We start from the raw sequence: 49,552 nt of genomic DNA on the forward strand, positions 1-49,552 counted from the left end.
CACCTCTTCCAGTGCGAACAGGAGGTGGGCATCGGTCCACGCCTGTGAACTGCCGAGATGGGGAGAAGTAAGGGTCACGGGGGCTCCTGGGGACGGGAGGACTGTCTACCTACGGCTTCGTAGGTTACGAGACCGTAGGTTAAAGCGGCGGTAAGGCTCTGGCCAAGCCCGAACGGGCGAGCATCGCTCACTCTGCGTGACCAGAGGCCGAAGGGGGTGCGCACCGGCCCGGCGCACACCCCCTTGTTCCCGTGTCAGAGCTGGGCACGCACCTCCTCGGCCGTGGTGTCCCGCAGTTCGCCGTCGAGCAGCAGCCAGCGGGTGATTCCCAGCGATTCCAGGAACGGCACGTCGTGGCTGGCCACGACGAGTGCCCCCTCGTACGCCTCCAGTGCCTCGGTCAGCCGCCGTACGCTCGCCAGGTCGAGGTTGTTCGTCGGCTCGTCCAGCAGCAGCAGCTGGGGCGCCGGCTCGGCCAGCAGCAGCGCGGCCAGCGCCGCCCGGAACCGCTCCCCGCCCGACAGCGTCCCCGCCGCCCGGTCCGCCCGCGCACCCCGGAAGAGGAAGTGCGCGAGCCTCGCCCTGACGTGGTTGTTGGTGGCGTCCGGGGCGAACCGCGCCACGTTCTCCACCACACTCAGCCCGTCGTCCAGCACGTCGAGCCGCTGGGGCAGGAAGCGCAGCGGGACCTCGGTCACCGCCTCCCCGGACACCGGGGCCAGCTCTCCGGCGAGCGTACGGAGCAGCGTGGTCTTGCCCGCCCCGTTGCGCCCCACCAGCGCGATGCGCTCCGGACCGCGCACCTCGTACTGCCCCCGCACCCGTGCCCCGTACGCGAGTTCCAGATCGCGCAGGACCAGCACGCCCCGGCCCGGATGGACCCGGGTGCGCGGCAGCTCGACCCGGATCTCGTCGTCGTCGCGGACCAGCTCGACGGCGTCGTCCAGGCGCTCCTTCGCCTCGGCCAGCCGCTCCGCGTGCAGGATCCGGTGCTTGCCCGCGGACTCCTGCGCGGCACGCTTGCGCGCCCCCATGACGATCTTGGGCTCGCGCTTCTGCTCGTACATCTTCTGCCCGTACCGCTTGCGCCGGGCCAGTTTCACCTGGGCCTCGGCCAGTTCGCGCTTCTGCCGCTTCATGTCGGCCTCGGCGACGCGCACCATGCGCTCGGCCGCCTCCTGCTCGACGGCCAGCGCCTCCTCGTACGCGGAGAGGTTGCCGCCGTACCAGGTCACGGCCGAGTCGCGCAGGTCGGCGATCTGGTCGACCCGGTCCAGGAGTTCCCGGTCGTGGCTGACGACGACGAGCACCCCGTGCCAGGCGTCGACCGCCGCGTACAGCCGCTGCCTGGCGTACACGTCCAGGTTGTTCGTCGGCTCGTCGAGCAGCAGCACGTCGGGCCGGGCCAGCAGCAGCGCGGCCAGCCGCAGCAGTACGCACTCACCGCCCGACATCTCGCCGATCGTGCGGTCGAGCCCGATGTGGCCGAGACCCAGCCCGTCGAGGGTGGCCCGGGCCCGCTCCTCGACGTCCCAGTCGTCGCCCACGGCGGCGAAGTGCTCCTCGCCGACGTCACCGGACTCGATGGCGTGCAGCGCCGCGCGGACCGTGTCGATCCCGAGCGCGGCGTCGACGCGCAACTCCGTGTCCAGGACCAGGTTCTGCGGCAGGTAGCCCACGTCGCCGGACACGCTGATCCGGCCCTCGGTGGGCGCGAGTTCCCCGGCGAGCAGTCGGAGCAGGGTCGATTTCCCGGCCCCGTTGAGGCCGATGAGCCCCGTGCGGCCGGGGCCCACGGAGAGATGGAGGCCGTCCAGGGCCCGGCCGCCGTCGGGCCAGACCAGGGAGAGGGCGGAACAGGTGATGTGGGCGGTGGGGGTGGACATGAGGGAATCTCCCGGTTGCGAGGAAGGACAGGGCAACGGGACGAGACACCGGCCACTGGCGTTCGGCGCATTCCGGCAGGAAATCCGGTAGTGCGGAGGGAAGGCCCTGGTCGCGGAGGACGGCTCGGAGAGCTGAGGTCGCACTCGGGCGCGCGGACACGGCAAAGGCCGGTCATGGCACGCGACACGGTGTCTCGGGACCTCAGACCTTCAACGGCCTGCTCCATTCGGCGACGACAAGGACACCGAGAACGCTACGCGGGGTCCGGAGAGGGAGCAATCGAATTAACGGCCCCCGCGCAAACGGGTCGCGGACTCAGCAGGGACCGAACAGATCGGTCAGACTCCGGTCCAGGTCCAGGAACCGGTGCTCGTGGCCGCGGGGCACCAACTCCTCGGTCCGCCGCAGGAACCGCCGCAGATCCGCGGTGCGCACGTGCACCATCGCGATCCCCTCGGCGGCGTGGAACTCCAGCACCGTACGGTCGTAGCCGAACGGCCTGATCCGCACGTCCCCGAGACCGGACGGGACCTCCATCCCGGCGGCGAGCAGGTCCCGGGAGAACTGCCAGGACACCTCCGTCCCTTCCAGCGTCGCCGGCGCCGGGAACGCCATGCGTACGGCCAGGGGGTCGGACCGGTCGTAGCTCAGGACGGCGGGCAGCGTCTCCATCTGCGGCGCCGACGCCACCATGCGGGCCTGTACGGACTGTTCGATGACCGTGGACACGAACCTGCTCCCTCTCGCGACCGGACGAACGGTTTCCGGCACCCGTGGAGACGACGGAAGCCGCCGATCCGTGCACCGGGAGGCGGCGTGAGCTGTATCACCGCACACCGCTGCCTGTTCACCTGCCCCGTTCCGGCCGGAGCACCCCGGCCGGCCGCATTTCAGAGCTGCTGGCGGTACGGGGCGAGTGCGTCCGAGGTCTTGGTGGCGATGAACTCGGTGATCCGGTACGCGCAGACACCCTCGACCACGAACGGGTCGGTCGCCGCCAGCCGTTCGATCGCCGCCCGGTCGTCCCCGACCGCGAGTATCACCCCGCCGTCCCGGGGGTTCTTGCGCCCGGACGCGATGAACACCCCGGCCTCGTACTGCCGGTCGAGCCAGACGACGTGCGCGTTCAGCACGGCGTCGACGTGGTCCAGCGGGGCGGTGTAGGAGAGCTCCAGTACGAACATGGGTTCAGGCTATCGGCCGGGGCGGCCCGTAGGGTGAGCGCCATCATGACAGCGCTTCAGATGCCTTCCGACGCCGCCGGGGCCCGTGCCCTCCAGGACGCCCTGCGCGGCCGGGTGATCCTCGACGAGCCCGGTCCGCCGCCGGGGACCGGCCGGGTGACCGGGGTCGACGTCGCCTACGACGACGAGCGCGACATCGTGGCGGCGGCGGCCGTCGTGCTCGACGCCGCGACGCTGGAGGTGGTGGAGGAGGCGACCGCGGTCGGCCGGGTCAGCTTCCCGTACGTGCCGGGGCTGCTGGCCTTCCGCGAGATCCCGACCGTCCTGGCCGCCCTGGAGAACCTGGCCGCCGACCCCGGGCTCGTCGTCTGCGACGGGTACGGCAGGGCCCACCCCCGCCGCTTCGGTCTCGCGAGCCACCTCGGCGTCCTCACCGGGCTCCCGGTCATCGGCGTCGCCAAGAACCCGTTCACCTTCACCTACGAGCCGCCCGGCCCGGAGCGCGGGGACCAGTCGCCGCTGCTGGACGGGGCGGAGGAGGTCGGCCGGGCGCTGCGCACCCGGGCCGGCACCAAGCCGGTCTACGTCTCGGTCGGGCATCGCACGGGTCTGGACAACGCCGTGGCGCACACCCTCACGCTCGCCCGGGACTTCCGGCAGCCGGAGACGACGCGCAGGGCGGACGCCCTGTGCCGCAGGGCCCTGCGCGAGGCGACCGCCTGAGGAGGCGGCCCCTCAGCGCACCGCCGCCACCCGGAACCGCAGCCCGGCCGCGACCAGCCGGTCCAGCAGCGCGTCGCCCATCGCGGCGGCCGTCGTGACCTGCCCCGAGGTGGCCGGCAGCTCGTCCAGCGCCAGGCACAGCGCGGACTCCGCGAGCATCTTCGCCGTCTCGTCGTACCCCGGATCGCCGCCCGACACCTCCGTGAACACCCGCCGCCCGCCGCCCTCACCGACGAACCGCACGGTGAACCAGCTGCGCCGCCTGCGCTCCGCGTCCGGGCCCGCACCGGGCTGGTAGCGCGCCATCAGCCAGTCCCGCGCGGCCGGAACCTGGGCGGCACCGAGGAGCGCGCCGAGCGCCGCCGTACCGCCGAGAGCCACGGGGAGGCGCTTGACCGAGGCGTAGTGGCGGTAGCGGAAGTCGGGGCCGTAGCGGGGCAGCGCCTTCGCCGAGCGGGCGATGATCCCCGCGTCGAGCGTCGGCAGCGGAAGCGCCCAGGTGCCGGTCTCCGGGCTGAAGTGCGGGCGGCCGAGCGGTGCGTGGACGCGGCGGCCGGCCGGCCGGGGTTCGTGCAGCCGGCGCTCCTTCGCGGCGCGCGCCGTCTGCGCGCCCCGGCCCATCGCGGTGAGCGCCGAGGCGAACGTGCCAGCGGAGAAGACGGCGTTGCTGCGGACGAACCCGTCGACGCGCAGCGGTACGTCCTCCGGCAGCTGCCGGACCGTGAAGTAGGCGCCGAGGTCGTGCGGCACGGAGTCGAAGCCGCAGGCGTGCACGATGCGGGCGCCGGTCTCCCGGGCCCGGGTGTCGTGCGCCACGTACATCCGGTCCACGAACTCCGGCTCGCCCGTCAGGTCCGTGTAGTCCGTCCCCGCCTCCGCGCAGGCGGCGACCAGCCGCTCGCCGTACCAGACGTAGGGGCCGACGGTCGTGGCCACCACGTGCGCGGACTCGGCCAGCGCGCGCAGGGAAGCGGCGTCGGAGGCGTCCGCCTGGATCAGCGGCAGGTCCGCGCAGCGCGGATCGAGGGCGGTCAGCCGGGTGCGCAGCTTCTCCAGCTTGGCGCGGTCGCGTCCGGCGAGGGCCCAGCGGCAGCCGTCGGGGGCGTGCCGGGCCAGATACTCGGCGGTGAGCGCGCCCACGAAGCCGGTGGCACCGAAGAGGACTACGTCATAGGGGCGTGCGGGCCCGTTCTGCCTGTTCACGAAAGCCTCCACGGAGGACGGCGCCGGACGGAGCGAGCAGAGGTTAGCGCGGCCGCCGTGGCGGTGTGCGGGCGGGAGGGGGTCATGGGGGAGTATCCATGAATATCCGCGAGAAGAACTAAGCGCTTGCTCGGCCCAAGGGGTTGTGCGGAGCGCGGCGCGTTCTTAGCATCATCGATGTTACATCAGTTGTGTCATACCGCTGGGGGCTCGATGGCGAGTACAGGTAACGGTCCGCGCGGCCCGCTCGGCGGCCTTCGGGTGGTGGAGCTCGCCGGCATCGGCCCCGGTCCGTTCGCCGCGATGCTCCTGGCCGATCTGGGTGCCGACGTGGTGCGCGTCGACCGCCCCGGCGGCGCCGGACTCGGCATCGACCCGGCCCGCGACCTCACCAACCGCAACAAGCGCTCCGTACTCGTGGACCTCAAGGCCCCGGACGGCCCGGACACCGTCCTGGACCTGGCCGCACGCGCCGACGTCCTCATCGAGGGCTACCGGCCGGGCGTCGCGGAACGCCTCGGCGTGGGCCCCGAAGCCTGCCTGGCCCGCAACCCGCAACTGGTCTACGGGCGGATGACGGGCTGGGGCCAGGACGGGCCGCTCGCCGAGCGCGCCGGGCACGACATCGCGTACATCGCGCTCACCGGCACCCTCTCCATGATCGGCCGGCCGGAGGAGCCGCCCACCGTCCCCGCCAACCTGCTCGGCGACTACGCGGGCGGCTCGCTCTACCTCGTCGTCGGCGTTCTCGCCGCCCTCCAGCACGCCCGTACCCCCGGCGGCACCGGACAGGTGGTCGACGCGGCGATCGTGGACGGCGCCGCCCACCTCGCCGCGATGATCCACGGCATGCTCGCGGCCGGCGGCTGGCAGGACCGGCGCGGCGCCAACCTGCTGGACGGCGGCTGCCCGTTCTACGGCTCGTACGAGACCGCCGACGGGCAGTACATGGCGGTGGGCCCGCTGGAGCAGCGGTTCTACGACGAGTTCGTCCGGCTCCTCGGCATCGCGGACACCGCCCCGGACCGCAACGACCTGACCCGCTGGGACGAGCTGCGCGCCGCCGTCGCGGACCGGTTCCGCGCCCGCACCCGCGCCGAGTGGGCCGAGGTCTTCGACGGGTCGGACGCCTGCGTCGCGCCGGTCCTCTCGCTCCGCGAGGCCCCGCACCACCCCCACCTCGCCGCCCGCGCCACCTTCGTGGAGCACGGCGGACTCACCCAGCCCGCGCCCGCGCCCCGCTTCTCGGTCACGCCCACGTCCGTGCGCACCTCTCCCGCCCTGCCGGGCGCGGACACCGAAGCCGTCGCCGCCGACTGGGACGTGCCCGGCCTGCGGACCACCCGGAAGGACACCACCCCCTGATGCAGCGGCAGATCTTCACCGAAGAGCACGACGCGTTCCGGGAGACCGTGCGCACCTTCCTCGCCAAGGAAGTCCTTCCGCACTACGAGCAGTGGGAGAAGGACGGCATCGTCTCCCGCGAGGCATGGCGCGCCGCCGGCCGGCAGGGCCTCCTCGGCCTCGCCGTGCCCGAGGAGTACGGGGGCGGCGGCACCACCGACTTCCGCTACAGCGCGGTCCTGGCCGAGGAGTTCACCCGGGCCGGCACGCCCGGTATCGCGCTCGGGCTGCACAACGACATCATCGGCCCGTACCTCACCGGCCTCGCCACCGACGAGCAGAAGCGGCGCTGGCTGCCCGGCTTCTGCAGCGGCGAGACCATCACCGCCATCGCCATGACCGAACCCGGCGCCGGCTCCGACCTCCAGGGCATCCGCACCACCGCCGAGGACAAGGGCGACCACTGGCTGCTCAACGGTTCCAAGACCTTCATCTCCAACGGCATCCTGGCCGATCTGGTGGTCGTCGTCGCGAAGACCACCCCGGAGGGCGGCGCCAAGGGCCTCTCGCTGATCGTGGTCGAGCGCGGGGCGGAGGGCTTCGAGCGGGGCCGGAACCTCGACAAGATCGGCCAGAAGTCCCAGGACACCGCCGAGCTGTTCTTCAACGACGTGCGCGTCCCCAAGGAGAACCTGCTCGGCGAGCGCGACGGCGCCTTCATCCACCTGATGACCAACCTAGCCCAGGAACGCATGGGCATAGCCGTCGCCGGGATCGCCGCCGCCGAACACCTCCTGGAGATCACCACCGCGTACGTCAAGGAGCGCGAGGCGTTCGGCCGGCCGCTCGCCAAGCTCCAGCACATCCGCTTCGAGATCGCGGAGATGGCCACCGAGTGCGCCGTCACCCGGGCTTTCCTCGACCGGTGCATCGTGGACCACTCCGACGGCACCCTCGACGCCGTGCACGCCTCGATGGCGAAGTGGTGGGCGACCGAGCTGCAGAAGCGCGTTGCCGACCGCTGCCTCCAACTCCACGGCGGCTACGGCTACATGGCGGAATACCCGGTGGCCCGGGCGTTCACCGACGGCCGCATCCAGACCATCTACGGCGGCACGACCGAGATCATGAAGGAGATCATCGGCCGCTCGCTGCTCGCCTGACCCGCCTCCCCGACCACACGCTCGCGCGCCACCACCCTCGAAAGGCAGCTGTCTTGAGTACCGAAGCATTCGTCTACGACGCGATCCGCACCCCGCGTGGCCGCGGCAAGGCCAACGGCGCCCTGCACGGCACCAAGCCCATCGACCTCGTCGTCGGTCTGATCCACGAGATCCGGAACCGCTTCCCGGGCCTGGACCCGGCCGCCGTCGACGACATCGTCCTCGGCGTGGTCAGCCCGCTCGGCGACCAGGGCTCCGACATCGCCCGGATCGCCGCCATCGCGGCCGGCCTGCCCGACACCGTCGCCGGCGTCCAGGAGAACCGCTTCTGCGCCTCGGGCCTCGAAGCCGTCAACCTGGCCGCCGCCAAGGTGCGTTCGGGCTGGGAGGACCTGATCCTCGCGGGCGGCGTCGAGTCGATGTCCCGCGTGCCGATGGGCTCCGACGGCGGCGCCTGGGCGATGGACCCGATGACCAACTTCGAGACCGGCTTCGCCCCGCAGGGCATCGGCGCCGACCTCATCGCCACCATCGAGGGCTTCTCCCGCCGCGATGTGGACGAGTACGCCGCGCTCTCCCAGGAGCGGGCCGCCGAGGCGTGGAAGGAGAACCGCTTCGCCCGGTCCGTCGTCCCCGTCAGGGACCGCAACGGCCTCGTCGTCCTCGACCACGACGAGCACATGCGCCCCGGCACCACCGCCGACTCGCTCGCCGCGCTCAAGCCCTCCTTCGCGACGATCGGCGAGATGGGCGGATTCGACGCGGTGGCGCTCCAGAAGTACCACTGGGTCGAGAAGATCGACCACGTCCACCACGCGGGCAACTCCTCCGGCATCGTGGACGGCGCCTCCCTGGTGGCCATCGGCAACCGCGAGATCGGCGAGCGCTACGGCCTGACCCCGCGCGCCCGTATCGTCTCCGCCGCCGTCTCCGGCTCCGAGCCGACCATCATGCTCACCGGGCCCGCCCCCGCCACCCGCAAGGCGCTCGCCAAGGCCGGGCTGACCATCGACGACATCGACCTCATCGAGATCAACGAAGCCTTCGCCGGGGTCGTCCTGCGGTTCGTCCGGGACATGGGCGTCTCCCTCGACAAGGTCAACGTCAACGGCGGCGCCATCGCGCTCGGCCACCCGCTGGGCGCCACCGGCGCCATGATCCTCGGCACCCTCATCGACGAGCTGGAGCGCCAGGACAAGCGCTACGGCCTGGCCACCCTGTGCGTGGGCGGCGGCATGGGCATCGCCACCGTCATCGAGCGTCTCTGACCGTCCCCCCTTCCTACGGAGAAGACACACCCATGACCGAGAGCACGACCATCCGCTGGGAACAGGACGAGACCGGCGTCGTCACCCTCGTACTGGACGACCCCAACCAGTCCGCCAACACGATGAACCAGGCGTTCAAGGACTCCATCGCGGCCATCGCCGACCGCGCCGAGGCCGAGAAGGACTCCATCCGGGGCATCATCTACACCTCCGCCAAGAAGACCTTCTTCGCCGGCGGCGACCTCAAGGAAATGATCAGGATCGGTCCTTCGAGCGCGCAGCTCGCGTTCGACACCGGCACCGCCATCAAGAACTCGCTGCGCCGCATCGAGACCCTCGGTAAGCCCGTCGTCGCCGCCATCAACGGCGCGGCCCTCGGCGGCGGTTACGAGATCGCGCTCGCCGCCCACCACCGCATCGCCCTCGACGCGCCCGGCTCCCGCATCGGCCTGCCCGAGGTCACCCTCGGCCTGCTCCCCGCGGGTGGCGGCGTCACCCGCACCGTACGCCTCATGGGCATCGCCGACGCCCTCCTCAAGGTCCTCCTCCAGGGCACCCAGTACACCCCCCGCAGAGCGCAGGAGAACGGCCTCGTCCACGAGGTCGCCGCCACGCCCGAGGAGATGCTGGACAAGGCCCGCGCCTTCATCGACGCCCACCCCGAATCCCAGCAGCCCTGGGACGTCAAGGGCTACAAGATCCCCGGCGGCACCCCGTCGCACCCGAAGTTCGCCGCGAACCTGCCGGCGTTCCCGTCGAACCTCAAGAAGCAGATCGCGGGCGCGCCCATGCCGGCGCCGCGCAACATCCTCGCCGCGGCCGTCGAGGGTTCCCAGGTCGACTTCGAGACCGCCCTGACCATCGAGGCCCGGTACTTCACCGAGCTGGTCACCGGCCAGGTCTCCAAGAACATGATCCAGGCCTTCTTCTTCGACCTCCAGGCCGTCAACTCGGGCGCCAGCCGCCCCAAGGGCGTCGAGGAGCGCCAGGTCCGCAAGGTCGCCGTCCTCGGCGCCGGCATGATGGGCGCGGGCATCGCGTACTCCTGCGCCAAGGCCGGCATCGACGTCGTCCTCAAGGACGTCTCCGCCGAGGCCGCCGCCAAGGGCAAGGCGTACAGCGAGAAGCTGCTCGACAAGGCGCTGTCCCGGGGCCGTACCACCGAGGCGAAGCGCGACGAGCTGCTGGCCCGGATCACCCCGACCGCCGAGGCCGCCGACCTCGCGGGCTGCGATGCCGTGATCGAGGCCGTCTTCGAGGACACCGCCCTCAAGCACAAGGTGTTCCAGGAGATCCAGGACGTCGTCGAGCCCGACGCGCTGCTCTGCTCCAACACCTCCACCCTCCCGATCACCGCGCTCGCCGAAGGCGTCTCGCGCCCCGCCGACTTCATCGGGCTGCACTTCTTCTCGCCGGTCGACAAGATGCCGCTGGTCGAGATCATCAAGGGCGAGAAGACCGGCGACGAGGCGCTGGCCCGCGCGTTCGACCTGGTCCGCCGGATCAGGAAGACCCCGATCGTCGTCAACGACTCGCGCGGCTTCTTCACCTCGCGGGTCATCGGCCAGTTCATCAACGAGGGCGTCGCGATGGTCGGCGAGGGCGTCGAGCCCGCCTCCGTCGAGCAGGCCGCCGCGCAGGCCGGCTACCCGGCCAAGGTGCTCTCCCTGATGGACGAGCTGACCCTCACCCTGCCGCGCAAGATCCGCAACGAGACCCGCAAGGCCGTCGAGGAGGCGGGCGGCACCTGGCCCGGCCACCCGGCGGACGAGGTGATCGACCGGATGGTGGACGAGTTCGGCCGCCCCGGCCGCAGCGGCGGCGCGGGCTTCTACGAGTACGACGAGAGCGGCAGGCGCACCCGCCTGTGGCCGGGCCTCCGCGAGCATTTCGGAGGTTCCGGGGGGCGCTCCCCGGGCGGACACAGCACGCGGCCCGGCACGGACATCTCCTTCACCGACATGCAGGAGCGGATGCTCTTCTCCGAGGCGCTGGACAGCGTCCGCTGCCTGGAGGAGAACGTCCTGATCACCGTCGCCGACGCCAACATCGGCTCCATCATGGGCATCGGCTTCCCGCCGTGGACCGGCGGCGTGCTCCAGTACATCAACGGGTACGAGGGCGGCCTGCCCGGCTTCGTGGCCCGCGCCCGGGAACTCGCCGAGCGCTACGGGGACCGCTTCCTGCCGCCCGCCCTGCTGGTGGAGAAGGCGGAGAAGGGCGAGACCTTCCACGACTGACGCGCCGCGCCGAGTGCCGTACCGCCGTTCCCGGGCGGTACGGCACCCGGCGCGTTCACTCGGCGGTGAACGCCGCCCGCAGCTCCTCCTTCAGCGACCGCTGGAACGCGGTCACCAGGGCCTGGAGCACCATCGGCTGCATGTGCGCGGAGAGCGACTTCATCGCCTTGACGTGCTCGGGGTCCGCCTCCCGCTCCCGGTACGGATTCCACACCTCCTCCCGGAAGAGCCGGGTCAGCTCCTGCGCGGCGGACCGGGTGTGCTCCATCAGGACCGTACGCGCGGCGAGGATCGTCTCGTGCGCGATCGGTACGTCGAGCAGTTCCACACCGAGCCGCAGCAGCCCCGGGTCCACCCGGAAGACCCCGTCCTCCGGCGCCGGCCGCTCCAGCACCCCCATCGCGGCCAGCCGGTCGAGGTCCTGGTCCCCGAGCGGCCGCCCGGCCCGCCGCTCCAGCTCCGCCCGCGAGGCGTCCTCCGCCGAGTCCGGCGCCCAGGACGCGACGAGCGCCCGGTGGATGGCCAGATCGTGGGCGCTCAGATCGGGCGGCAACTGCTCCAGGTAGCGTTCGATCGCGGCGAGCGTCATGCCCTGGTGCTGAAGCTCCTCGATGAGCGCCAGCCGCGACAGGTGGTCGTGCCCGTAGTGCCCGACCCGGCGCGGTCCGATCACCGGCGGCGGCAGGAGGCCCCGGGTGCTGTAGAACCGCACCGTCCGCACGGTCACCCCGGCGCGAGCCGCCAGCTCGTCGACGGTGAGCTTCGGCTCCTCGGCCTCGGTCGCCATGTCCGCTCCTCGTATCCGGTGCTGTGTCCCACCCGGTGCAACAGTATTGCTGTCTCACCACCGTTGTGAAAGTGGCGCCGGGCCACTGTCGGTGCCGCCCCCTAGCCTGAGGACATGTCCGAGATCATGTACGTACGGGGGGACGCGACCTCGCCGCAGGGCAAGGGCGTCAAGATCATCGTCCATGTCTGCAACGACCTCGGCGGCTGGGGCAAGGGCTTCGTCCTCTCCCTCTCGCGACGCTGGCCCGAACCGGAGGCCGCGTACCGCACCTGGCACCGCGAGCGCGCGATGAACGACTTCGGCCTCGGCGCGGTGCAGTTCGTCCAGGTCTCCCCGTTCGTCCGGGTGGCCAACCTGGTGGGCCAGCACGGGACGCGCCGGGGGAGCAAGGGTGTTCCGGTGCGCTACGAGGCCATCGACACGGGCCTGGCCGCCGTGGCCGACCACGCCCTGGAGCTGGGCGCCTCCGTGCACATGCCCCGGATCGGCTGCGGCCTCGCGGGCGGCACCTGGTCCCGGATCGAGCCGCTCATAGCCGGCCGGTTGACGGCCCGGGGCGTGTCCGTGACCGTGTACGACTTCGATTGATACGCGGGCCGGCCGCCGGCTCCGTACCCGCCCGATAATCTGACCGCCGTCTAGGGAAGGGGCGGGGCAGTGACGGGTGGCGGGGCGGGAGCGGCCGGGGCGCCGGAGGGCGCGGGGCGGCAGGTGGACGCGTCCCTGCTGACCCTGCTCGGGCTCGGGCCCGAGGAGGACGCGGTCTACCGGCTGCTCGTGGACCGCCCCGACAGCGAGCGCGGCGTCTTCGAGTCCCTGCTGAACGGCACCGCCGCCGCGCCCGTCCTCGACGCGCTCGTGGAGCGCGGTCTCGCCAGCGCCGACCGGCCGGACGCCGAGGGCGTCGTCCGCTACCGGGCCGCCTCGCCCGTCCTCGCGCTCGGCCCGCTCCTGGAGTCGCGGCGTTCCGCACTGCACCGGGTGGAATCGCTCGTGGGCGACCTCGCCGAACGGCACCGCTCCGCCCAGCTGTACGGTGCCGGCGCGCCGGTGGAGGTGCTGTCGGGGCCCGCGGCGATCAGGCGGCGGCTGCTGACCATGCAGCGGCAGGCCAGGACCGAGGTCTGCACGCTCGTCCCCGCCCGGCACGTGCCCCCGGTGCTCAGCTTCGCGGACAACCACGACGAGGTGGACGCCGAGCTGACCGACCGCGGCGTGAACGTCCGTACCGTCGTGGAACGGGAATGGCTGGAGGACCCGCAGGCCGCCCATCTGCTGGCCTCCTGCGTCGCCCAGGGCCAGCACATCTCCGTCACCGAGAAGCTCCCGATCAAGCTCGCCATCGTGGACCGCCGCATCGCCCTGCTGCCCCTGGACCCGGAGCGCGAGACGGAACCGGTGGCGCTCGTCGTCCATCGCACCGGCCTGCTCACCGCTCTCGTCTCGCTCTTCGAGCAGCACTTCGAGCGGGGCCGACGACTGAACCTGACCGGTGCCGAGGAGAGCACCGAGCACGAACTCGAGGCGATCGACCGGCAGATCGTGGCCCTGCTCCACATCGGCCTGACCGACGCCGCGATCGCCCGCCAGCTCGGCATGGGACACCGCACCGTGCAGCGCAGGCTGCACACGCTGATGGACGAGGTGGGCGCGGCGACCCGGTTCCAGCTCGGCTGGCACGCGGCGCGCGCCGGATGGCTGCCCGGCGGACCGGACAACTCGGAGGAACCGTAACGCTTCCGAGGCGCAATTGCGCCACGGCGCCTTCGCGCCGGCGAGATCCCTTGTCCGCCCCTCTCCCCATGACGAACGATCAGCACGTCAACGCCCGAGCCGCCCCGACGGTCCGGGCGACGGTGTGCGATGGGGAGGTCCCGTGAGACGAACGAGTGGGCTGCGAATACTGGCGGCCGGGGTGGTCGCCGCCGCCACCGGTGCGGCCCTGCTGGCCGCGCCGGCCTGGGCGGACGACGCCATCCCGGCGCCCGAGGCGGCCACCGCGCCCGTGGGCGTCGCCCCGGCGATGACCCAGGGCCTGGACAAGTCGGCCCGCCGGGGCACCTCGGCCGAGGCCGCCCGCGCCCATCTGGAGGCGCACCAGGACACGTACAAGGTCCCGGTCTCCGACCTGAAGACAGTCAGGACCACCGAGGAGGGCACGCAGTCCTCGGTGCGCTTCCAGCAGAAGCACGACGGCGTCCCCGTCTTCGGCGCCGAGTACGCGGTGCAGACCCAGGCGGCCGACGGCGGTCAGCAGGTCACCTCCGCGACCGGCACCCTCTACACGGACCTCACTGTCCCGACCACCGCCGAGGTGAGCGAAGCCGCGGCGAAGCAGCGGATGTTCACCCTGGACGGCACGCTCTCCAAGGTGCGCGGCGCGAAGACCGAGGCGCACGGCCTCACGGTGTTGCCCGACGCCCGGGGCGGCCGGCTGGCCTGGCACTTCACCGTCACCGGCGGCCTGTCGAACGGCAGCCCGGTGCGGCAGGAGGTGTTCGTCGACGCCCGGGTGGGCGGCATCGCCCTCTCGTACAACAACATCGACGCGGCCGACGCCTCACCCGCACGCGGAACCGGTGTCCGCGTCGACGGCACCGAGACGCCGCTCGACATCAACGAGGAGACGGACGGCTCGTACACGCTGGTCGACTCCACGAGGGCCATGTACCCGAGCACCGGCGGCCAGATCCGGACGTACGACGCGCGGCGCAAGGACTACACCCTCGTCGCAGGCGGCCCGGTCACCGACGACGTTCCGCTCGCCACCTCCGCGAGCACCCGCTTCGACGGCGCGAACACCACCTCCGGGGCTGTGGACGCGCACCTCAACGCCGTGAAGGTCTACGAGTACTACAAGAAGCAGATCGGCCGGGACGGCGTCGACGGCAAGGGCGGCACCATCTCCTCCGTCGTCAACGTGGCCGCGAACGGCAAGGACTACGCCAACGCGTTCTGGGACGGCTCCAAGATGGTCTACGGCCACATGGACGGCGTACCGCTCTCCGTCGGCCTGGACGTCGTCGGCCACGAGATGACGCACGGCGTCACCGAGCACTCCGCGGGACTGGTCTACCTCAACCAGTCCGGCGCGCTCAACGAGGCGATATCCGACTACTTCGGCAACGCCATGGAGACCGCCGACAAGGGCATCGCCATGAGCGACCCCACGTCCGGGCTCATCGGCGAGTACCTCTGCAACGGCACCAAGCCGCTGGACGAATGCGCGCTGCGCGATCTGAACGACGGGCGCGACGCGCAGAAGGACTACCAGCCCATCCCGCTCGACATCGACAACGGCGGGGTGCACTACAACTCCACCATCGTCGGCGGCGCGTTGTGGGACATGCGCAAGCACCTCGACCCGGCCCTCGCCGACCGGATCGTCTACCGCTCCGCGCAGAACTACCTCACCCCGCTGTCCGGCTTCACCGACATGCGCAACGCTGTCACCCTGGCCGCCAGGTCCCTGGACGTCTCCCGGCACGACCTCGCCGTCATCGCCGACGCCTTCGACGCCCACGGCATCGAGAAGGACTGGGAGCACAAGGGCGGCACCCACGACGGGACCACCATCGGCGCCGACGTCCTGCCCGCCTACGAGGTGTACAGCGGCGTCGACGAGCAGGCAGCCCGGATCAACGGCGACGTCTACGCGATCAGCCACGGCGACGCCGTCGCCTGGGACCAGGGCGGTGCCGCGTTCGGGATCACCGTCGGCCGCTTCGGCAAGAAGCCGGTCCGTGAACTGGCCCAGCGGGACGCCTATCTGCTCGACCCCTCGCTGGACGACGACCGCATCGTCTTCACCCGGGTCACCGCCGACGGCATCGGCATCTACCGCGCCGGCGACAAGGGCCAGGGCGCGATCAGGAAGCTGGTCGACCTCCCCGGTGCGGACGAGACCGAGCCGGTGACCGACCGCGGGGCACTCGCCTACATCAGCACCACCCCCGACGGAGAGCAGGACGTCATGCTCCGCACCGCCGGGGGCACGACGGTCAATGTCACCCCGGAGGCGGGCACCAAGGCGGCTCGGCTCGCGATGAAGAACGGCCGGATCGCCTGGGCCGGCGGCGACGGCACCTATGTGTACGTCTACGACATCGCCAAGGGCACCACGCAGACCAAGCGGATCACCGGCTTCCTCTTCGGCTCGGTCACCGACATCCAGCTCACCTCGGACCGGGTGTTCTGGCGGGAGACCGGCGGCTTCCTGATCCCGAGCACCGGCTTCGCCTCGGCCCCTCTGGACGACCTCTCCAAGGCGGCGAAGCTGCGCTACCCGTCGAACGTCTACCTCGCCCAGTTCTCCGTCAACGAGAAGTACTTCGCCTACTCGACCTTCGACATCTGGGGCGCGCTCGGCTCCTGGTCCGGCCCCGGCAAGGTGAAGGTCGCCACGGTCGAGGACGTCGTCGCCGGCGTCGACGGCTTCACCCGGGTCTCCTGCTCCTCCGGCGCCCAGCTGGCCCCGTCGCTCGGTGACGGCACCCGCATCGCCTGGCTCGACACGAGCGCAGCGGCCACCGACGTGGTGACCCGGAGCACGTTCGCCGGTACCTGCGACTGACCTGCTCCCGGGGCGGGGCGGCCACCACGAACGGTGGCCGCCCCGCCCCGGCCTGGTACGGAAGTACACCTCGTGTCACTCTGTTACGGCGTGTGCGGGCGGACCGGGGAGGGCTCATGGCGGTACGCGGCAAGGAAGAGGCGGGGCCCGGCGCGCCCGTGGACGCGCTGGGGGAGCAGATCCTCGACGCGGCGCGCGAGCAGTTCATGACCTTCGGGCTGCGCCGCTCCACCGTGGACGACGTCGCCAAGCGCGCCGGTGTCTCACGGGTGACCGTGTACCGGCGGATCGGCAACAAGGACAGCCTGGTGTCCGCGTGCCTGCTGCGCGAGTACCGCAGGTTCGTGGAGGAGGTGGACGAGGCCGTCGCCGCGCTGCCCACCCCCGAGGACCGGCTGGTCGAGGGCTTCGTCGCGGTGTTGCGGCACATCCGCGAGCACCCGCTCATCGGCGGGCTGCTGCGGCTCGAACCGGAGACCATGCTGCCGTTCCTGACCGTGGAGAGCGGACCCGCCTTCCTCGCGATCCGGGGCTATCTGGCAGGCAGGCTGCGTGAGGTCCGGCGGCTGGAGGGCGGTCCGGAGACCGACCCGACCCCCGTGGCCGAGCTCATGGTGCGGATCACCGTCTCCTTCCTCCTCAACCCGGTCAGCTGCTTCGAACTGGACGACGACACCCAGGTCCGCGACTTCGCCCGCCGCTGCCTGGTCCCCCTGCTCACCGCCTGACCCGGCGCCTCAGCCGTCCTCGGGCCCCGGCCGGACGGCGGTCTCGTCCGGCAGCGGTTCGAGCGGCCGGCTGCGCGCCCAGTGCGGCCCGAGGTCGTCCAGCCGCCAGCCGAAGGGGTACGAGCGCGGCTGCGGCCGGGAAGGGAGGAGGCGGGGCCTGGCCGGCATCCGGCGCACGCACCGAGCCCGCAGCCGCAGCGCCGCCGACGCCGAGGTCCGCACCCAGCGGGGCTGCGGCGGGAAGCCCAGCGCCCTGAGCAGCGGCTCGTCGAGCACCGCCAGGGCGAACCGGGCGACGAGCGGCCGCAGCGGGCGCGGGTACCAGCTCGCCATCATCCGGAACGTGGCGCCGGCCACCCTCCGGTTCGCCGGGTCGTACGCGAACATCCGCTCCTCGTACGCGTCGAGCAGCCGCTCGAACCCCTCGTACGTGTCGGGCACGTCCTCGATGCCCATCATCGCCCCGGTCTTCCGTCCCGCCTCCGCCAGCGCCCGCACCTCCTGCGCGCACAGCGGGCGCCAGCCGTACCGGTCGATCCAGCGCTTCGGCCCCACGACCGTCGTCGCCAGGACGTACCGGAAGTCGTCGTTCTCGATGCGGTACCTGCCGTGGATGCGGTTCAGATGCCGCGCCGCCGCCCGCCCGCGCTCGGAGTCGAAGCCGTCGACGGCCATCTCGTACCCGAGCAGCACCGTGTCGTCGTACCGCTTCTGCCCGTTGCGCTCGAATTCCTGGGTGCGATCGAGGAGCACGGAGATCCGGGGGACGCCGTAGTCGCGCAGGAACGCCACGCTGACGCCCTGCCGGTAGTCCCACGGGAACTCGTACTGGGAGATCAGCCGAAGGATCTCGGCGCAGTCCCGCGCCGGATCCATCCGGCGGATCTCCTGCAGGCGGCTGTACCGGCCCATGGTGCGCCCTCCTGTCCGTGCCCCGGCGTCAACGCGTTTGTTCGGGAGTGAGGTGACGGCACGTCTGTTCCGGAGAGTCAAAGTTACAAATACTATTGACTTGTTTCATCGATGCCGTCAACACCACCGCCGGGAGCACCGCATGAGCAGCAGCAACGACCCCGCGCCGCCCCCGCCCGGTGGCGTGCTGTGGAGCCTGTCCGGCGATGTGCGGGCCCTGCTGATGCTGCCCGCCGCCCTCACCCTCCAGGTCGCCCACCCCGCCGTCGGCGCGGGCGTGGACGAGCACTCCGTGTTCCGCACGGACCCCTGGGGACGCGGCGAGCGCTCCCTCGGCTCGCTCCAGCTCTGGGTGTACGGAGGTGAGGAAGCCGCCGAGGAGGGGCGCAGGCTCCGCCGGCTGCACCGCACCATCCAGGGCACCGACACCCGGGGCCGCCCTTACCACGCCCTGACTCCGGCGAACTACGCCTGGGTGCACGCCACCGGCTACCCCGTCTACCGGCACGGCGCCCGCTACCTGCTGCGCCCGCTCAGCCGCGAGCAGGAGCGCGCGCTGTACGCGGAATGGCTCCAGGTGGGCCGGGTGCTCGGCATCCACGACCGGGACATGCCGCAGACCATCGAGGAGTTCTGGCCGTACTACCGCGCCATGCTGGCCCACGAGATCGAGAAGACCCCCGTCGTCGCGGAACTCGTCGCCACCGACACCGCCGTCCCGCCGCCGGACCGGGGCCTCTGGGCGCTGCGGCTGCTGCTCAGGGCGGTGTGGCCGGTGCTGCTCCCGCCGCTCGCCCGGTTCCGCTCCTTCCTGACCGTCGGGCTGATGCCGCCCGACGCCCGCGAGGCCATCGGCCTGGAGTGGACCGACGCGCAGGAACGCGCCCTGCGGAGGTTCTGCGCGGTGGTCCGGCTCGTGGTCCCCGTCCTGCCGGAGCGCCTGCGCTACCTGCCCCGGGCCCGCCGCGCCCGGGCGGCCCACCGGGCCCGCACGGACGGGCTCAGGCCGAGGCGCGGCGGACCAGCCGCGTCGGAGTGATCACCGACTCCGGCACCGCGCCCCCGGCCTCCAGCCGCTCCATCAGCAGCCGCACCATCAACCGGCCCATGCCCACCACGTCCTGACGTATCGTCGTCAGTGGCGGGTCCGTCGCCCCGGCGACCGACTCCATGTCGTCGAAGCCCACCAGCGCCACGTCCTGCGGCACCCGCCGCCCCCGCTCCCGCAGCACCCGCAGCGCACCCGACGCCATCAGGTCGTTCGCCGCGAACACCGCGTCCAGGTCCGGCCGCCGCGCCAGCAGCTCGGCCATGGCCCGCGCACCGCCCTCCACCGTGAAGTCGCCGTCCGCGAGCAGCGCGGGGTCGGCGTCCGGCAGGATGTCCGCGTAGCCGTCGATCCGGTCGAGGGCCGAGGTCTGGTCGCGCGGTCCGGCGATGTGCGCGATGTGCCGGCGGCCGAGCCCGGCCAGATGCCGTACTGCCTCCCGGGCGCCGCCCCGGTTGTCGCAGTCCACGAAGGGCACCGCGTCGGTCGGCGCACCCGGCCGCCCGGGCCGGCCCCCGTAGACGGCCGGGACGCGGAAACGGCGGATGGCGGCGGGGAGTTCGTCGTCGGTGTGCAGGGAGAAGGCCAGCACCCCGTCGACATGGCCGCCGCCCAGATAGCGGCTGACCCGCTCGAAGTCTCCCCGGCCCTCCACCAGCAGCAGCACCAACTGCGCGTCGTGCGCGTTCAGTTCCCGGCTGATGCCCCGGATGTGCTGGGAGAAGAACGGGTCGGAGAAGATCCGCACCTCGGGCTCGTCGATGATCACGGCCACCGCCCCGTTCCGCCGGGTCACCAGGGTCCGTGCCGCATGGTTCGGGATGTAGCCCAGCTCCTCGACCGCCTTGCGCACCTGGTCCACGAGCGGCTGCCGCACCCCCGCACCGCCGTTCACCACCCGCGAGGCCGTCGCCCGGGAGACTCCGGCGCGGGCCGCCACCGCTTCCAGCGTGGGACGCGCGTGGAGCGGGGTATCGGGGGACGGACCGGGCAAGGGACGCTCCTCTGCGGCACAGCGGGGCCGGGCGGTCGGCCGGCCCCGCCAGCCTAGGGGGTACCCGCCCGGCGGGGGACGGATCGGGTCCCAACGGGCCGGAGATCATCCCGTTTCGTAAACAGCCCGTGCACGGGTCTGTCGCGGGCCACCGCGACCGCAGTACCTTCCGCCCATGCCGATCGCGCCGACGGCCGGGGGACGGCGGCTGCCCCGGCGCGGCCGTGCCCGCGATCTCGCGCTGGCGGTCGCCACCGCCGCCCTGACCGTACCTCTCCTCACCGTTCCCTCGGACGCGGCCCGCACCACCGCGCCCCGCACCGGCTTCGAGCTCTCCGGCGGAGCGCGCTGGACCCGGCAGTCCGAGGAGGCGTCCCTGCTCGCGGGCCTCGCCCGGCGCGTCGACCGGGTCTCCGTGCGGCGGATCGGCACCACGGCCCGGGGCCGCCCCCTGCGCCTCGTCCGCATCGGCAGCACCGACCCCCGCGCGCTCACCGTGCTCCTGGTCTGCGGCCAGCACGGCGACGAACCGGCGGCACGGGAAGCGTGCCTGAGCACGGTCCGGGACCTCGCGTACGCCACCGACGCCCGCACCCGCGCCCTCCTCGCCCGGACCGGGATCCTGGTCGTGCCCACCGCCAACCCCGACGGCCTCGCGGCGGGGACCCGGGCCAACGGCGACGGCGTGGACATCAACCGGGACCACCTCGCCCTGCGCAGCCCCGAGGCCCGAGCCGTCGCCGCCGTACTGCGCGACCACGAACCCGATGTGATCGCGGACTTGCACGAGTACGCCGCGACCGCGCCGTACTACGACAAGGACCTGCTCGTCCTGTGGCCCCGCAACCCCAACACCGGCGAACGGCTGCGCGACGAGGCGCGCACCCTGGCCCTGGACCGGGTGCGGCCCGCCGCGGAGAAGGCCGGCTTCGGCACCGGCCTGTACGGCGTCTGGACCGACCCGGGCACCGGCCGTCCGGTCGAACGGACCGCCGGCGACGGCCAGGAGCGCATCCTGCGCAACGTCGCCGGCCTCACCCACGCGGTCGGACTGCTGACCGAATCCCGTACGGACGCGCTCTCCGCCGAGGAGCGCGGCGACTCCGCCCTCAACGCCCGCCGCCGCGTGACCTCCCAACTCGTGGCCCTCAAGGCACTCTTCCGGTACGCGGAGGAGCAGCGCGCGAGCATCGCCGCCGCCACCGCCGCCTCCCGGTCGGCGGGGACCGACGACCGGGGGCCCGTGTTTCTCGGGGGCTCGGACGACGAGGCCCCGGCGCCGGACGACACCCTCACCGACCCGCCGTGCGGCTACCGCCTCACGAAGGAGCAGTTCTCGCGCGTCCGGGACGAACTCTCGCTGCATGCCGTCACCTCCCGCCCCGACGGTGACGGGGTCTACGTGCCCCTGCGGCAACCCGCCCGGAAGCTGATCCCGCTCCTGCTGGACGGGCGGGCCGCATATCACCTCACAAACGGTCAACCCGATACCGCTTGTTGATCCCGAAAGATGCATGTTGAGTGTGGTACTGCCTACGGAGAGCGATTTGTCAGTTTCCGTGAAAGGTGCCATTCGTGTCGCAGGACGAACAGAGAACGGGCGGCAGAGGGGATGTGCCGGTAACGGCCGACCTCCCCGGCGAACCGGGCCACGGCCGGAGCCCCGTCACCGACCGGGTGGTGTTCGGCGTCACGGCCGGCCTCACCCTGGCCTTCGTCATCTGGGGGGCCACCGCCACCGACTCGCTGGAGGACGTCTCCGGCAAGGCGCTCAACGGCCTCATCCACAACGGCGGTTGGGCGTTCATGCTGGCCGCGTCCGGATTCGTGGTCTTCGCCCTGTGGCTCGCGATCAGCCGGTACGGAAACATCACCCTCGGCCAGGAGGACGAGGAGCCGGAGTTCCGCACGGTCTCCTGGGTCGCGATGATGTTCAGCGCGGGCATGGGCATCGGTCTGATGTTCTACGGGGTCAGCGAGCCGCTCGCGCACTTCACCGACCCGCCGCCAGGCACCCGCCCCGCCGACGCGGCCGAGGCGATGCAGACCGCGATGGCCACCACCCTCTTCCACTGGACACTGCACCCGTGGGCGATCTACGCGGTGGTCGGCCTGGGCATCGCGTACAGCACCTTCCGGCGCCGCAGGCGGCAGACGATCAGCGCCGTCTTCGAGCCGCTGATCGGCCCCCGCCACGCCCACGGCGGACTCGGCCGGTTCATCGACATCCTGGCCATCTTCGCGACCCTCTTCGGCTCGGCCGCCTCGCTGGGCCTCGGCGCCCTTCAGATCGGCAGCGGCTTCCACGAGCTGAACTGGAAGGAGAAGACCGGCACCGGACTGCTCGTCCTGATCATCGCCGTGCTGACCGTCGCGTTCATCGCCTCGGCGGTCTCCGGGGTGGAGAAGGGCATCCAGTGGCTGTCCAACATCAACATGGTGCTCGCGCTGATCCTGGCCGTGTTCGTGTTCATCGCGGGCCCCACGATCATCGTGCTCGACCTCATTCCGACCTCGATCGCCTCCTACTTCGGCGACCTCCCGCAACTCGCCGGCCGTACGGAGGCCACCGGCGAGGGCGAGGTGGCCGAATGGCTCGGCAGCTGGACCGTCTTCTACTGGGCCTGGTGGATCTCCTGGACGCCCTTCGTGGGCATGTTCATCGCCCGGATCAGCAAGGGCCGGACCATCCGCCAGTTCATCGGCGGCGTCATCCTGGTGCCCAGCACCGTGAGCCTGATCTGGTTCGCCATCTTCGGCGGCACCGCCATCAAACTCCAGGAGGCCGGGAAGCTGGGCGGCGCCGACACCCAGGAGGCGCAGCTCTTCGGCGTGCTCCAGCAGTTCCCCGTCGCCACGCTGATGAGCATCCTGGTGATGGTGCTCGTCGGCATCTTCTTCGTTTCGGGCGCGGACGCCGCGTCCATCGTGATGGGCACCCTGTCCCAGAAAGGCATCCTCGAACCCGCCAAGTGGGTCGTCATCTTCTGGGGCGTCGTCACCGGCGCGGTCGCCGCCGTCATGCTGCTCATCGGCAACGGCAAGGGCGATGCCCTGGCGGGCCTCCAGAACCTGACCATCCTGGTCGCGGCCCCGTTCACCATCGTCATGATCTGCATGTGCGTGGCCCTGCTGCGCGACCTGCGCCAGGACCCCCTGATCGTGCGCCGCGAGTTCGGCGTGGAGGCCGTGGAGTCGGCGGTCATCGAGGGCCACGCCAAGTACGACGGAGACTTCGAGATCCGCATCGGTCCCGGCGGCAGCCAGATCACCACGGAACGCCACGACCGCGACAGCCCGGGAGGTTCCACCCCGGCCTGAGGAGTCCGCCGGGGCCGGCAGGACCCGCCGGCCCCTCACCCCACCAGCCGGGCCGCCTCCCGCGCGCAGCCCAGCGCCACCGTCACGCCCGCGCCCCCGTGCCCGTAGTTGTGCACCAGCCGCCCGCCCCCGGCCAGGGACTCCGCCTCGATGCGGACCCCCGCGTCCCGGGCCGGGCGGAGGCCCACCCGGTGGCCGATGACCTTCGCGTCGGCGATCTCCGGGCGGATCCGGGCGCAGCGGGCCACGATCTCCTCCGCCGTGCGGGGATCGGGCGCCGCGGTCCAGTCGTCGGCCGTCGCCGTGCCGCCGAGCACCAGGCGGCCCGGCTGCGGGAAGAAGTACGTGGTCTCGCTCGACGCCGGGTCCGCCTCCGTGAACCACTCCCGTATCCCCGGGTTCTCCACCAGCACCAACTGCCCGCGCACCGGGCGCACCCCGGCATCCGGGACCAGGTCGCGGGCGCCGAGCCCGGCGCAGTTGACCACCGTCCCCGCCTCCGCGGCGGCCTCGGCGAACGAGGTGACCGTGCGGCGCTCGACCGCACCCCCGGCCGCGCGCACCCGGTCCTCCAGCCACGCCAGGTGCGCCGGCATGTCGATCAGCGGCAGCCGGCACCGCAGGCCCTCGGCCGTCTCCACGGCGCCCTCCAGCTCCCCGGCCCACGGCCCGAGGTGCGCCAGGCGCTCGCCCCGGTGGAGCCCGTCGACCAGGCGTACGCCGGTCTTCTCCGGGCGTACGGCCAGCTCCTCGTACCACCGCAGCGCGGCCAGTGACCAGTCGCCGACGCGGTCCAGCGGCTCGATCCGGTAGGGCCACCACAAGGCGCCCGCCACGGCCGAGGTCGTGTCGCCGGCCGGTTCCCGCGACCACACCCGCACCCGGCGGCCCCGCTCGGCCAGCACCTTCGCCGTGGTCAGTCCGCTGACCCCGCCGCCCACCACGATCACGTCCGCCACCACTGCCGCCTCCCGGTCCGCCTGCTTGCCCCGGACCTTAGACGGTGTCCCGCCGATTAGGATCTGCATCCTGATGACTGCCACTCTCGTCGCCAAGGATCTCGCCGCCGGACACGGCGACCGCACGCTGTTCGCCGGGCTCGACCTCGTGGTCGCCCCCGGGGACGTGATCGGTCTCGTCGGAGTCAACGGCGCCGGAAAATCGTCCCTGCTCCGGCTGCTCGCCGGTCTCGACCAGCCGGAGGAGGGCGAGCTCCGGCTCTCCCCGCCCACCGCGACCGTCGGCCACCTGCCCCAGGAGCCCGAGCGGCGCCCCGGCGAGACCGTACGGGAGTTCCTGGCCCGCCGGACCGGCGTCGCCGACGCCCAGACCGCCATGGACGCCGCCACGGAGGCCCTGGTCGAGGGCGCTCCCGGCGCGGACGACGCGTACTCCGAATCCCTGGAGCGCTGGCTCGCCCTCGGCGGCGCGGACCTGGACGACCGGGCCGAGGAGACCGCCGCCGAACTCGGCCTCACCGTCGGCCTCGACCTGCCGATGACCGCGCTCTCCGGCGGCCAGGCGGCCCGCGCCGGACTCGCCTCGCTCCTGCTGTCGCGCTACGACGTCTTCCTGCTGGACGAGCCCACGAACGACCTGGACCTGGACGGCCTGGAACGCCTGGAGAAGTACGTCTCCGGGCTGCGCTCCGGCACCGTCGTCATCAGCCACGACCGCGAGTTCCTCATGCGGACGGTCACCAAGGTCCTCGAACTCGATCTGGCCCAGCAGCAGATCAACCTGTACGGCGGTGGCTACGCGGCCTACCTGGAGGAGCGCGAGCGGGCCCGGCGGCATGCCCGCGAGGAGTTCGAGGAGTACGCCGACAAGCGCTCGGCGCTGGAGAGCCGCGCCCTGATGCAGCGCTCCTGGATGGACAAGGGTGTCAAGAACGCCCGCCGCAAGGCCACCGACTCCGACAAGATCGGCCGCAAGTTCCGCAGCGAGTCCAGCGAGAAGCAGGCCGCGAAGGCCCGGCAGACACAGCGCATGATCGAACGGCTCGACGTGGTGGACGAGCCGCGCAAGGAGTGGGAACTGCGGATGGAGATCGCCTCCGCGCCCCGCTCCGGCTCGGTCGTCGCCACCCTGCGTGAGGCCCGCGTCGTGCGCGGCGACTTCGTGTTCGGCCCCGCCTCGCTCCAGATCGACTGGGCGGACCGGGTCGCCATCACGGGCGCCAACGGCTCCGGGAAGTCGACCCTGCTGGCCGCGCTCCTGGGCCGCCTCCCGCTGGACTCGGGGCACGCGCACCTGGGCTCCGGCGTGGTCGTCGGCGAGGTGGACCAGGCGCGCAAGCTCTTCCACGGCTCGGAGACGCTCCTGGAGGCGTTCTGCGCGGCGGTCCCGGAGACGGAGCCCGCCGACGTGCGCACCCTGCTCGCCAAGTTCGGTCTGCGCGCCGACCACGTGATGCGCCCGGCGACGACCCTCTCACCGGGGGAGCGCACCCGGGCGGCGCTCGCCCTGCTCCAGGGCCGGGGCGTCAATCTCCTGGTCCTGGACGAGCCCACGAACCACCTGGACCTTCCGGCGATCGAACAGCTGGAGTCGGCGCTCGACTCGTACACCGGAACCCTGCTCCTGGTGACGCACGACCGCCGGATGCTGGAGGCGGTGCACACGACGCGCCGGATCGAGGTGGCGGAGGGGCGCGTCACGGAAGTCGCCTGACTGGATCTGGCATACCAAACGGTGAATCAGGGCGGCTCCCACCCTCGCGTTTCCTCAATCGATCCCGCAGCCGTAGCGTTTGGCATACCAAGTGCTAATGTCCTCTGGTGATGACTCAAGCGGGCGACGACGCCGGAGCCTCGCACGCCGACCGTGTCGAGCGGACGATCCGCGCGGGCATCCTCTCCGGCGCGCACCCGCCGGGTTCACGCCTGCGCGAGCGCGAGCTCTCCGAGAGCCTGGGCGTCTCGCGCATCCCGGTCCGCGAGGCGCTCACCCGGCTGACCGGCGAGGGTCTGGTCGTCATGTCCCCGCGCCGGGGCGCCTCCGTACGCGACCTCTCGCTGCGGGACGTCGCCGAACTCTTCGACCTCCGCCTCAGCCTGGAGGTGTTCGCCGCCCGCCGGGCGGCCGAAGCGTGTGCGGCCGGGGGCGACGGGGAGCGGCTGCGGGCGGCGATGGAGGCGGCGGAGGCCGCCACCGGGCGGGGCGACGCGGCGGAGATCCCCGCGGCCAACACCGCCCTGCACGCGGAGATTGTCGCGATGACCGGCAACCGGCTGCTCCGGGACGCGCTGCAGCCCTCGCTGGGACTGGTGCAGTGGCTGTTCGGCCTCACCGGGGGCCGCGACCCGCACGTCCAGTGCGCCGAGCACCGGGACATCTGCGCCGCGATCCACGCGGGCAAGCCGGACCTGGCCGCGGCTCTCGCGTACGCGCACATCGAACGGGGGAGGGAGCCGTCGCTGACGGCGTTGTCCGGGATTCTCCCGCCCGAGTGACACCACCGCACACAACCCGCACAGGAGAAGCGCTCCATGCTGATCAGCGACGTCCGCCCTTGGGGCGGAGAGCCCAGTGACCTCACCGTCGAGGACGGGGTGATCACCGCGATCACCGCACACGACCCGGCCCGCGCCGCCACGGAGGACACGGTGGCCGGGCGGGGACGGCTCGCCCTGCCGTCCTTCTCGGACGTCCACTGCCACCTGGACTCCACGCGCATGGGCCTGCCGTTCCGTCCGCACACGGGCGCCCCCGGCGTCTGGGGCATGATGATGAACGACCGCGAGCACTGGCGCGAGGACGAGTGGGACGTCGCCCAGCGGGCCACGTACACCCTGGCCCGCATGATCGAGCGCGGCACCACCCGCGTCCGGAGTTACGCGCAGATCGACGCGGACTGCGGCCTGGAGCGGTTCGAGGGCGTGCTCGCGGCCAAGGAGGCGCACGCCGGGCGGTGCGAGGTCGAGATCATGGCGTTCCCGCAGGCCGGCCTGCTCCGCGAGAAGGGCGTGCCGGAACTGATGGACCGGGCCTTGTCCTCGGGCGCCGCGGTCGTCGGCGGCATCGACCCGTGCACCCTGGACCGCGACCCCGTACGCCACCTCGACATCGTCTTCGGCCTCGCCGAGCGCCACCACGCGCCGGTCGACTTCCACCTCCACGAGCCGGGCGCCCTCGGCGTGTTCAGCGTCGACCTGATCCTGGAGCGCGTGCGCGCCCTGGACATGGCCGGCCGGGTGACGATCTCGCACGCCTACGACCTGGGCTCGGTGAACGAGGCGACGACGCGCCGCCTGATCGAGGAGTTCGCCGAACTGGACATCGCGATGGCGACCGTGGCACCCGCCCGGCACCACTCGCTCCCGCTGGCCGACCTGACCGCCGCGGGCGTCCGGGTGGGCCTGGGCGAGGACGGCCAGCGCGACTTCTGGTCCCCGTACGGCAACGGCGACATGCTGGACCGCACCTGGCAGCTGGCCTTCACGAACGGCTACCGCGCGGACGACATGATCGAACACTGCCTGGCGGTGGCCACGACGGGCGGTGCCTCGATCCTGCGGGACGGTCCGGGCCGCCTGACCTCGACCACGGACCGCCCGGGCGTGACGGTGGGGTCGCGGGCGGACCTGCTCCTGCTGGAGGGCGAGACGGTGACATCGGCGGTGATGGACCGCCCCGAGGACCGCACGGTGCTGCACAAGGGCCACGTGGTGTCTCCCAGCCCTTCCGGCGCTTGAGGAGCGGGGTCCGAAACCCGAGTCCCGCCGACGCCTGAGGAGCGGGGTCCGAAACCCGGGTCCCGCCGGCGCTTGAGGAGCGGGGCCCGCGGCAGAGCCCCCGTTCCGGGAAGGGGCGGGGTGGGGAACAGGCCCGCCGCAGGCGCGAGGAACCCGCACCCCGCCCCCACCCCTCCTACTTGCCCTTCAACAACCCCGCCCGCCGCAAGGCGTCGGCCATCGCCCCGCTGGCCGGAGCCGCCGCAGGCGCGGACCGACCGCCGCCACGGGACTGGCGGCCGCCACCCTCCCGGGGCCGAGGCGGCCGTCCGCCCCGCTCACCCCCGGAGGCCGCTCCCCGGCCACCGGCCGGCTGCTCGTCGTCCAACCGCAAGGTCAACGAGATCCGCTTCCGCGGAATATCGACCTCCATCACCTTCACCCGCACCACATCCCCCGGCTTCACCACGTCCCGGGGATCCTTCACGAACGACCGCGACATCGCCGACACGTGCACCAGCCCGTCCTGATGCACCCCGATGTCCACGAACGCCCCGAACGCGGTGACGTTCGTCACGACGCCCTCCAGCACCATCCCGGACTCCAGGTCGCCGATCTTCTCGACGCCCTCCTTGAAGGTGGCGGTCTCGAAGGCGGGGCGCGGGTCGCGGCCCGGCTTCTCCAGCTCCTTCAGGATGTCGCCCACCGTCGGCAGCCCGAACTTCTCGGACACGAAGTCGTCGGCCCGCAACGACCGCAGGACACCCGTGTTGCCGATCAGCGCGGCCACGTCCCCGCCGGTCCTCTTCACCATCGCCCGCACCACCGGGTACGCCTCCGGGTGCACGCTCGACGCGTCGAGCGGGTCGTCGCCGCGAATCCGGAGGAAGCCCGCGCACTGCTCGTACGCCTTCGGACCCAGCCGGGCCACGTCCTTCAGGCTCCTGCGGGACGCGAACGGCCCGTTCGCGTCACGGTGCGCCACGATGTTCTCGGCGAGCCCCGAGCCGATGCCGGAGACCCGGGACAGCAGTGGGGCGGACGCGGTGTTGACGTCGACGCCGACACCGTTCACGCAGTCCTCGACGACCGCGTCCAGCGACCGGGAGAGCTTCACCTCGGACAGGTCGTGCTGGTACTGCCCGACACCGATCGACTTCGGGTCGATCTTCACCAGCTCGGCCAGCGGGTCCTGGAGCCGCCGAGCGATCGAGACGGCACCGCGCAAGGAGACGTCCATGTCGGGGAGTTCCTGCGAGGCGAACGCCGAGGCGGAGTACACGGAGGCACCCGCCTCCGAGACCATCACCTTGGTCAGCTTCAGCTCAGGATGCTTCGCGCACAGCTCACCGGCGAGCCTGTCCGTCTCCCGGGACGCCGTGCCGTTGCCGATGGCGATCAGCTCGACACGGTGCTCCCGGGCCAGCCGTTCCAGCGTGGCGAGCGACTGGTCCCACTTGTTGGCCGGGACGTGCGGGTGGATGACGTCGGTCGCGACGACCTTGCCGGTCGCGTCCACGACGGCGACCTTCACCCCGGTCCGGAAACCGGGGTCGAGCCCCAGCGTCGCCCGCGTCCCGGCCGGCGCGGCGAGCAGCAGATCGCGCAGGTTCGACGCGAAGACGCGTACCGCCTCGTCCTCCGCCGCCGTACGCAGCCGCAGCCGCAGGTCGATGCCGAGGTGCACCAGGATCCGGGTCCGCCAGGCCCACCGCACCGTGTCGGCCAGCCACTTGTCGCCGGGGCGTCCCCGGTCGCCCACGCCGAAGCGCCGGGCGACCATGTTCTCGTACGAGGAAGGGCCGGGCGCCTCGGACGGCTCCTCCGGCTCCAGAACCAGGTCGAGCACGTCCTCCTTCTCGCCCCGGAGCATCGCGAGGACCCGGTGCGAGGGCAGCGCGGTGAACGGCTCGGCGAAGTCGAAGTAGTCAGCGAACTTGGCACCCGCCTCCTCCTTGCCGTCCCGCACCCGGGCCACCAGCCGCCCGCGCGTCCACATGCGCTCGCGCAGCTCGCCGATGAGGTCGGCGTCCTCCGAGAAGCGCTCGGTGAGGATGGCGCGGGCGCCCTCCAGCGCCGCCGCCGGGTCCGCGACGCCCTTGTCCGCGTCGACGAACGCCGCCGCGGCGGCCAGCGGATCGACCGACGGGTCGTCGAGCAGGCCGGAGGCGAGCGGTTCGAGGCCGGCCTCCCGGGCGATCTGCGCCTTCGTCCGCCGCTTCGGCTTGAACGGGAGGTAGATGTCCTCCAGGCGCGCCTTCGTGTCGGCGGCCCGGATCCGCGCCTCCAGCGCCTCGTCCAGCTTGCCCTGCTCCCGTACGGATTCGAGGACCGCCGTCCGGCGCTCCTCCAGCTCCCGCAGATACCGCAGCCGTTCCTCGAGCGTGCGCAGCTGCGCGTCGTCGAGCATCTCGGTTGCTTCCTTGCGGTAGCGCGCGATGAACGGCACGGTGGACCCGCCGTCGAGCAGCTCGACGGCCGCCTTCACCTGCCGCTCGCGTACGCCGAGCTCCTCGGCGATCCTGCCTTCGATGGACGTCGTCACGGTTCTACCGACTCGCCTTCTCCTGCTGGCTGTGCTGGTCGGGCCCCGGGCCGCCGCTGGGACGGTCCAGGAGCCACACGCCCTGCATTGTGCCGGGTGGCCGGGTGCCGTGTCGCCCGGCCACCCCAGGGAGCGGGCCGCGGTTTTCGCGGGTCAGCCCGTCGCGCTCGCCGGGAAGGCGCCCGCCGCCGCGGCCGTGGCGAGGAACCCGCGCCCCAGCTCGGTCAGCCGGGCCACCCCCGGTCCGCCCAGGTGCTCGTACGGGCCCAGGTCCATCCGGTCCGTGGTCTCCTCCAGCTCCTTGCGCAGCGCGGCGCCCTCCTCGGTCAGCCCGCCCTCCGCCGTGAGCAGCCCGCGCCCCCGCAGCCGCTCCGACGCGTCCTCCCAGTCGGTGCGCCGCCAGCCCCGGCTGGACAGAAGCCAGCGGATTGCCATGCCCTTCCCGGTCGCGGTGTGGCTGACCAGTGCTTCGAGCGGGTCGAGCCCGGCGGTGAGGAGCGCGGCGAGGTGGGCGTCACCCCGGTGCTCGCGGAGCAGCGTCGCCGCGTGCCAGTACACCAGGTGCGGTTCGTCGGGCACCGGCAGACCGGCGTGCGCGGCGTACAGCGGCCGGGCGTGCCGGGTGCAGCCCTCCGTGGCGCGCAGGGCGAGCTGCGCGGCCTCGGCCATCTCGGGGGAGGCGATGACCTCCTCGCCGAGCAGCCGGCGCAGCGTCGCGTCGGCTGCGCGCAGCCGCGCGTCCAGGACCTTCGCGGGCGAGGCGATGTCCCAGATCGCGGGCACGTGCTGGGCCACGAGCGCGTGGTTGAAGTTGTAGAAGGCCGCGGTCACGGTCTCCGCCCCGACCGCGCCCATCGCGGCGGCGCGGGTGGCGAAGTAGGCGGCGGAGGGGTCTTCTATCCCGATCCCGCCGAGCTCCTTGCCGAGGTCGGGGGAGAAGTAGAGCGACGAGTGCAGCGGGTTCAGGGCGTTGTGGCAACGCCGCCCGGCACGGGGCGGGAGAGTACTCATACCCGCACGTTACCGACTGGTTGGTACGGGTCGGAACCCCCTGGCGCACGTGAGCTGCGCCGCAACCGGTGATGGCAGGAAAGGTGGGGAACCCGTCATTGCGGCCATCACGGGGGGCCGCCCAGGATGGCGGACATGAAGCAGCGATCCGTGCTCGTCGTCCTCTTCGACGGCATCCAGAGCCTCGACGTCACCGGCCCCATGGAGGTCTTCGCCGGGGCGTCGCGCTTCCCGGACATCTCGTACGAGCTGCGCACCGCCTCGCCGGCCGGCGCCCCGGTCCGCACCTCCTGCGGCCTCACCCTGGTCCCCGACGGCAGCCTCGCGGACGCGCCGACACCCCACACCCTCCTCGTCCCCGGCGGCGGGGGCACCCGCGACCCCGACCCCGCGCTCGTCCACTGGCTGCGCGCGCACGGGCCGCTGCCCGAGCGGCTGGTCTCGGTGTGCAGCGGGGCGCTGCTGCTCGCGGCGGCCGGACAGCTGGACGGGCACCGGGCGACGACGCACTGGAACGTGTGCGAGAAGCTGGCCCGCGAGTATCCGGCCGTCGAGGTCGATCCCGAGCCGATCTTCGTACGGGACGGCAGGATCGCCACCTCCGCCGGGGTCACCGCGGGCATCGACCTCGCGCTGGCCCTGGTCGAGGAGGACCACGGACGGGACGTCGCCCTCACGGTCGCCCGGCATCTGGTCGTCTTCCTGCGCAGGCCGGGCAGCCAGTCCCAGTTCAGCGCCCAGCTCAGCGCCCAGACGGCGCGCCGGGAACCGCTGCGCGAGGTGCAGCACTGGATCACCGAACATCCCGGCGCCGACCTCTCCGTCGAGGCCCTGGCCGCCCGCGCCCGCCTCTCGCCCCGCCACTTCGCCCGCGCCTTCCAGGCGGAGACGGGGACCACGCCCGGCCGGTACGTCGACCGCGTCCGCCTCGAACACGCCCGCCGGCTCCTGGAGGACACCACCGACGGGGTCGCCCGGATCGCCCGCAGTTGCGGCTACGGCACGCCGGAGGCGATGCGCCGGGCCTTCGTCAAGGCGCTCGGCGCGGGCCCGGCCGAATACCGCCGCCGCTTCGGCACCACCGACCACTCCTGACCACCCGCAAGACAGAGACAGACAGGGAGCAGCCCCATGCAGATCGCCATCGTCCTCTTCGACCGCTTCACCGCGCTGGACGCCGTCGGCACCTACGAGATCCTGTCCCGCACCCCGGGTGCCGAGACCGTCTTCGTCGCCGAACGGACGGGCGCCGTACGCAACGACAACGGCAGCCTCGACCTGGTCGCGCACCGGACGTTCGACGAGGTCCCCGCCCCCGACCTGGTGATCGTCCCCGGCGGCCCCGGGCAGCACCACCAGATGGAGAACGAGAACCTGCTCGGATGGCTGCGCCGCGCGGACGAGGCCAGCACCTGGACGACCTCCGTCTGCACCGGATCGCTGCTGCTGGCGGCGGCCGGGCTGCTGAAGGGGCGGCGCGCCACCTCGCACTGGCTAGCCCTGGACACGCTCAGGGACCACGGCGCCGAGCCCACCGGCGAGCGCGTGGTCTTCGACGGCAAGTACGTCACCGCCGCCGGTGTCTCGTCCGGCATCGACATGGGCCTCACGCTGCTCGGCCGCATGGCCGGCGACCGTACCGCCCAGGCCGTACAGCTCCTGGCGGAGTACGACCCCCAGCCGCCCTACGACGCCGGGTCGCCGGACAAGGCTCCGGCCGACCTCGTCGAGGAGTGGCGGGGCCGGAGCCGCTTCATCCTGCGGTAGGCGTCCAGCCGAAGCGGGGCGTGCGGCGTTCCAGGAAGGCGGCGACCCCCTCCGCGGTGTCGCCGCAGCCCCGCGCCTGCCCGGCCCAGTGCTCGTCCCGGTCCTCGCGCCCGGCCGCGAACTCCTTGGCGGCGGCCTGGGTCAGCCGGGACCGGGACACCAGGGTGCGGACGTAGGCGGCGACCCGCTCGTCCAGCCCGTCGGCCGGCAGCACCTCGTCCACCAAACCCGTCCGCAGCGCCCGCTCCGTGTCGATCAGCTCACCGGAGAACAGCAGGTGCTTGGCCGTCGCGGGCCCCGTGAGGGCGACCAGGCGGCGGGTGGACGACGCGGGGTAGACGATGCCCAGCTTGGCCGGGGTGACTCCGAACAGGGCGCCCTCGGCCGCGAAGCGCAGATCGCAGGCGGCGGCCAGCTGGCTTCCGCCGCCCACGCAGTAGCCGCGCACCGCCGCGAGGGTCGGCAGCGGGAACGCGGCCAGCGCCTCCTCGGCCGCCACGGCCAGCCTCTGCGGGTCGCTCCCGGGGTCCCGGAGCGAGGAGATGTCGGCGCCCGCACAGAAGGTGTCGCCCGCGCCCATGAGGACCAGGGCGCCCACGGAAGGGTCGGCGGCCAGCTTGTCGAGCAGGACCGGCAGCGCCTCCCACATGGCGGCCGTCATCGCGTTGCGCTTGGCGGGGTTGCTGATGACGACGGTGGCGACACCGTCGGCGACGGTGTGCTCCACACGGGGTTCCGTACGGTCCATGGCCGGATGCTATCCGTGGTGTCCGAACCTACGATCAGCAAGGGGGCGCGAAACAGGCACGCACCCGAGGAGCCCCACGTGGACGGTCCCGAACACGCAGGCAGGAAGCTCCACCGCGGTTTCAGCGGTCTCGCCCTGCTCGGCCTCCTGCTCGTCGTCGCCGGCCTGGTCGGCCTCGTCTACACCGGCGTCGCGACGCTCACCTCGGTGATCCTCTTCGGCTGGCTGCTCCTCGTCGGCGGCCTGGTCGGTCTGCTGCACGCCGTCCAGTCGCGCGGCACCAGCTACTTCTGGCTGGGCGCGGTGGTGGCCGCGCTCAACATCGCCGCCGGGCTCGTCGTGATCCGCCATCCGCACGGCACCGCCGAGGCGCTGACCATGTTCGCCGCGCTGCTCTTCCTGACCGGCGGGGTCTTCCGGCTCGTCGGCAGCGCCGTGGTGCGCGGACCGCAGTTCGGATGGACCCTGCTCCAGGGTGCCTTCGGCCTGCTCCTCGGCCTGCTCGTCCTCTTCGACTGGCCGCACAGCAGTCTCTACGTGCTCGGCTGCTTCTTCTCGCTGGCCCTGCTCTTCGACGGGCTCGGGCTCATCGCCGTCGGTATCGGCGGCCGGCGGATCGTCTCCCTGGTCTCCGAGCAGATGGCGTCAGGAGCGGACAAGGGAGAAGGAACGGACCCGCTCACCCAGGACGGGCAGAAGCGGTCTGAAAACTGACACTCTCGCGCTAATGAAGTCGAGTTCGGTCAATAGGAATCGACTTGTGTTCAGTAGCACGGACCGGAGCAACCGCGCCCGCCACCCTGTACTCGACGTGAAGTCGCTACGAGTGGAGAGCGGGTACCGGACTATGGAGAGCCGCGGGAGTGTCCCCGCCCGGCCCGTGCCGTACGAAGGGGTCTGGCGGTTCACCGCTCCGGCCTCGGACGTCTCCGTACCCCAGGCCCGGCACGCCGTGCGTGATCTGCTGAAGCGCCAGAACGTGCCGATCGAGGACGACATCACCCAGGGCCTGCTGCTCATCGTCTCCGAGCTGGTCACCAACGCCGTCAAGCACGCGGCGCTGCTCTCGCCCGAGCTCGCCGTGGAGGTCGCCGTGGGTGCGGACTGGGTCAGGGTGTCCGTCGAGGACAACCACCCGTACCGCCCGACCGCGCTGGAGACCGACTACGCGCAGACCGGCGGCCGGGGCCTGCTGCTGGTCCGCGAGATCACCCGGGAAGCGGGCGGCACCTGCGACGTCGAGCACACCGCGGGCGGCGGCAAGGTCATCTGGGCGGCCCTGCCGCTGAGCACCGCCCTCTGACCGCTCCGCCGGCCTACCAGCCGGCGCCGTCGCCGGTCAGCTCGCGGATCGCCGGACGCGCGGCGTCCAGCACGGTCATGAACCACGCGGAGAACGGCTCACGGCCGTGCCGCTCGGCCAGCTCCGCCGCCGTCACGAAGGCCGTCCCGCCGACCTCCTCCGGATCGGGCCGCAGCCGCTCCTGCGCGAGCCCCACGAAGAGGTGGTTGAACTCCTGCTCCACCAGGCCCGACGCCGGGTCCGGGTGGTTGTAGCGGACGGTGCCCGCCTCGGCCAGCAGCGAGGGCGAGATCCCCAGCTCCTCGTGCGTACGCCGGGCGGCGGCGGCGAACGGCGCCTCACCCGGGTAGGGGTGGCCGCAGCACGTGTTGGACCAGACGCCGGGGGAGTGGTACTTGCCCAGGGCGCGCTGCTGGAGCAGCAGCCGGCCCTGCTCGTCGAAGAGGAACACGGAGAACGCGCGGTGCAGCCGGCCGGGCGCCTGATGGGCGGAGAGCTTCTCCGCCGTGCCGATGGTGGTGCCGTTCTCGTCGACCAGTTCGAGCATGATCGCTTCCGCTGTGCCGTTCGACGAGGTGTTCGCCGCGGTGACTGGTGTGGTCGGCATACCCATCCTTCGCTGTGGTCCCGGCCCCGTGCAGCCGGTCCCGTCGAGTCTGCTCAAGTCTGCCGTACAAAAGCGGCTTGTCCGTACTCGAGGGCCTGGCATGTCCGCCCGCACACGTCCGCGAAACCCTACACCGCAGGCCGCGCCGGCCGGGGCTCAGCGGCAGAGCCTCGCCTCGTGCTCCGCGTGCCCGCTGGGCTCCAGCTGGAAGGTGCAGTGCTCCACGTCGAAGTGGTCGCCGAGGCACCCCTGGAGCTCGTGCAGCAGCTTCTCGTGGCCGATCGAGTCCAGCAGGTCCTGCTGCACCACCACATGGGCCGAGAGCACCGGCATCCCCGAGGTGATCGTCCAGGCGTGCAGATCGTGGACGTCCAGCACGCCGGGCAGCGCCGTGATGTGGTCGCGTACCTCGCCCATGTCGACGCCCGGCGGCGCCGCCTCCAGGAGCACGTTCAGCGTCTCGCGCAGCAGCCGCACCGTACGCGGGACGATCATGAGCCCGATGACCAGCGAGGCGATGGGGTCCGCCGCCTGCCATCCGGTCGCCATGACGATGCCCGCCGAGAGCAGCACGGTCACCGAGCCCAGCGTGTCCGCCAGGACCTCCAGATAGGCGCCGCGCACATTGAGGCTGTCCTGCTGCCCGCGCGTCAGCAGCGACAGCGACACCGCGTTCGCGACGAGACCCACCAGGGCGAAGGCGATCGTGAGCCCGCCCCGGGTCTCCGCCGGGTCGATGAAGCGCTGCACGGCCTCGAAGAGCAGATAGCCGCCCACCCCCAGCAGCAGGCAGCAGTTGGCCAGGGCGGCCAGGATCTCCGCCCGGGCATAGCCGAAGGTGCGGTTCGGGCCGGCCGGCCGGTTGGCGAAATGGATCGCCAGCAGCGCCAGCCCCAGCCCCAGGGCGTCGGTCGCCATGTGGGCCGCGTCGGCGATCAGCGCCAGCGAACCGGACAGCACACCGCCGACGATCTCCATGACCGTCACGGCCAGGGTGATGCAGAGCGCGATGCGCAACCGCCCCTTGTGCGCGGCGGCCGCCGTGCCGGTGAGGACCGGCCCGTGCGCGTGTCCGTGATCGTGCCCTGCCCCCATGGGGACGCCTCCCGGTCGTCTCGCGGACCCGGACCTCCGGCCCGGGCCCTGCCAGTCAACTACGGGCGGGGGGTATCGGGCAACACGGCACTGAACACCGTTGTCATTGGCTCTGACCTGCGGAAACGTGTGCAGGTCAGAGCCTCGGCGCAGTGAGGGGCCACCCGGTTTTGTCAGGCGGGGCGGCCATCGACAATGATGATCGCGGGCGGAGCGCGTGGTCCGGCCCCGCCCGGAACGGGGCACGAACAGGCAGTGAACTCGCGCTTCCGTTCATCCGATAGCCTCTGCCGACATGCCGCCGGCCGCTTCTGGCCGCACTGTCGCGTGCCGATCCGTGTCAGCACCCAAGGAGTGAGTTCGTCTGTCGACCGCCATTCTCACAGGTGCTCCGCTGCCCGGATCGTCACTGGAGGACGATCTGCGGTCGCTGGGCTTCGACGTCCGGACAGCCGCCGACGTCACCGAGGCGGCCGCCCTGCTGGCCGCCGTCCCGACGGCCCACCGCATCGCCCTGGTCGACCCCCGGTTCGTCGGCCACCGCCACGCCCTGCGGCTCGCCCTGACCGACCCCCGCTTCCCCGCGGCGGCCGTGCCCGGCGCCCTCACCGCACAGGCCGAGGCGCGCCCCGCCCTGGTCGGCGCCCTGCGCGCCACCACCGACGCGGTCGGCGCCGGACAGCCCACGAGCGGCACCGCCACGGTCACCGACCGCACGGTGCCCGGCAGGCTCGCGGCGGCCATGGAGGCCGAGGGCACCCTGGTGCAGCGCCCCGAACTGGGCTCGCTCGTCGCCACCGTGCCCACCGACGAGACCGCCCGCGCCGCCGCCCGCTCGGACGTCGAGGCGGTGGACGACGAGGCGGTCCGGCTGCGCAGCGCGGTGAAGGCCCGCGACGGCTTCTTCACCACCCACTTCATCAGCCCGTACTCGCGCTACATCGCCCGCTGGTGCGCGCGCCGGGGGCTCACCCCGAACCAGGTCACCACCGCGTCCCTGCTGACCGCGCTGATAGCGGCCGGCTGCGCGGCCACCGGTACCCGGGGCGGCTACGTCGCGGCGGGCATCCTGCTCCTGTTCTCCTTCGTCCTGGACTGCACCGACGGGCAGCTCGCCCGCTACTCGCTCCAGTACTCCACGATGGGCGCCTGGCTGGACGCCACCTTCGACCGCGCCAAGGAGTACGCCTACTACGCGGGCCTCGCCCTCGGCGCGGCACGTGGCGGCGACGACGTCTGGGCGCTGGCGCTCGGCGCGATGGTCCTCCAGTCCTGCCGCCATGTCATCGACTTCTCGTTCAACGAGGCCAACCACGACGCGGTGGCGAACAGCAGCCCCACGGCGGCCCTCTCCGACAAGCTCGACAGCGTCGGCTGGACGGTCTGGCTGCGGCGCATGATCGTGCTCCCGATCGGCGAGCGCTGGGCGATGATCGCCGTGCTCACCGCGGTCACCACCCCGCGCATCGTCTTCTACGCCCTGCTCATCGGCTGCGCCTTCGCCGCCTGCTACACCACCGCGGGCCGCCTCCTGCGCTCCCTCACCCGCAAGGCCCGGCGCACCGCCCGCGCCGCCCAGGCCCTCGCCGACCTCGCGGACTCCGGCCCGGTCGCCCAGCTGATCGCCGCCCGGGGCCCGAAGATGCGCGGCTCCTGGGCCGCCCCGGTGGTCGCCCTCGTCGGCACGGGCGCGCTGATCGCCGCCGCGCTCCAGCAGCCCTTCGGCAGCCGCCAGACGGTCATCGCCGCCGCGTTCTACGCGATCTGCTCCGGCATAGCCGTGGCCCGCCCCCTCAAGGGCGCCCTCGACTGGCTCGTGCCCCCGGTCTTCCGGGCCGCCGAGTACTGCACGGTCCTGATCCTGGCCGCCCGCAGCGACATCGACGGGGCGCTCCCCGCGGCCTTCGGACTGGTCTCGGCCGTCGCCTACCATCACTACGACACGGTGTACCGCATCCGAGGCGGCACCGGCGCTCCGCCCCAGTGGCTGGTGCGCACGATCGGCGGACACGAGGGCCGGACCCTGGTCGTGGCCGTGCTCGCCGCCGCACTCACCGGAGCCTCCGGCTTCACCACGGCGCTCACCGTGCTCGCCGTGGCCGTGGCAGTGATCGTGCTGGTGGAGTCCATCCGCTTCTGGGTGTCCTCCGGGGCGCCCGCCGTTCACGACGAAGGAGAACCCGCATGATCGGCCTCGTACTGGCAGCCGGCGCAGGACGGCGCCTGCGCCCCTACACCGACACACTGCCCAAGGCGCTCGTGCCGGTGGACGGCGACAAGACGGTCCTCGACCTCACGCTGGCCAACTTCGCCGAGATCGGGCTCACCGAGGTCGCCATCGTCGTCGGCTACCGCAAGGAGGCCGTCTACGCCCGCAAGGAGGAGCTGGAGGCCACCTACGGCCTGAAGCTGACCCTCGTGGACAACGACAAGGCCGAGGAGTGGAACAACGCCTACTCCCTGTGGTGCGCCCGTGACGTGCTGAAGCGCGGTGTGCTCCTGGCCAACGGCGACACCGTGCACCCGGTCTCCGTCGAGAAGACGCTGCTGGCCGCCCGCGGCGACGGCAAGAAGATCATCCTCGCCCTCGACACGGTGAAGTCCCTCGCCGACGAGGAGATGAAGGTCGTCACCGAGGACGGCAAGGGCGTCCGGCGGATCACCAAGCTGATGGACCCGGCCGAGGCCACCGGTGAGTACATCGGCCTCACCCTCATCGAGGCCGAGGCCGCCGAGGAACTGGCCGACGCGCTGAAGGCCACCTTCGAGCGCGACCCGGACCTCTACTACGAGGACGGCTACCAGGAGCTCGTCAACCGCGGCTTCACGGTGGACGTCGCCCCCATCGGTGACGTGAGCTGGGTCGAGATCGACAACCACGACGACCTCGCGAAGGGCCGGGAGATCGCGTGCCGGTACTGACCCGACTCATCCCTTCCCCGGTCTTCGTGGACATCAGCCGGGGTGCCATGCACGACCTCGCCGGTCTCCTCGCCGACCAGCGGATCTCCGCCTCCGGCAAGCTCGCCATCGCGATCAGCGGCGGCTCCGGGCTGGCCCTGCGCGAGAAGCTGGCCCCGGCCCTGCCGGGCGCCGACTGGTACTGCGTCGCAGGCGGCAACATCGACGCCGCGGTGCAGCTGGCCGACGACATCAAGGGCAAGCGCTACGACGCCGTGGTCGGCCTCGGCGGCGGCAAGATCATCGACGTGGCGAAGTACGCCGCGGCCCGGGTCGGCCTGCCGCTGGTCTCGGTCGCCACGAACCTCGCCCACGACGGCCTCTGCTCGCCGGTCGCCACCCTGGACAACGACAACGGCCGGGGCTCCTACGGCGTCCCCATGCCCATCGCCATGGTGATCGACCTGTCGGTGATCCGTACCGCCCCCGACCGCTTCGTGCGGTCCGGCATCGGCGACGCGATCTCCAACATCTCCGCCATCGCCGACTGGGAACTCTCGCACCAGGTCAACGGCGAACAGATCGACGGACTCGCCGCCGCCATGGCCCGTACCGCCGGCGAAGCCGTCCTGCGCCACCCCGGCACCGTCGCCGACGACGAGTTCCTCACCGTCCTCGCCGAGTCGCTGGTGCTCTCCGGCATCGCCATCTCGATCAGCGGCGACACCCGGCCCTCGTCCGGCGCCTGCCACGAGATCAGCCACGCGTTCGACCTGCTGTTCCCGAAGCGGGCCGCCAGCCACGGTGAGCAGGTCGGCCTCGGTGCCGCCTTCGCCATGCACCTGCGCGGCGCCGTGGACGAGTCGGGCCTCTTCGCCGACGTACTGCGCAGGCACGGTCTGCCGGTCACGCCCGAGGAGATCGGCTTCACCGCCGACGAATTCGTCCAGGCCGTCGAGTACGCCCCTCAGACCCGTCCGGGACGCTTCACGGTCCTGGAACACCTCAGCCTCTCCACCGATCAGATCAGGGACGCGTACGCCGACTATGCCAAGACCATCAGTAGCTGAACTCCGCCCGGTCGTTCACCCGCCGGGCGTCAAGGACCGGCGCAGCGGTGAACACTGGGCGGGCCGGATATACATGCGCGAGGTCTCCCTGCGCATCGACCGGTACCTGGTGAACACCAAGGTCACGCCCAACCAGCTGACCTACCTGATGACGCTGGCCGGTGTGCTGGCCGCCCCCGCGCTGCTCGTCCCGGGCATCTGGGGTGCGGTGCTCGGCGTCGTGATGGTCCAGCTGTACCTGCTGCTCGACTGCGTGGACGGCGAGATCGCGCGCTGGAAGAAGCAGTTCTCGCTCGGTGGCGTCTACCTCGACCGGGTCGGCGCCTACCTGTGCGACGCGGCCGTGCTCGTCGGCTTCGGCCTGCGCTCCGCCGACCTGTGGGGCACCGGCCGCATCGACTGGCTGTGGGCGTTCCTCGGTACGCTCGCCGCGCTCGGCGCGATCCTGATCAAGGCCGAGACGGACCTGGTCGGCGTCGCCCGCCACCAGGGCGGACTACCGCCGGTCAAGGAGTCCGCCTCCGAGCCGCGCTCCTCCGGCATGGCGTTCGCCCGCCGGGCCGCCGGCGCGCTCAAGTTCCACCGGCTCATCCTCTGCGTCGAGGCGTCCCTGGTCATCCTGGTCGCGGCCGTCCTGGACGAGGTGCGGGACGACTTCTTCTTCAGCCGTCTCGCCGTCGCGGTCCTGGCGGGCATCGCCCTGCTCCAGACCCTGCTGCACCTCGTGTCGGTCCTGGCATCGAGCAGGCTGAAGTGAGCACACCCATGAAACTCGGCGCGGTCATCATCACCATGGGCAACCGCCCGGCCGAGCTGCGCGCCCTGCTCGATTCGGTCGCCGCCCAGGAGGGCGACCGGATCGAGGTGGTCGTCGTCGGCAACGGCTCGCCCGTCCCCGACGTCCCGCCGGGCGTCCGCACCGTCGAGCTGCCCGAGAACCTCGGCATCCCCGGCGGCCGGAACGTCGGCATCGAGGCGTTCGGGCCCTCCGGCGCCGACGTGGACGCCCTGCTCTTCCTGGACGACGACGGGCTGCTGCCCCTCACCGACACCGCGGAACTGTGCCGGAAGGCGTTCGCCGACGACCCCCGGCTCGGCATCATCAGCTTCCGCATCGCGGACCCGGAGACCGGGGTCACCCAGCGCCGTCACGTGCCGAGGCTGCGCGCCGCCGACCCGATGCGCTCGTCCCGCGTGACCACGTTCCTGGGCGGCGCCAACGCGGTGCGCACCCGGGTGCTGGCCGAGGTCGGCCCGCTGCCGGGCGACTTCTTCTACGCGCACGAGGAGACGGACCTCGCCTGGCGGGCGCTGGACGCCGGCTGGCTGATCGACTACCGCGCGGACATGGTGCTGCACCACCCCACCACGGCCCCGTCGCGCCATGCCGTGTACCACCGCATGGTGGCCCGCAACCGGGTCTGGCTGGCCCGGCGCAACCTCCCCGCGCCCCTCGTGCCGGTGTACCTCGGGGTGTGGATGCTGCTGACCCTGCTGCGCAGGCCGTCCGGCGAGGCGCTCAAGGCGTGGTTCGGCGGCTTCCGGGAGGGCTGGCGGACTCCCTGCGGACCGCGCCGCCCGATGAAGTGGCGTACGGTGTGGCGACTGACCAGGCTGGGCCGCCCTCCGGTCATCTGAGAGGCTCCCCTCTGGGAGCATGAGGCGTATTTTTCTTGTCGGGACCTGTCCGCCCTGAGCCGCGCCCGCGACTGGCTGCGCATTTCGAATACGAGAGTTTCTTCTGGTGAGTGACACAACCCATGGTGGCGCGGTTGCGGTGAGCAGCCCGCCATCGGCCGACGACGGTCTGAGCGCGGCCGAGCTGGCCGCGAAGTACGGCCTTGCGGTCAGCGGTGCCCGGCCCGGACTCCTCGAGTACGTGCGCCAGCTCCAGGGGCGACGCCATTTCATCCTGGCGTTCTCCCGGGCCAAGCTGACCGCCCAGTACAGCCAGGCGAAGCTGGGCCAGCTCTGGCAGGTGGCGACCCCGCTCCTGAACGCGGCGGTCTACTTCCTCATCTTCGGGCTGATCCTGGGCACGAAGAAGGGGATTCCGCAGGAGGTCTTCATCCCGTTCCTGGTGACCGGGGTGTTCGTCTTCACCTTCACGCAGAGCTCCGTGATGGCCGGCGTACGTGCGATCTCCGGGAACCTCGGCCTGGTGAGGGCCCTGCACTTCCCGCGTGCCTCGCTGCCCATCTCCTTCTCGCTCCAGCAGCTCCAGCAGCTGCTGTACTCGATGATCGTGCTGATCGCGGTCACGGTGGGATTCGGCAGCTATCCCCGGCTCTCCTGGCTGCTGGTGATCCCCGCCCTGGTGATGCAGTTCTTCTTCAACACCGGACTGGCCCTCGCCATGGCCAGGATGGGCGCCAAGACCCCGGACCTGGCACAGCTCATGCCGTTCGTCATGCGCACCTGGATGTACGCGTCCGGCGTCATGTTCTCCATCCCGGTGATGCTCGCGGACAAGCCGGCCTGGATCACCGACGTGCTCCAGTACAACCCGGCGGCCATCTACATGGACCTGATCAGGTTCGCCCTGATCGACGGATACGGCTCCGAGAACCTGCCGGACCACGTCTGGGTGGTCGCCCTCGCCTGGTCGATCGTGGTGGGCATCGTGGGCTTCGTGTACTTCTGGAAGGCAGAGGAACGGTACGGCCGTGGCTGACGACAACACCGCGGGGCGGGTCCCCACCGTGATCGCCGACGACGTGCACATCGTGTACCGCGTCAACGGCGGCGGCGGTGGCAAGGGCAGCGCCACCGCCGCACTGAGCCGGATCATGCGCCGCGAGAAGGGTGCGGAGCGCGGGGTGCGCAAGGTGCACGCCGTGCGCGGGGTGACCTTCACCGCCTACCGGGGCGAGGCGATCGGGCTCATCGGGACGAACGGCTCCGGCAAGTCGACGCTGCTCCGCGCCATCGCGGGACTCCTGCCGACGGAGAGCGGCAGCGTCTACACGGACGGCCAGCCCTCGCTGCTCGGCGTCAACGCCGCGCTGATGAGCGACCTGACCGGCGAGCGCAACGTGGTGCTCGGCGGCCTCGCGATGGGCATGAGCCGCGAGGAGATCCGCGAGCGCTACGAGGACATCGTGGAGTTCTCCGGCATCAACGACAAGGGCGACTTCATCACCCTGCCGATGCGCACGTACTCCTCCGGCATGGCCGCCCGCCTCCGCTTCTCCATCGCGGCCGCCAAGAACCACGACGTCCTCATGATCGACGAGGCGCTGGCGACCGGTGACCGCAAGTTCCAGATCCGCTCCGAGGCGCGGATCCGGGAGCTGCGCAAGGAGGCCGGGACGGTCTTCCTGGTCAGCCACAGCAACAAGTCGATCCGGGACACCTGCAACCGGGTGCTGTGGCTGGAGAAGGGTGAGCTCCTGATGGACGGGCCGACCGAGGAGGTCCTGCGGGCCTACGAACGGGAGACCGGCAAGTAGGACGCCCCGCGTCGCATGCCACACGGCCTCCGCCGGACCCCTCCGGCGGAGGCCGTGCCATGTCCGGACCGCGGAGCGGAGTCCGGACATCCGCGCCTCGTCGTACGGCGGCCGTCGCGATCTCCTACCGCCGGATGACGTGAACGCGCCCCGGCGGGGGGAAAGTTGACCCGGGCCTCGGGTCCGGTGCCGCACGGCCCGGACCCCGGCGTTTGGATGAGCGTTGTACAACGTAAGCTGTACCGGTGCTGATCGCCGCAAGTGGGGCGATACCGCCTGGGAGGACGGCCGGGAGCCGTCCTCGGCACTCGGAAGGGCGGGCGGCGTGTCCGGAATGGGGTATTTTGGGTCAGCAGTGTAGAACGGGAGTTGTGACGGCTATGACGGAAGATCTCCCGCTCCGAGGTGCTCACGCCGTCCCCGCGCAGGGCGGTCCGCAGTGACCCGTACCCGGCAGACGCGGCCCGATACCGCCGCATCCGGAACCCTCGACAAAGCAGCCCACGAGAACTTTCCGGTCGCTCCCTTCTTCCTGCCGCGCGCCTGGCGCGACGACCTGATGGCCGTCTACGGTTTCGCCCGGCTCGTGGACGACATCGGTGACGGCGACCTCGCCCCCGGCGGCGCCGACGCGGTCCACCTCGGCCTCGACCCGGCTCAGAGCGACGACAGGCTCGCGATGCTCGACGCGCTCGAGAGCGATCTGCGCCGCGTCTTCGCGACCACCGGCGAGACCCCGCACCACCCGTTGATGCGGGCGCTCCGCCCGACCGCCCGGCGCCGCGCGCTCACCCCCGAACCGTTCATCGGCCTCATCGAGGCCAACCGGCAGGACCAGAAGGTCCGCCGCTACGGCACGTACGAGGAACTCCTCGCCTACTGCGAGCTCTCCGCCAACCCGGTCGGCCGCCTCGTCCTCCAGCTCACCGGCACCGCGAGCCCCGAACGCCTGCGCCGCTCCGACGCCGTGTGCACCGCACTGCAGATCGTGGAGCACCTCCAGGACGTCGCCGAGGACCTCGGCCGCGACCGCGTCTACCTTCCGGCCGAGGACATGGCCCGGTTCCACGTCGGCGAGAGCGACCTCGCGGCGCCCACCGCGAACGCGTCGGTCCGCTCCCTGATCGCGTACGAAGCGGAACGCGCCCGGGATCTGCTGAATGAAGGCACCCCCCTGGTGGGTAGCGTCCACGGCAGGCTCAGGCTGCTTCTCGCCGGATTCGTGGGAGGAGGACGCGCCGCCCTCACCGCGATCGCGGCCGCCGGATTCGACGTACTGCCCGGACCACCCGGACCCACCAAGCCCAGCCTGCTGCGCGAAGTGGGAGTTGTCTTGCGAGAAGCGCGTAGAGAGGGGTGAGCCGGACCGTGGAGGGACAGACGACGTACATGTCGGCACCGGTGCAGGCCGCATACAGTTACTGCGAGGCGGTCACCGGACAGCAGGCGCGTAACTTCGCGTACGGCATCAGGCTGCTGCCGGCCGAGAAGCGGCAGGCCATGTCGGCCCTGTACGCCTTCTCCCGTCGCGTGGACGACATCGGTGACGGCGAACTGGAGCCGGGGACCAAGCGCGTCCGCCTGGAGAGCACCCGCGACCTGCTCGACCGGGTCCGCACCGGCAAGGTCGAGGAGGACGACACCGACCCGGTCGCCGTCGCGCTCGCCGATGCCGCCCGCAGGTTCCCGCTGCCGCTCGAAGGGCTCGACGAGCTCATCGACGGCGTCCTGATGGACGTGGACGGAGCCGTCTACGAGACCTGGGACGACCTCAAGGTCTACTGCCGGTGCGTCGCGGGGGCCATCGGGCGCCTCAGCCTCGGCGTGTTCGGTACGGAGCCGGGCGCCCCCGGCGCCGAGCGCGCCCCCGAGTACGCCGACACGCTCGGCCTCGCCCTCCAGCTGACGAACATCCTGCGCGACGTCCGCGAGGACGCGGGCAACGGCCGCACCTACCTGCCCGCGGACGACCTCGCCAAGTTCGGCTGCTCCGCGGGCTTCCAGCGGGCCACCCCGCCGCCCGGTTCCGACTTCGCGGGCCTCGTCCACTTCGAGGTCCGGCGCGCCCGCGCCCTGTTCGCCGAGGGCTACCGGCTGCTGCCGATGCTCGACCGGCGCAGCGGCGCCTGCGTGGCGGCCATGGCCGGCATCTACCGCAGGCTCCTCGACCGCATCGAGCGCGACCCCGAGGCCGTGCTGCGCGGCAGGGTCTCGCTCCCGGGACACGAGAAGGCGTACGTCGCGGTGCGCGGCCTGTCCGGTCTCGACGCCCGGCACATCTCGCGGCGCACGGCCCGAGGGCGTGTCTGAATGCGCCTCAGGTACATCTCGCGCACCATGTGCATCAAGGAAGAACGCGGCGGACGGCGGGCAACCCCCGGCCGGGCGGCCGCGTCCCTGTCTGGGCAGGACCGATCCGAGCAGGACCGATGCGCAAACAGCCGGCGAGAGGGGGACGCGTGAACGACGACGTGCCGCGCCCTTCCCGCGCGGTCGTGATCGGCGGTGGACTCGCCGGTGTCACGGCGGCGCTCCGCCTGGCCGATGCCGGGCTTGACGTGACCCTGCTCGAAGGGCGCCCCCGGCTCGGCGGGCTCGCCTTCTCCTTCCGCCGCGGTGCGCTGACCGTCGACAACGGCCAGCACGTCTACCTGCGCTGCTGCACGGCCTACCGCTGGTTCCTCGACCGGGTCGACGGCGCCCGCCTGGCACCGCTGCAAAACCGTTTGGACGTGCCCGTTCTGGACGTCGGGCGACCCGCGGGCCCCCGCCTCGGACGGCTGCGCCGCAACGCGCTCCCGGTCCCGCTGCACCTCGCCGCCGGTCTCGCCGGATACCCGCACCTGTCGCTCGCCGAACGCGCCGGCGTCGCCCGGGCCGCGCTCGCCCTCGGCCGGCTCGACCCGGACGACCCCGCCCTCGACGCCGAGGACTTCGGCAGCTGGCTCGCCCGGCACGGCCAGTCGCCGCGCACCATTGAGGCGCTGTGGGACCTCGTCGGCGTCGCCACCCTCAACGCCACCGCCCCCAACGCCTCGCTCGGGCTCGCCGCGAAGGTCTTCAAGACCGGGCTGCTCTCCGACCCGGGCGCGGCCGACATCGGCTGGGCCGCGGTACCGCTCGGGGACATCCACGACACGATGAGCCGCAAGGCCCTGGACTCCGCCGGTGTCCGCACCGAACTGCGCACCAGGGCCCACGGCCTCGCCCGCACCGAAGACGGGCACTGGGTGGTGGACACCGGCGCCGAGCGGATCGAGGCGGACACCGTCGTCCTGGCCGTACCGCAGCGCGAGACCCACGCCCTGCTGCCCGAGGGCGCGCTCGACGCACCGGACAAGCTCCTGGAGATCGGTACGTCCCCGATCCTCAACGTGCACGTCGTCTACGACCGCAAGGTGCTGAGGCGGCCCTTCTTCGCCGCGCTCGGCTCCCCGGTCCAGTGGGTCTTCGACCGCACCGAGGCGTCCGGCCTCACCGGACCCGGGCAGTACCTCGCGGTCTCCCAGTCCGCGGCCGGCGACGAGATCGACCTGCCCGTCGCCGAACTGCGCGCCCGCTACCTGCCCGAGCTGGAACGGCTGCTGCCCGCCGCCCGAGGCGCCGGCATCCGGGACTTCTTCGTCACCCGCGAGCGCACCGCGACCTTCGCGCCCGCGCCCGGCGTCGGCCTGCTGCGCCCCGGGACGCTCACCCGCGCCCCCGGACTCTTCCTGGCAGGCGCCTGGACCGCCACCGGCTGGCCCGCCACGATGGAGGGCGCGGTCCGCAGTGGCGCGAGTGCCGCGGACGCCGCGCTCCTGGCGCTCGGCCGCCCCCATGAACATCCGCTGCAGGAGGCGGCATGAGCAGTACCACCGGAACAAGAGGAGAGTCAGTGACCCCGGCGAATCCGGCTTCCGACACCGTGGCGGAGACCACGGACGTCACCGCGCTTCTGGAGCGCGGACGGGCCCTTTCCGCGCCGGTGCTCCGGGCCGCCGTCGACCGGCTCGCACCGCCCATGGACACCGTCGCCGCCTATCACTTCGGCTGGATCGACGCCCAGGGCAGGCCCGCCGACGGCGACGGCGGCAAGGCCGTCCGCCCGGCGCTGGCGCTGCTGTCCGCCGAGGCGGCCGGCGCCGCGGCGGAGGCCGGTATCCCCGGCGCCGTCGCCGTCGAACTCGTGCACAACTTCTCGCTGCTGCACGACGACCTGATGGACGGCGACGAGCAGCGGCGCCACCGCGACACCGTATGGAAGGTGCACGGCCCCGCCCAGGCCATCCTGGTCGGTGACGCCCTGTTCGCCCTGGCCTACGACATACTGCTGGAGCTCGGCACGGCCGAGGCGGGCCGCGCGGCCCGGCGGCTGACCTCGGCGACCCGCAAGCTCATCGACGGGCAGGCCCAGGACATCTCCTACGAGCACCGGGAGAGCGTCACCGTCGAGGAGTGCCTGGAGATGGAGGGCAACAAGACCGGCGCCCTCCTCGCCTGCGCCTGCTCCATCGGCGCGGTGCTCGGCGGTGCCGACGACCGCACGGCCGACGTCCTGGAGGCGTACGGCCATCACCTCGGGCTCGCCTTCCAGGCGGTCGACGACCTCCTCGGCATCTGGGGCGACCCCGAGTCCACCGGCAAGCAGACCTGGAGCGATCTGCGCCAGCGCAAGAAGTCCCTGCCGGTCGTCGCCGCGCTCGCCGCGGGCGGACCGGCCTCCGAGCGCCTCGGCGAACTGCTCGCCGCCGACGCCAAGAGCAGCGACTTCGACAGCTTCTCCGAGGAGGAGTTCGCCGCCCGTGCGGCGCTCATCGAGGAGGCGGGCGGTCGCGAGTGGACCGCCCAGGAGGCGCGTCGTCAGCATGCGGTCGCCATAGAGGTGCTGCACGGTGTCGACATGCCGGAACCCGTGCGGGCGCAGCTCACGGCGCTCGCGGACTTCGTCGTCGTACGAAAGAGATGATCACTATCTGGTCCATATGACTCGCAGTCGCAGGCCGGCGCCCCCACGGGC

The 49,552-nt window shown here is 72.0% G+C and carries 45 protein-coding genes (1 of these 45 cut by a window edge); 30 read left to right on the forward strand and 15 right to left on the reverse strand.

What is annotated here, in order from left to right; translation table 11 throughout:
* From ACN6LM_RS05300 to ACN6LM_RS05315, 4 genes are all read right to left on the reverse strand, one after another.
* Positions 1-78 carry the 5' end (the start) of an acyl-ACP desaturase gene (locus ACN6LM_RS05300; RefSeq protein ID WP_445064089.1) on the reverse strand. Its footprint begins 897 nt before the window's first position, so the window shows 78 of its 975 coding nt (coding positions 1-78); its start codon is at positions 76-78; its stop codon lies beyond the left edge, outside the window.
* A gap of 176 nt (positions 79-254) precedes the next feature.
* Positions 255-1,886, reverse strand: coding sequence for an ABC-F family ATP-binding cassette domain-containing protein (locus ACN6LM_RS05305; protein WP_445064090.1), 1,632 nt, complete (start codon positions 1,884-1,886; stop codon positions 255-257).
* Positions 1,887-2,202: 316 nt separating this feature from the next.
* Entirely contained in the window at positions 2,203-2,616 is a 414-nt protein-coding gene (gene ssgD / locus ACN6LM_RS05310) for a spore wall synthesis regulator SsgD (RefSeq protein ID WP_445064091.1), read from the reverse strand.
* 161 nt (positions 2,617-2,777) lie between these two features.
* Positions 2,778-3,071, reverse strand: coding sequence for a YciI family protein (locus ACN6LM_RS05315; RefSeq protein ID WP_445064092.1), 294 nt, complete (start codon positions 3,069-3,071; stop codon positions 2,778-2,780).
* A gap of 60 nt (positions 3,072-3,131) precedes the next feature.
* On the opposite strand from ACN6LM_RS05315, the gene ACN6LM_RS05320 reads away from it, so the two are divergent.
* Complete coding sequence (locus ACN6LM_RS05320) at positions 3,132-3,794, forward strand: endonuclease V (RefSeq protein WP_445064127.1); 663 nt, start codon at positions 3,132-3,134, stop codon at positions 3,792-3,794.
* Positions 3,795-3,806: 12 nt separating this feature from the next.
* On the opposite strand, the gene ACN6LM_RS05325 is transcribed toward ACN6LM_RS05320, so the two are convergent.
* Positions 3,807-4,997 (reverse strand): saccharopine dehydrogenase family protein, encoded by a 1,191-nt coding sequence (locus ACN6LM_RS05325; RefSeq protein ID WP_445064093.1) that lies wholly within the window; start codon positions 4,995-4,997, stop codon positions 3,807-3,809.
* A gap of 213 nt (positions 4,998-5,210) precedes the next feature.
* Between ACN6LM_RS05325 and ACN6LM_RS05330 the strand changes: the two genes are divergently transcribed.
* From ACN6LM_RS05330 to ACN6LM_RS05345, 4 genes are read left to right on the forward strand one after another with little or no spacing between them, the layout of a single operon-like run.
* Entirely contained in the window at positions 5,211-6,362 is a 1,152-nt protein-coding gene (locus tag ACN6LM_RS05330) for a CaiB/BaiF CoA transferase family protein (protein WP_445064094.1), read from the forward strand.
* A complete protein-coding gene (locus ACN6LM_RS05335; protein WP_164403913.1) occupies positions 6,362-7,504 on the forward strand; it encodes an acyl-CoA dehydrogenase family protein in 1,143 nt (380 codons plus the stop codon). The genes ACN6LM_RS05330 and ACN6LM_RS05335 overlap by 1 nt, the downstream gene beginning before the upstream one ends.
* Before the next feature lie 53 nt (positions 7,505-7,557).
* Positions 7,558-8,772 carry an acetyl-CoA C-acetyltransferase gene (locus ACN6LM_RS05340; protein ID WP_445064095.1) on the forward strand — a complete coding sequence of 405 codons (1,215 nt, stop codon included), beginning with the start codon at positions 7,558-7,560 and terminating at the stop codon, positions 8,770-8,772.
* Between the two features lie 32 nt (positions 8,773-8,804).
* Positions 8,805-11,012: a 3-hydroxyacyl-CoA dehydrogenase NAD-binding domain-containing protein gene (locus ACN6LM_RS05345; protein ID WP_445064096.1), complete on the forward strand. Its 2,208-nt coding sequence runs from the start codon at positions 8,805-8,807 to the stop codon at positions 11,010-11,012.
* A gap of 55 nt (positions 11,013-11,067) precedes the next feature.
* Here ACN6LM_RS05345 and ACN6LM_RS05350 read toward each other — a convergent pair whose 3' ends face one another.
* Entirely contained in the window at positions 11,068-11,799 is a 732-nt protein-coding gene (locus ACN6LM_RS05350) for a MerR family transcriptional regulator (RefSeq protein WP_445064097.1), read from the reverse strand.
* Positions 11,800-11,913: 114 nt separating this feature from the next.
* Here ACN6LM_RS05350 and ACN6LM_RS05355 point away from each other — a divergent pair, with 114 nt between their 5' ends.
* The 4 genes from ACN6LM_RS05355 (at position 11,914) to ACN6LM_RS05370 (ending at position 17,103) form a co-directional block, all read left to right on the forward strand.
* The gene (locus ACN6LM_RS05355; RefSeq protein ID WP_445064098.1) at positions 11,914-12,390 is read left to right on the forward strand and encodes a macro domain-containing protein; all 477 of its coding nucleotides are present in this window, start codon (positions 11,914-11,916) and stop codon (positions 12,388-12,390) included.
* 69 nt (positions 12,391-12,459) lie between these two features.
* Entirely contained in the window at positions 12,460-13,536 is a 1,077-nt protein-coding gene (locus ACN6LM_RS05360; protein WP_445064099.1) for a hypothetical protein, read from the forward strand.
* Between the two features lie 142 nt (positions 13,537-13,678).
* Entirely contained in the window at positions 13,679-16,375 is a 2,697-nt protein-coding gene (locus ACN6LM_RS05365) for a M4 family metallopeptidase (protein WP_445064100.1), read from the forward strand.
* Between the two features lie 116 nt (positions 16,376-16,491).
* Positions 16,492-17,103, forward strand: a complete 612-nt coding sequence (locus tag ACN6LM_RS05370) for a TetR/AcrR family transcriptional regulator (RefSeq protein WP_445064101.1) — start codon at positions 16,492-16,494, stop codon at positions 17,101-17,103.
* Positions 17,104-17,112: 9 nt separating this feature from the next.
* Here ACN6LM_RS05370 and ACN6LM_RS05375 read toward each other — a convergent pair whose 3' ends face one another.
* Entirely contained in the window at positions 17,113-18,015 is a 903-nt protein-coding gene (locus ACN6LM_RS05375) for an oxygenase MpaB family protein (protein WP_445064102.1), read from the reverse strand.
* A gap of 142 nt (positions 18,016-18,157) precedes the next feature.
* Between ACN6LM_RS05375 and ACN6LM_RS05380 the strand changes: the two genes are divergently transcribed.
* On the forward strand, positions 18,158-19,054 hold the full coding sequence (locus tag ACN6LM_RS05380) for an oxygenase MpaB family protein (RefSeq protein ID WP_445064103.1): 897 nt from the start codon (positions 18,158-18,160) through the stop codon (positions 19,052-19,054).
* On the opposite strand, the gene ACN6LM_RS05385 is transcribed toward ACN6LM_RS05380, so the two are convergent.
* A complete protein-coding gene (locus tag ACN6LM_RS05385) occupies positions 19,017-20,057 on the reverse strand; it encodes a LacI family DNA-binding transcriptional regulator (protein WP_445064104.1) in 1,041 nt (346 codons plus the stop codon). The two genes, ACN6LM_RS05380 and ACN6LM_RS05385, sit on opposite strands and share 38 nt — an antisense overlap.
* 175 nt (positions 20,058-20,232) lie before the next feature.
* On the opposite strand from ACN6LM_RS05385, the gene ACN6LM_RS05390 reads away from it, so the two are divergent.
* Together ACN6LM_RS05390 and ACN6LM_RS05395 are read left to right on the forward strand one after the other, a co-directional pair.
* On the forward strand, positions 20,233-21,558 hold the full coding sequence (locus ACN6LM_RS05390; protein WP_445064105.1) for a M14 family metallopeptidase: 1,326 nt from the start codon (positions 20,233-20,235) through the stop codon (positions 21,556-21,558).
* Between the two features lie 74 nt (positions 21,559-21,632).
* The gene (locus ACN6LM_RS05395) at positions 21,633-23,378 is read left to right on the forward strand and encodes a BCCT family transporter (protein WP_445064106.1); all 1,746 of its coding nucleotides are present in this window, start codon (positions 21,633-21,635) and stop codon (positions 23,376-23,378) included.
* A 35-nt stretch (positions 23,379-23,413) separates the two neighbouring features.
* On the opposite strand, the gene ACN6LM_RS05400 is transcribed toward ACN6LM_RS05395, so the two are convergent.
* Positions 23,414-24,337, reverse strand: coding sequence for an FAD-dependent oxidoreductase (locus ACN6LM_RS05400; protein ID WP_445064128.1), 924 nt, complete (start codon positions 24,335-24,337; stop codon positions 23,414-23,416).
* A gap of 73 nt (positions 24,338-24,410) precedes the next feature.
* On the opposite strand from ACN6LM_RS05400, the gene ACN6LM_RS05405 reads away from it, so the two are divergent.
* The 3 genes from ACN6LM_RS05405 (at position 24,411) to ACN6LM_RS05415 (ending at position 28,075) form a co-directional block, all read left to right on the forward strand.
* Positions 24,411-26,051, forward strand: coding sequence for an ABC-F family ATP-binding cassette domain-containing protein (locus ACN6LM_RS05405; RefSeq protein WP_445064107.1), 1,641 nt, complete (start codon positions 24,411-24,413; stop codon positions 26,049-26,051).
* Between the two features lie 110 nt (positions 26,052-26,161).
* Complete coding sequence (locus tag ACN6LM_RS05410) at positions 26,162-26,833, forward strand: GntR family transcriptional regulator (RefSeq protein WP_445064129.1); 672 nt, start codon at positions 26,162-26,164, stop codon at positions 26,831-26,833.
* A 36-nt stretch (positions 26,834-26,869) separates the two neighbouring features.
* Complete coding sequence (locus tag ACN6LM_RS05415; protein ID WP_445064108.1) at positions 26,870-28,075, forward strand: amidohydrolase; 1,206 nt, start codon at positions 26,870-26,872, stop codon at positions 28,073-28,075.
* 175 nt (positions 28,076-28,250) lie between these two features.
* Here the strand turns inward: ACN6LM_RS05415 and ACN6LM_RS05420 are convergent, their stop codons facing one another.
* Positions 28,251-30,599 carry a Tex family protein gene (locus ACN6LM_RS05420; protein ID WP_445064109.1) on the reverse strand — a complete coding sequence of 783 codons (2,349 nt, stop codon included), beginning with the start codon at positions 30,597-30,599 and terminating at the stop codon, positions 28,251-28,253.
* A 153-nt stretch (positions 30,600-30,752) separates the two neighbouring features.
* Positions 30,753-31,610 carry an SCO6745 family protein gene (locus tag ACN6LM_RS05425; protein WP_445064110.1) on the reverse strand — a complete coding sequence of 286 codons (858 nt, stop codon included), beginning with the start codon at positions 31,608-31,610 and terminating at the stop codon, positions 30,753-30,755.
* 135 nt (positions 31,611-31,745) lie between these two features.
* Here ACN6LM_RS05425 and ACN6LM_RS05430 point away from each other — a divergent pair, with 135 nt between their 5' ends.
* Positions 31,746-32,705, forward strand: coding sequence for a GlxA family transcriptional regulator (locus ACN6LM_RS05430; RefSeq protein WP_445064111.1), 960 nt, complete (start codon positions 31,746-31,748; stop codon positions 32,703-32,705).
* Positions 32,706-32,741: 36 nt separating this feature from the next.
* On the forward strand, positions 32,742-33,377 hold the full coding sequence (locus ACN6LM_RS05435; RefSeq protein ID WP_445064112.1) for a DJ-1/PfpI family protein: 636 nt from the start codon (positions 32,742-32,744) through the stop codon (positions 33,375-33,377).
* Here the strand turns inward: ACN6LM_RS05435 and ACN6LM_RS05440 are convergent.
* Positions 33,364-34,125: an enoyl-CoA hydratase/isomerase family protein gene (locus tag ACN6LM_RS05440; protein ID WP_445064113.1), complete on the reverse strand. Its 762-nt coding sequence runs from the start codon at positions 34,123-34,125 to the stop codon at positions 33,364-33,366. The two genes, ACN6LM_RS05435 and ACN6LM_RS05440, sit on opposite strands and share 14 nt — an antisense overlap.
* A 78-nt stretch (positions 34,126-34,203) precedes the next feature.
* Between ACN6LM_RS05440 and ACN6LM_RS05445 the strand changes: the two genes are divergently transcribed.
* Together ACN6LM_RS05445 and ACN6LM_RS05450 are read left to right on the forward strand one after the other, a co-directional pair.
* Positions 34,204-34,839 (forward strand): HdeD family acid-resistance protein, encoded by a 636-nt coding sequence (locus ACN6LM_RS05445; protein ID WP_445064114.1) that lies wholly within the window; start codon positions 34,204-34,206, stop codon positions 34,837-34,839.
* Positions 34,840-34,972: 133 nt separating this feature from the next.
* Positions 34,973-35,428 carry an ATP-binding protein gene (locus ACN6LM_RS05450; protein ID WP_425809156.1) on the forward strand — a complete coding sequence of 152 codons (456 nt, stop codon included), beginning with the start codon at positions 34,973-34,975 and terminating at the stop codon, positions 35,426-35,428.
* Positions 35,429-35,441: 13 nt separating this feature from the next.
* On the opposite strand, the gene idi is transcribed toward ACN6LM_RS05450, so the two are convergent.
* The 3 genes from idi to ACN6LM_RS05465 form a co-directional block, all read right to left on the reverse strand.
* Positions 35,442-36,035 (reverse strand): isopentenyl-diphosphate Delta-isomerase, encoded by a 594-nt coding sequence (idi, locus tag ACN6LM_RS05455; protein WP_445064115.1) that lies wholly within the window; start codon positions 36,033-36,035, stop codon positions 35,442-35,444.
* Positions 36,036-36,191: 156 nt separating this feature from the next.
* Complete coding sequence (locus ACN6LM_RS05460; protein ID WP_445064116.1) at positions 36,192-37,130, reverse strand: cation diffusion facilitator family transporter; 939 nt, start codon at positions 37,128-37,130, stop codon at positions 36,192-36,194.
* Between the two features lie 406 nt (positions 37,131-37,536).
* Positions 37,537-37,671, reverse strand: a complete 135-nt coding sequence (locus ACN6LM_RS05465) for a hypothetical protein (protein WP_445064117.1) — start codon at positions 37,669-37,671, stop codon at positions 37,537-37,539.
* Here ACN6LM_RS05465 and ACN6LM_RS05470 point away from each other — a divergent pair.
* From ACN6LM_RS05470 to ACN6LM_RS05520, 11 genes are all read left to right on the forward strand, one after another.
* Complete coding sequence (locus ACN6LM_RS05470; RefSeq protein WP_445064130.1) at positions 37,609-39,318, forward strand: DUF5941 domain-containing protein; 1,710 nt, start codon at positions 37,609-37,611, stop codon at positions 39,316-39,318. The genes ACN6LM_RS05465 and ACN6LM_RS05470 overlap by 63 nt on opposite strands.
* Positions 39,315-40,052, forward strand: coding sequence for a phosphocholine cytidylyltransferase family protein (locus ACN6LM_RS05475; RefSeq protein ID WP_445064118.1), 738 nt, complete (start codon positions 39,315-39,317; stop codon positions 40,050-40,052). The genes ACN6LM_RS05470 and ACN6LM_RS05475 overlap by 4 nt, the downstream gene beginning before the upstream one ends.
* Positions 40,040-41,101: an iron-containing alcohol dehydrogenase family protein gene (locus ACN6LM_RS05480; RefSeq protein WP_403986386.1), complete on the forward strand. Its 1,062-nt coding sequence runs from the start codon at positions 40,040-40,042 to the stop codon at positions 41,099-41,101. Before ACN6LM_RS05475 ends, ACN6LM_RS05480 begins: the two co-directional genes overlap by 13 nt.
* Positions 41,079-41,858: a CDP-alcohol phosphatidyltransferase family protein gene (locus tag ACN6LM_RS05485; RefSeq protein ID WP_445064119.1), complete on the forward strand. Its 780-nt coding sequence runs from the start codon at positions 41,079-41,081 to the stop codon at positions 41,856-41,858. The genes ACN6LM_RS05480 and ACN6LM_RS05485 overlap by 23 nt, the downstream gene beginning before the upstream one ends.
* Before the next feature lie 8 nt (positions 41,859-41,866).
* The gene (locus tag ACN6LM_RS05490) at positions 41,867-42,739 is read left to right on the forward strand and encodes a glycosyltransferase family 2 protein (protein ID WP_018520227.1); all 873 of its coding nucleotides are present in this window, start codon (positions 41,867-41,869) and stop codon (positions 42,737-42,739) included.
* A gap of 106 nt (positions 42,740-42,845) precedes the next feature.
* A complete protein-coding gene (locus tag ACN6LM_RS05495; RefSeq protein ID WP_445064120.1) occupies positions 42,846-43,775 on the forward strand; it encodes an ABC transporter permease in 930 nt (309 codons plus the stop codon).
* Positions 43,768-44,553, forward strand: a complete 786-nt coding sequence (locus ACN6LM_RS05500) for an ABC transporter ATP-binding protein (RefSeq protein WP_445064121.1) — start codon at positions 43,768-43,770, stop codon at positions 44,551-44,553. Before ACN6LM_RS05495 ends, ACN6LM_RS05500 begins: the two co-directional genes overlap by 8 nt.
* Before the next feature lie 439 nt (positions 44,554-44,992).
* Complete coding sequence (gene hpnC / locus ACN6LM_RS05505; protein WP_445064122.1) at positions 44,993-45,913, forward strand: squalene synthase HpnC; 921 nt, start codon at positions 44,993-44,995, stop codon at positions 45,911-45,913.
* A gap of 29 nt (positions 45,914-45,942) precedes the next feature.
* Positions 45,943-46,863: a presqualene diphosphate synthase HpnD gene (gene hpnD, locus ACN6LM_RS05510; protein WP_445064131.1), complete on the forward strand. Its 921-nt coding sequence runs from the start codon at positions 45,943-45,945 to the stop codon at positions 46,861-46,863.
* Positions 46,864-47,012: 149 nt separating this feature from the next.
* Positions 47,013-48,401 (forward strand): hydroxysqualene dehydroxylase HpnE, encoded by a 1,389-nt coding sequence (gene hpnE, locus ACN6LM_RS05515; protein WP_445064123.1) that lies wholly within the window; start codon positions 47,013-47,015, stop codon positions 48,399-48,401.
* Positions 48,398-49,501, forward strand: a complete 1,104-nt coding sequence (locus tag ACN6LM_RS05520) for a polyprenyl synthetase family protein (RefSeq protein ID WP_445064124.1) — start codon at positions 48,398-48,400, stop codon at positions 49,499-49,501. The genes hpnE and ACN6LM_RS05520 overlap by 4 nt, the downstream gene beginning before the upstream one ends.
* The last annotated feature ends 51 nt before the right edge of the window (positions 49,502-49,552 follow it).

It is taken from the genome of Streptomyces sp. SAS_281 (assembly GCF_052542855.1).

Excerpts from the sequence above, each read along its gene's own strand:
- ACN6LM_RS05520 (WP_445064124.1), top strand. The coding sequence starts at position 48,398 with ATGAGCAGTACCACCGGAACAAGAGGAGAGTCAGTGACCCCGGCGAAT.
- ACN6LM_RS05430 (WP_445064111.1), top strand. The coding sequence starts at position 31,746 with ATGAAGCAGCGATCCGTGCTCGTCGTCCTCTTCGACGGCATCCAGAGC.
- ACN6LM_RS05435 (WP_445064112.1), top strand. The coding sequence starts at position 32,742 with ATGCAGATCGCCATCGTCCTCTTCGACCGCTTCACCGCGCTGGACGCC.
- ACN6LM_RS05405 (WP_445064107.1), top strand. The coding sequence starts at position 24,411 with ATGACTGCCACTCTCGTCGCCAAGGATCTCGCCGCCGGACACGGCGAC.
- ACN6LM_RS05330 (WP_445064094.1), top strand. The coding sequence starts at position 5,211 with ATGGCGAGTACAGGTAACGGTCCGCGCGGCCCGCTCGGCGGCCTTCGG.
- ACN6LM_RS05355 (WP_445064098.1), top strand. The coding sequence starts at position 11,914 with ATGTCCGAGATCATGTACGTACGGGGGGACGCGACCTCGCCGCAGGGC.
- ACN6LM_RS05315 (WP_445064092.1), bottom strand. The coding sequence starts at position 3,071 with ATGTTCGTACTGGAGCTCTCCTACACCGCCCCGCTGGACCACGTCGAC.
- ACN6LM_RS05415 (WP_445064108.1), top strand. The coding sequence starts at position 26,870 with ATGCTGATCAGCGACGTCCGCCCTTGGGGCGGAGAGCCCAGTGACCTC.
- ACN6LM_RS05390 (WP_445064105.1), top strand. The coding sequence starts at position 20,233 with ATGCCGATCGCGCCGACGGCCGGGGGACGGCGGCTGCCCCGGCGCGGC.
- ACN6LM_RS05375 (WP_445064102.1), bottom strand. The coding sequence starts at position 18,015 with ATGGGCCGGTACAGCCGCCTGCAGGAGATCCGCCGGATGGATCCGGCG.
- ACN6LM_RS05485 (WP_445064119.1), top strand. The coding sequence starts at position 41,079 with ATGCCAAGACCATCAGTAGCTGAACTCCGCCCGGTCGTTCACCCGCCG.
- ACN6LM_RS05425 (WP_445064110.1), bottom strand. The coding sequence starts at position 31,610 with ATGAGTACTCTCCCGCCCCGTGCCGGGCGGCGTTGCCACAACGCCCTG.
- ACN6LM_RS05335 (WP_164403913.1), top strand. The coding sequence starts at position 6,362 with ATGCAGCGGCAGATCTTCACCGAAGAGCACGACGCGTTCCGGGAGACC.
- idi (WP_445064115.1), bottom strand. The coding sequence starts at position 36,035 with ATGCCGACCACACCAGTCACCGCGGCGAACACCTCGTCGAACGGCACA.
- ACN6LM_RS05440 (WP_445064113.1), bottom strand. The coding sequence starts at position 34,125 with ATGGACCGTACGGAACCCCGTGTGGAGCACACCGTCGCCGACGGTGTC.
- ACN6LM_RS05370 (WP_445064101.1), top strand. The coding sequence starts at position 16,492 with ATGGCGGTACGCGGCAAGGAAGAGGCGGGGCCCGGCGCGCCCGTGGAC.
- ACN6LM_RS05350 (WP_445064097.1), bottom strand. The coding sequence starts at position 11,799 with ATGGCGACCGAGGCCGAGGAGCCGAAGCTCACCGTCGACGAGCTGGCG.
- hpnD (WP_445064131.1), top strand. The coding sequence starts at position 45,943 with ATGTCGGCACCGGTGCAGGCCGCATACAGTTACTGCGAGGCGGTCACC.
- ACN6LM_RS05460 (WP_445064116.1), bottom strand. The coding sequence starts at position 37,130 with ATGGGGGCAGGGCACGATCACGGACACGCGCACGGGCCGGTCCTCACC.
- ACN6LM_RS05410 (WP_445064129.1), top strand. The coding sequence starts at position 26,162 with ATGACTCAAGCGGGCGACGACGCCGGAGCCTCGCACGCCGACCGTGTC.
- ACN6LM_RS05305 (WP_445064090.1), bottom strand. The coding sequence starts at position 1,886 with ATGTCCACCCCCACCGCCCACATCACCTGTTCCGCCCTCTCCCTGGTC.
- ACN6LM_RS05380 (WP_445064103.1), top strand. The coding sequence starts at position 18,158 with ATGAGCAGCAGCAACGACCCCGCGCCGCCCCCGCCCGGTGGCGTGCTG.
- ACN6LM_RS05450 (WP_425809156.1), top strand. The coding sequence starts at position 34,973 with ATGGAGAGCCGCGGGAGTGTCCCCGCCCGGCCCGTGCCGTACGAAGGG.
- ACN6LM_RS05345 (WP_445064096.1), top strand. The coding sequence starts at position 8,805 with ATGACCGAGAGCACGACCATCCGCTGGGAACAGGACGAGACCGGCGTC.
- ACN6LM_RS05475 (WP_445064118.1), top strand. The coding sequence starts at position 39,315 with ATGATCGGCCTCGTACTGGCAGCCGGCGCAGGACGGCGCCTGCGCCCC.
- ACN6LM_RS05490 (WP_018520227.1), top strand. The coding sequence starts at position 41,867 with ATGAAACTCGGCGCGGTCATCATCACCATGGGCAACCGCCCGGCCGAG.
- ACN6LM_RS05320 (WP_445064127.1), top strand. The coding sequence starts at position 3,132 with ATGCCTTCCGACGCCGCCGGGGCCCGTGCCCTCCAGGACGCCCTGCGC.